At 58.8% G+C, this 56,664-nt stretch carries 55 protein-coding genes and 1 tRNA gene (1 of these 56 running past the window's edge); 41 read left to right on the forward strand and 15 right to left on the reverse strand.

Annotated features, from left to right (window positions below):
• Both QCE88_RS01285 and QCE88_RS01290 read left to right on the forward strand, forming a co-directional pair.
• Positions 1-1,035 carry the 3' portion of an MFS transporter gene (locus tag QCE88_RS01285; protein WP_309898507.1) on the forward strand. Its footprint begins 219 nt before the window's first position, so the window shows 1,035 of its 1,254 coding nt (coding positions 220-1,254); its start codon lies beyond the left edge, outside the window; its stop codon occupies positions 1,033-1,035.
• Between the two features lie 232 nt (positions 1,036-1,267).
• Positions 1,268-1,450 carry a hypothetical protein gene (locus QCE88_RS01290; RefSeq protein ID WP_309898509.1) on the forward strand — a complete coding sequence of 61 codons (183 nt, stop codon included), beginning with the start codon at positions 1,268-1,270 and terminating at the stop codon, positions 1,448-1,450.
• Positions 1,451-1,515: 65 nt separating this feature from the next.
• Here the strand turns inward: QCE88_RS01290 and QCE88_RS01295 are convergent, their stop codons facing one another.
• The gene (locus QCE88_RS01295; RefSeq protein ID WP_309898511.1) at positions 1,516-2,220 is read right to left on the reverse strand and encodes a dienelactone hydrolase family protein; all 705 of its coding nucleotides are present in this window, start codon (positions 2,218-2,220) and stop codon (positions 1,516-1,518) included.
• Positions 2,221-2,763: 543 nt separating this feature from the next.
• Here QCE88_RS01295 and QCE88_RS01300 point away from each other — a divergent pair.
• The gene (locus tag QCE88_RS01300) at positions 2,764-3,909 is read left to right on the forward strand and encodes a branched-chain amino acid ABC transporter substrate-binding protein (RefSeq protein WP_309898513.1); all 1,146 of its coding nucleotides are present in this window, start codon (positions 2,764-2,766) and stop codon (positions 3,907-3,909) included.
• Between the two features lie 57 nt (positions 3,910-3,966).
• On the opposite strand, the gene QCE88_RS01305 is transcribed toward QCE88_RS01300, so the two are convergent.
• Positions 3,967-5,193: an MFS transporter gene (locus QCE88_RS01305; RefSeq protein WP_409018005.1), complete on the reverse strand. Its 1,227-nt coding sequence runs from the start codon at positions 5,191-5,193 to the stop codon at positions 3,967-3,969.
• Positions 5,194-5,344: 151 nt separating this feature from the next.
• Between QCE88_RS01305 and QCE88_RS01310 the strand changes: the two genes are divergently transcribed.
• From QCE88_RS01310 to QCE88_RS01320, 3 genes are all read left to right on the forward strand, one after another.
• The gene (locus QCE88_RS01310; protein ID WP_309898515.1) at positions 5,345-6,010 is read left to right on the forward strand and encodes a DUF2470 domain-containing protein; all 666 of its coding nucleotides are present in this window, start codon (positions 5,345-5,347) and stop codon (positions 6,008-6,010) included.
• 365 nt (positions 6,011-6,375) lie between these two features.
• Positions 6,376-6,678 (forward strand): H-NS histone family protein, encoded by a 303-nt coding sequence (locus tag QCE88_RS01315; RefSeq protein WP_309811155.1) that lies wholly within the window; start codon positions 6,376-6,378, stop codon positions 6,676-6,678.
• Positions 6,679-6,884: 206 nt separating this feature from the next.
• The gene (locus tag QCE88_RS01320; RefSeq protein ID WP_309898517.1) at positions 6,885-8,060 is read left to right on the forward strand and encodes a cation diffusion facilitator family transporter; all 1,176 of its coding nucleotides are present in this window, start codon (positions 6,885-6,887) and stop codon (positions 8,058-8,060) included.
• A 30-nt stretch (positions 8,061-8,090) separates the two neighbouring features.
• Here QCE88_RS01320 and QCE88_RS01325 read toward each other — a convergent pair whose 3' ends face one another.
• From QCE88_RS01325 to QCE88_RS01335, 3 genes are all read right to left on the reverse strand, one after another.
• Positions 8,091-8,549 (reverse strand): Lrp/AsnC family transcriptional regulator, encoded by a 459-nt coding sequence (locus tag QCE88_RS01325; protein WP_309898520.1) that lies wholly within the window; start codon positions 8,547-8,549, stop codon positions 8,091-8,093.
• A 95-nt stretch (positions 8,550-8,644) separates the two neighbouring features.
• Positions 8,645-9,277, reverse strand: coding sequence for an exonuclease (locus QCE88_RS01330; RefSeq protein WP_309898522.1), 633 nt, complete (start codon positions 9,275-9,277; stop codon positions 8,645-8,647).
• Positions 9,274-9,918 carry an MBL fold metallo-hydrolase gene (locus QCE88_RS01335; RefSeq protein WP_309898524.1) on the reverse strand — a complete coding sequence of 215 codons (645 nt, stop codon included), beginning with the start codon at positions 9,916-9,918 and terminating at the stop codon, positions 9,274-9,276. Before QCE88_RS01335 ends, QCE88_RS01330 begins: the two co-directional genes overlap by 4 nt.
• 666 nt (positions 9,919-10,584) lie before the next feature.
• On the opposite strand from QCE88_RS01335, the gene QCE88_RS01340 reads away from it, so the two are divergent.
• On the forward strand, positions 10,585-11,193 hold the full coding sequence (locus tag QCE88_RS01340) for a septal ring lytic transglycosylase RlpA family protein (protein WP_309898525.1): 609 nt from the start codon (positions 10,585-10,587) through the stop codon (positions 11,191-11,193).
• Between the two features lie 72 nt (positions 11,194-11,265).
• Here the strand turns inward: QCE88_RS01340 and rsmI are convergent, their stop codons facing one another.
• Entirely contained in the window at positions 11,266-12,180 is a 915-nt protein-coding gene (rsmI, locus tag QCE88_RS01345; protein WP_309898527.1) for a 16S rRNA (cytidine(1402)-2'-O)-methyltransferase, read from the reverse strand.
• 79 nt (positions 12,181-12,259) lie between these two features.
• On the opposite strand from rsmI, the gene QCE88_RS01350 reads away from it, so the two are divergent.
• The 7 genes from QCE88_RS01350 to QCE88_RS01380 all read left to right on the forward strand — a co-directional run bounded on the left by QCE88_RS01350 (position 12,260) and on the right by QCE88_RS01380 (position 16,947).
• On the forward strand, positions 12,260-12,613 hold the full coding sequence (locus QCE88_RS01350) for a YraN family protein (RefSeq protein ID WP_309898529.1): 354 nt from the start codon (positions 12,260-12,262) through the stop codon (positions 12,611-12,613).
• 121 nt (positions 12,614-12,734) lie between these two features.
• Complete coding sequence (locus QCE88_RS01355) at positions 12,735-13,322, forward strand: phosphoheptose isomerase (protein WP_309898531.1); 588 nt, start codon at positions 12,735-12,737, stop codon at positions 13,320-13,322.
• 23 nt (positions 13,323-13,345) lie between these two features.
• Positions 13,346-14,158, forward strand: coding sequence for a BON domain-containing protein (locus QCE88_RS01360; RefSeq protein ID WP_309898533.1), 813 nt, complete (start codon positions 13,346-13,348; stop codon positions 14,156-14,158).
• A 2-nt stretch (positions 14,159-14,160) separates the two neighbouring features.
• Entirely contained in the window at positions 14,161-14,499 is a 339-nt protein-coding gene (locus QCE88_RS01365; RefSeq protein WP_309898535.1) for a c-type cytochrome, read from the forward strand.
• A 67-nt stretch (positions 14,500-14,566) separates the two neighbouring features.
• Positions 14,567-14,642, forward strand: a tRNA-Ala gene (locus QCE88_RS01370).
• Between the two features lie 471 nt (positions 14,643-15,113).
• Positions 15,114-16,337: a phage integrase central domain-containing protein gene (locus tag QCE88_RS01375; protein WP_309903308.1), complete on the forward strand. Its 1,224-nt coding sequence runs from the start codon at positions 15,114-15,116 to the stop codon at positions 16,335-16,337.
• A 16-nt stretch (positions 16,338-16,353) separates the two neighbouring features.
• Positions 16,354-16,947, forward strand: coding sequence for a hypothetical protein (locus QCE88_RS01380; protein ID WP_309898537.1), 594 nt, complete (start codon positions 16,354-16,356; stop codon positions 16,945-16,947).
• Positions 16,948-17,455: 508 nt separating this feature from the next.
• Here the strand turns inward: QCE88_RS01380 and QCE88_RS01385 are convergent.
• Positions 17,456-17,884, reverse strand: coding sequence for a PRC-barrel domain-containing protein (locus QCE88_RS01385; protein ID WP_309898539.1), 429 nt, complete (start codon positions 17,882-17,884; stop codon positions 17,456-17,458).
• Between the two features lie 404 nt (positions 17,885-18,288).
• On the opposite strand from QCE88_RS01385, the gene QCE88_RS01390 reads away from it, so the two are divergent.
• The 8 genes from QCE88_RS01390 (at position 18,289) to QCE88_RS01430 (ending at position 26,171) form a co-directional block, all read left to right on the forward strand.
• A complete protein-coding gene (locus QCE88_RS01390) occupies positions 18,289-18,492 on the forward strand; it encodes an AlpA family phage regulatory protein (RefSeq protein ID WP_309898541.1) in 204 nt (67 codons plus the stop codon).
• Positions 18,493-19,575: 1,083 nt separating this feature from the next.
• Positions 19,576-19,863 (forward strand): hypothetical protein, encoded by a 288-nt coding sequence (locus QCE88_RS01400; protein ID WP_309898544.1) that lies wholly within the window; start codon positions 19,576-19,578, stop codon positions 19,861-19,863.
• A complete protein-coding gene (locus QCE88_RS01405; RefSeq protein WP_309898545.1) occupies positions 19,856-20,089 on the forward strand; it encodes a hypothetical protein in 234 nt (77 codons plus the stop codon). The genes QCE88_RS01400 and QCE88_RS01405 overlap by 8 nt, the downstream gene beginning before the upstream one ends.
• A 2-nt stretch (positions 20,090-20,091) precedes the next feature.
• The gene (locus QCE88_RS01410) at positions 20,092-20,316 is read left to right on the forward strand and encodes a transcriptional coactivator p15/PC4 family protein (protein WP_309898547.1); all 225 of its coding nucleotides are present in this window, start codon (positions 20,092-20,094) and stop codon (positions 20,314-20,316) included.
• Positions 20,313-20,759 carry a hypothetical protein gene (locus QCE88_RS01415; RefSeq protein WP_309898549.1) on the forward strand — a complete coding sequence of 149 codons (447 nt, stop codon included), beginning with the start codon at positions 20,313-20,315 and terminating at the stop codon, positions 20,757-20,759. Before QCE88_RS01410 ends, QCE88_RS01415 begins: the two co-directional genes overlap by 4 nt.
• Positions 20,756-23,476, forward strand: a complete 2,721-nt coding sequence (locus QCE88_RS01420) for a DUF927 domain-containing protein (protein ID WP_309898551.1) — start codon at positions 20,756-20,758, stop codon at positions 23,474-23,476. The genes QCE88_RS01415 and QCE88_RS01420 overlap by 4 nt, the downstream gene beginning before the upstream one ends.
• A gap of 1,301 nt (positions 23,477-24,777) precedes the next feature.
• A complete protein-coding gene (locus QCE88_RS01425; RefSeq protein ID WP_309898553.1) occupies positions 24,778-24,915 on the forward strand; it encodes a hypothetical protein in 138 nt (45 codons plus the stop codon).
• A 587-nt stretch (positions 24,916-25,502) separates the two neighbouring features.
• Positions 25,503-26,171, forward strand: a complete 669-nt coding sequence (locus QCE88_RS01430) for a LuxR C-terminal-related transcriptional regulator (RefSeq protein ID WP_309898555.1) — start codon at positions 25,503-25,505, stop codon at positions 26,169-26,171.
• Between the two features lie 232 nt (positions 26,172-26,403).
• On the opposite strand, the gene QCE88_RS01435 is transcribed toward QCE88_RS01430, so the two are convergent.
• The gene (locus tag QCE88_RS01435) at positions 26,404-26,583 is read right to left on the reverse strand and encodes a hypothetical protein (RefSeq protein ID WP_309898556.1); all 180 of its coding nucleotides are present in this window, start codon (positions 26,581-26,583) and stop codon (positions 26,404-26,406) included.
• Positions 26,584-27,708: 1,125 nt separating this feature from the next.
• Between QCE88_RS01435 and QCE88_RS01440 the strand changes: the two genes are divergently transcribed.
• From QCE88_RS01440 to QCE88_RS01470, 7 genes are all read left to right on the forward strand, one after another.
• Positions 27,709-29,904 carry a YadA-like family protein gene (locus tag QCE88_RS01440; RefSeq protein ID WP_309898558.1) on the forward strand — a complete coding sequence of 732 codons (2,196 nt, stop codon included), beginning with the start codon at positions 27,709-27,711 and terminating at the stop codon, positions 29,902-29,904.
• 205 nt (positions 29,905-30,109) lie between these two features.
• The gene (locus QCE88_RS01445) at positions 30,110-31,012 is read left to right on the forward strand and encodes a DUF535 family protein (RefSeq protein WP_309903310.1); all 903 of its coding nucleotides are present in this window, start codon (positions 30,110-30,112) and stop codon (positions 31,010-31,012) included.
• A gap of 557 nt (positions 31,013-31,569) precedes the next feature.
• The gene (locus tag QCE88_RS01450; protein WP_309898560.1) at positions 31,570-32,742 is read left to right on the forward strand and encodes an efflux RND transporter periplasmic adaptor subunit; all 1,173 of its coding nucleotides are present in this window, start codon (positions 31,570-31,572) and stop codon (positions 32,740-32,742) included.
• 2 nt (positions 32,743-32,744) lie between these two features.
• Positions 32,745-34,760 (forward strand): MacB family efflux pump subunit, encoded by a 2,016-nt coding sequence (locus QCE88_RS01455; RefSeq protein ID WP_309898562.1) that lies wholly within the window; start codon positions 32,745-32,747, stop codon positions 34,758-34,760.
• Positions 34,753-36,201 carry an efflux transporter outer membrane subunit gene (locus QCE88_RS01460; RefSeq protein ID WP_309898564.1) on the forward strand — a complete coding sequence of 483 codons (1,449 nt, stop codon included), beginning with the start codon at positions 34,753-34,755 and terminating at the stop codon, positions 36,199-36,201. The genes QCE88_RS01455 and QCE88_RS01460 overlap by 8 nt, the downstream gene beginning before the upstream one ends.
• A gap of 376 nt (positions 36,202-36,577) precedes the next feature.
• Positions 36,578-36,916, forward strand: a complete 339-nt coding sequence (locus QCE88_RS01465) for a response regulator (RefSeq protein ID WP_309898566.1) — start codon at positions 36,578-36,580, stop codon at positions 36,914-36,916.
• 560 nt (positions 36,917-37,476) lie between these two features.
• Positions 37,477-37,716, forward strand: a complete 240-nt coding sequence (locus tag QCE88_RS01470) for a hypothetical protein (RefSeq protein WP_309898568.1) — start codon at positions 37,477-37,479, stop codon at positions 37,714-37,716.
• 538 nt (positions 37,717-38,254) lie between these two features.
• Here the strand turns inward: QCE88_RS01470 and QCE88_RS01475 are convergent.
• Positions 38,255-38,500: a hypothetical protein gene (locus QCE88_RS01475; protein ID WP_309898570.1), complete on the reverse strand. Its 246-nt coding sequence runs from the start codon at positions 38,498-38,500 to the stop codon at positions 38,255-38,257.
• A gap of 108 nt (positions 38,501-38,608) precedes the next feature.
• Here QCE88_RS01475 and QCE88_RS01480 point away from each other — a divergent pair, with 108 nt between their 5' ends.
• Complete coding sequence (locus QCE88_RS01480) at positions 38,609-38,830, forward strand: hypothetical protein (RefSeq protein WP_309898571.1); 222 nt, start codon at positions 38,609-38,611, stop codon at positions 38,828-38,830.
• Between the two features lie 216 nt (positions 38,831-39,046).
• Here the strand turns inward: QCE88_RS01480 and QCE88_RS01485 are convergent, their stop codons facing one another.
• The 3 genes from QCE88_RS01485 to QCE88_RS01495 all read right to left on the reverse strand — a co-directional run bounded on the left by QCE88_RS01485 (position 39,047) and on the right by QCE88_RS01495 (position 41,469).
• Complete coding sequence (locus QCE88_RS01485; RefSeq protein WP_309898573.1) at positions 39,047-39,808, reverse strand: YoaK family protein; 762 nt, start codon at positions 39,806-39,808, stop codon at positions 39,047-39,049.
• A 312-nt stretch (positions 39,809-40,120) separates the two neighbouring features.
• Positions 40,121-40,798 carry a haloacid dehalogenase type II gene (locus tag QCE88_RS01490; protein ID WP_309898575.1) on the reverse strand — a complete coding sequence of 226 codons (678 nt, stop codon included), beginning with the start codon at positions 40,796-40,798 and terminating at the stop codon, positions 40,121-40,123.
• Between the two features lie 41 nt (positions 40,799-40,839).
• On the reverse strand, positions 40,840-41,469 hold the full coding sequence (locus QCE88_RS01495) for an ABATE domain-containing protein (protein ID WP_309898577.1): 630 nt from the start codon (positions 41,467-41,469) through the stop codon (positions 40,840-40,842).
• A 143-nt stretch (positions 41,470-41,612) separates the two neighbouring features.
• On the opposite strand from QCE88_RS01495, the gene QCE88_RS01500 reads away from it, so the two are divergent.
• The 3 genes from QCE88_RS01500 to QCE88_RS01510 are packed head-to-tail and all read left to right on the forward strand — an operon-like array spanning position 41,613 to position 44,268.
• Positions 41,613-42,467, forward strand: coding sequence for an alpha/beta hydrolase (locus QCE88_RS01500; protein ID WP_309898579.1), 855 nt, complete (start codon positions 41,613-41,615; stop codon positions 42,465-42,467).
• A 43-nt stretch (positions 42,468-42,510) separates the two neighbouring features.
• Entirely contained in the window at positions 42,511-43,482 is a 972-nt protein-coding gene (locus QCE88_RS01505) for a zinc-binding alcohol dehydrogenase family protein (RefSeq protein ID WP_309898581.1), read from the forward strand.
• A gap of 15 nt (positions 43,483-43,497) precedes the next feature.
• Positions 43,498-44,268: an SDR family oxidoreductase gene (locus tag QCE88_RS01510; RefSeq protein ID WP_309898583.1), complete on the forward strand. Its 771-nt coding sequence runs from the start codon at positions 43,498-43,500 to the stop codon at positions 44,266-44,268.
• Between the two features lie 125 nt (positions 44,269-44,393).
• Here the strand turns inward: QCE88_RS01510 and QCE88_RS01515 are convergent, their stop codons facing one another.
• Positions 44,394-45,353, reverse strand: coding sequence for an AraC family transcriptional regulator (locus tag QCE88_RS01515; protein WP_309898585.1), 960 nt, complete (start codon positions 45,351-45,353; stop codon positions 44,394-44,396).
• A gap of 112 nt (positions 45,354-45,465) precedes the next feature.
• Here QCE88_RS01515 and QCE88_RS01520 point away from each other — a divergent pair, with 112 nt between their 5' ends.
• The 8 genes from QCE88_RS01520 to QCE88_RS01555 all read left to right on the forward strand — a co-directional run bounded on the left by QCE88_RS01520 (position 45,466) and on the right by QCE88_RS01555 (position 53,655).
• Positions 45,466-46,005: a carboxymuconolactone decarboxylase family protein gene (locus tag QCE88_RS01520; RefSeq protein ID WP_309898588.1), complete on the forward strand. Its 540-nt coding sequence runs from the start codon at positions 45,466-45,468 to the stop codon at positions 46,003-46,005.
• 36 nt (positions 46,006-46,041) lie between these two features.
• Positions 46,042-47,442 carry an FAD-dependent oxidoreductase gene (locus QCE88_RS01525; protein WP_309898590.1) on the forward strand — a complete coding sequence of 467 codons (1,401 nt, stop codon included), beginning with the start codon at positions 46,042-46,044 and terminating at the stop codon, positions 47,440-47,442.
• 892 nt (positions 47,443-48,334) lie between these two features.
• Positions 48,335-48,721: a hypothetical protein gene (locus QCE88_RS01530; protein WP_309898592.1), complete on the forward strand. Its 387-nt coding sequence runs from the start codon at positions 48,335-48,337 to the stop codon at positions 48,719-48,721.
• 3 nt (positions 48,722-48,724) lie between these two features.
• On the forward strand, positions 48,725-48,931 hold the full coding sequence (locus tag QCE88_RS01535; RefSeq protein WP_309898594.1) for a hypothetical protein: 207 nt from the start codon (positions 48,725-48,727) through the stop codon (positions 48,929-48,931).
• 573 nt (positions 48,932-49,504) lie between these two features.
• A complete protein-coding gene (locus QCE88_RS01540; protein WP_409018012.1) occupies positions 49,505-50,194 on the forward strand; it encodes a dual OB domain-containing protein in 690 nt (229 codons plus the stop codon).
• Between the two features lie 44 nt (positions 50,195-50,238).
• Positions 50,239-50,679 (forward strand): DUF488 domain-containing protein, encoded by a 441-nt coding sequence (locus tag QCE88_RS01545; RefSeq protein WP_309898597.1) that lies wholly within the window; start codon positions 50,239-50,241, stop codon positions 50,677-50,679.
• 9 nt (positions 50,680-50,688) lie between these two features.
• Positions 50,689-51,339, forward strand: a complete 651-nt coding sequence (locus QCE88_RS01550) for a DUF4326 domain-containing protein (RefSeq protein ID WP_309898599.1) — start codon at positions 50,689-50,691, stop codon at positions 51,337-51,339.
• A gap of 1,413 nt (positions 51,340-52,752) precedes the next feature.
• Positions 52,753-53,655, forward strand: a complete 903-nt coding sequence (locus tag QCE88_RS01555) for a site-specific DNA-methyltransferase (protein WP_309898601.1) — start codon at positions 52,753-52,755, stop codon at positions 53,653-53,655.
• Here QCE88_RS01555 and QCE88_RS01560 read toward each other — a convergent pair.
• Entirely contained in the window at positions 53,652-54,395 is a 744-nt protein-coding gene (locus QCE88_RS01560; protein ID WP_309898603.1) for a hypothetical protein, read from the reverse strand. The two genes, QCE88_RS01555 and QCE88_RS01560, sit on opposite strands and share 4 nt — an antisense overlap.
• 485 nt (positions 54,396-54,880) lie before the next feature.
• Positions 54,881-56,653 (reverse strand): AAA family ATPase, encoded by a 1,773-nt coding sequence (locus QCE88_RS01565; RefSeq protein ID WP_309898605.1) that lies wholly within the window; start codon positions 56,651-56,653, stop codon positions 54,881-54,883.
• Positions 56,654-56,664: the final 11 nt, after the last annotated feature.

The raw sequence follows: 56,664 nt of genomic DNA on the forward strand, positions 1-56,664 counted from the left end.
ACGGCCGCCTTGGCGATTGCGATCTTCATCGCGGGATTCGTCTCCGAAAGCTGGAGCCGCCACCGGCTGATGACGCTCTCGCTCCTGGCGTCGTCGGTGCTGACGGTGCTCGCGGCCGTGCTGCCGGACTGGCACGCGCTGCTCATCGTGCGCGCGCTCGCCGGTTTCGCGCTCGGCGGCGTGCCCGCCGTCGCGATGGCCTATCTCGCCGAGGAAGTGCATCCGAAAGGACTCGGTCTCGCGATGGGACTCTATGTCGGCGGAACGGCCATCGGCGGCATGGCCGGGCGCGTGATCAGCGGCGTGCTGGCGGATCTGTTCGGCTGGCGCGTGGCGATCGGCGGAATCGGGGTGCTCGGACTCCTCGCCATGCTCATCTTTCGCGCGCTGCTGCCGCCGTCGCAACGCTTTCAGCCCCGGCGCGGCGTCGGTTTCACGCAGCATCGACGCTCGCTGGCCGGGCACCTGCGTCATCGCGGCCTGCCGTTCCTGTTCCTGTTGGGCTTCGTCATGATGGGCAGCTTCGTCACGCTCTATAACTACGTCGGCTATCGTCTGCTCGGGGCGCCGTTTCAATTGAACCAGACGCAGATCGGCGCCATCTTCACTGTCTACCTGACGGGCGTCATCGCTTCGCCCAGCTCCGGCAAGATGGCCGATGCCTTCGGGCGCGGCCGCGTGCTGATCGCCAGTCTTCTGCTCATGATGCTGGGCATCGCGCTGACCTTGTCGATGTCGCTGCCGGTGATCATCGCGGGCATCGCCTGCCTGACGTTCGGTTTCTTCGCTGGCCATTCGGTCGCGAGCGGCTGGGTCGGAAGGCTCGCCGCGCAGGCAAAAGGCCAGGCGGCGGCGCTCTATCTGCTCGCGTATTACCTGGGATCGAGCGTAATCGGCGCCTATGGCGGCCACTTCTGGACCGCGTTCGGCTGGCCGGGTGTGGCCGGACTCATTGGCGTGCTGCTGCTGGTCGGGCTGAGCGCTGCCGTGTATCTCGACCGGAGGGAGCGGAGCGGAACCGCGCCGGCGAGATAGAACGCACTTCAGAAAGCCAGTTGAAATACGTAGGAAGTAAGGGTTTTTACGTGGGCGCTTAAAAATGTGGCCTGCAAGCCCTTGTTGCGCAAGGGTTTTACGATCCCTCTCGTTTCCCGCCGAACGAAGAAGGCCCGACGCCCTTCAGGGCGCCGCCTATACTCGAAATGTCGACGCACAGAACTCCATCGCGCGACAACCCAGGCACAAGCTGGACGAAGGGAGACGCACCATGACGTATTTCACGATCGGCGACTTCATCTTGATCATTCCGATGGCGCTCGCCGGCGCCCTGTTTCTTGGGGCCATCCCCTGCGCGACGCATTTCAAGAACAACACCTTGCGCGTGTTCGGCGCACTGCTAGGCGTGCTCGCCGCGTTCCTGCTGGTCGAGGGACTGCCCGCGCTGATCTAGCGCAGGCTTTGCAGTCCGTTCGATAGCTGACCAGCGCGCGCTTGCGTGCGCGCGCTGTCGGGTTCTTACAGGTGTTCGCCGAGGAACGTCAGCGTGCGTCCGTGCGCGAGCGCCGATGCCTTCGCGTTGTACGAAGCGCGATCGCCGCAATTGAAGCCGTGATCGGCTTGCGGATATACATACAGTTCCGAGTCCTTGCGCCCGGCAAACTTCTGCCGCACGGCATCCACGGCGTCGGCCGGGATGTGGGCGTCGAGTTCGCCGTAGTGGAACTGCATCGGCACCTTGACCTGGTCGGCCTGGTCGAGCGCGTTCTGAATGCCGCCGCCGTAGTAGGCCACGCCCACATCCAGCGATCCTTGCGCCGCCGCCAGATAGGCGAGCCGGCCGCCGAAGCAGTAACCAATCGCCGCCACCTTGCCCGTTACTTCCGGCAGTGCGCGCAGGGCCTTGGCTGCGGCGCCCACGTCGGCCACAGCGGCTTCCACCTTGGTCTTCTGCAGCAGTTCCATCGCCTTCTCGCGATCCGCGCCTTCGTAGCCCAGCTCGACGCGCGGTTGCGTGCGCCAGAAGACGTCCGGCGCGAGCGCGACATAGCCATCGGCCGCGTATTGATCCGCGACGCTGCGGATGTGGCCGTTCACGCCGAAGATCTCTTGCAGGATGATGACGGCGGGTCCGCTGCCCGTCTTGGGCAGCGCGAGATAGCCTTGAAAGCTGCCGCCGTCGGCGGGAATGTCGATCCAGCGGGAAGTCACGGGTACGGTCACGTCGAAGCTCCTTGTGTGTGAGAGATGCCGAGGCGGGTGAGTGTGCCAGCTTTCCCTTTCAGCTGCCCTGGTCCGCTTTGTCGCCGCCTGGCACGATGCTTGACCACGCGCAGCATTTTTAGAGCGACGAACCTAATCGCCGACTAAAAGCGCAGGTTAAAAACCAGGCTAATGATCTGACGGCCGGAGATTATCGGCGCCGTGTGATGAAACTTGAATGACGCTCAATAAGCTGTAAGCCGATGTCGCGGAAACCCGCATGGACAGGGCGTCTTCACGCAAACGCAGCACAAACGGACGGCGCTCACAACTGGCCGCTAATTGGTAGTGACACCAGTATCCTAAAAAACTTCCCTAAATTAATTTGACAACCCTACACTTGCGCGCAGTGCGGATGGCGGCCGCCACGAACGGCTCGCCGGAAGGACTTGCCAAGTGCATGACGATGCATCCGGCGTGGTCGTCCACGGGACTGAGCGATCGAGATGAAAGACGGGGCACAGGGCGATTACGTTGTTTTTGGGACCGAAACTGGAGACTTACATGAACACCAAGCTTCACAAACTGTTGCCGATCAGCGCCGCGGCTGTTTTGTTCGCTACGATGGCAACGACCGCAGCAGCCGACCAGGTCGTCAAGATCGGTCACGTCGCTCCGCTGACCGGCGGCATTGCTCACTTGGGCAAGGACAATGAAAACGGCGCGCGGATGGCAGTCGAAGAGATCAACGCAAAGGGTCTCACGATCGGCGGCGAAAAGATCACGCTGCAACTGGACCCGCAAGACGATGCCGCTGACCCGCGTACCGCTACGCAAGTTGCGCAGAAGCTCGTCGATGACAAGGTTGTCGCCGTTGTCGGTCACCTGAACTCCGGCACCTCGATCCCGGCGTCGAAGATCTACAGCGATGCGGGCATCGTGCAGATCTCCCCGTCGGCAACAAACCCGGCCTACACGCAGCAAGGCTTCAAGACGACGTATCGCGTCGTCGCGACCGATGCGCAACAGGGCCCGGCGCTCGCCAACTACGCGGCGAAGAACCTGAAGGTGAAGACGGTTGCCGTCGTCGACGATTCGACCGCTTACGGTCAGGGTCTCGCGAACGAGTTCGAGAAGACCGCCAAGTCGCTCGGCCTGAAGGTGATCTCGCATGACGCGACGAACGACAAGGCTGTCGACTTCCGCGCCATTCTGACGAAGATCAAGGGCGAAAACCCCGACGCCGTGATGTACGGCGGCATGGACGCAACCGGCGGCCCGTTCGCCAAGCAAGCCAAGCAGCTCGGCCTGCGTGCGAAGGTTCTGGCAGGCGACGGCGTCTGCACCGAAAAGCTGGCCGACCTCGCCGGCGACGCGACCGACAACGTCGTGTGCTCGGAAGCCGGCATGGCGCTCGAAAAGATGGAAGGCGGTCAGGCATTCGCGGCCAAGTTCCAGAAGCGTTTCGGCCAGCCGATCCAGATCTACGCACCGTTCACGTATGACGCGGTGTACATCATCGTCGACGCGATGAAGCGTGCGAACTCGACCGATCCGGCGAAGATCCTCGCTGCGATGCCGAACACGGACTACAAGGGCGTGATCGGTCAGACGAGCTTCGATTCGAAGGGCGACCTGAAGCACGGCGTGATCTCGCTGTACGACTACAAGAAGGGCAAGAAGACTCTGCTCGACGTCGTCAAGATGTAAGTCACACGGGACTTCGGTCCTGAAAAACGCGCGGCGCCGCAAGGGCCGCGCGTTTTTTTATATCTTCAGTCGCCTGAGGATTTTCGGTCCGATCAGCGTGATGACCGCGCAACAGGCAGCGACCACGCACAGGCCGATGGGCAGACTCGTGACCTGTGCAACACCGCCAATCAGCACCGGTCCGAGCAATAGTCCGAAATAAGCGAGACCCGCGACCTGCGCGAGTCCTTCGGCGGGCGTCACGCCTTCGACGCGCGCCGCCGCGGCGAACAGCACCGGCATCATGTTCGCGAGACCGAGTCCCATCAGCGTGAAGCCGGTCATCGTGAAGATCGTGTTCGGCAGCACGAGCGCCATCACCATGCCGACGAACGCGAGCCCTGCGCTACCGAAGATCAGCTGCGGCGCGCCGAAGCGCGCGCGCACCGCGTCGCCGCCGAAGCGGCCCGCCGCCATGCCGCCCGAGAAGGCGGCGTAGGCGGCGCTCGATACCGAAGGCGTGGCTTCCACGACGTCGCGCATGTAGACGGTGGCCCAGTCGTACATCGCGCCCTCGGCGATCAATGCGATCAGCGCCAGGCCGCCGAGCGCCCATAGCGCGCCCGAGCGCCAGCGTTTCGACGACGACGCTTTCGCGTGGTCATCGTGATGCGGCACGTGCGGCAGCGTGGCGGGCAGGGAGACGAGCAGCACCAGCAGGCTCACGCCCGATGCCAGCGCGAGATGCACCGCCGGCGCGAGCCCGTGCGCGAGCAGCGCGCCTCCCGCCGCCGCGCCCGCCATCCCGCCGATGCTGAACATGCCGTGCAGCGACGACATGATCGGCCGGTCCAGCGCTTCTTCGACCGCGCTGGCTTCGGCGTTCATCGCGACGTCGAGCGTGGCCATGCCGAAGCCGAACAGGGCGAGCACGAGCAGCAGCAGCCAGAACCACGGCGTCACGAGAATCAGCGCGCCGCAGACCATCATCAGGACGCCGCCCGTCATGCACGCGGTTCGCGTGCCGGCGCGCGCGATCCACGAGCCGGCGGTGAGCATCGCGAAGATCGAGCCGCCCGCCACCGCGAACAGCGCGAGAGACAGCATGCCGGGACTGAGCGAGAACTTGTCCCGCACCGTTGGCACGTGGACGCCCCACGAGGCGTACATCATGCCGGCGATGAAGAAGATGGCCATCGTCGCGTAGCGGGCGCGCACGCGCGTGGCGTAGGGAAGGCGGCGATGCAGCGCGAGCGCCGGACTGGTTTCGCGGACGGCTGAAGAGGCGGTGGTCGAGTCTGACACGGGTGAGCTTCTGGAGTGGGGCGCAACGCAGCGCAACCTGACAGCTTGCCTGCTTGTGCGAAGGTTTTCGATTCTATCGAACGGCCAGGAGACACGCTCGAGGGCGCTGCATTACCATCGCGTGGACATATCGCAGCCGTACGAGGATTCAATGCATATTCCGTCGCAAGCTCCGCTTCACTTGCTGCATCACGTCGCGGAAGGCACGCTCGCCACGCATTCGCGCGAAGCCGAAGGCTTTCCCTATCCGACCGCCTTGCCGTTTGCATTGACCGCGACGCACATGCCGATGCTGCTGATCAGCCGTCTCGCCGAACACACGCGCAACCTGCAGGCCAACGCGCAGGCCGGCTTCCTGGTCACGCACGCGGAACACGGCAACGTGCTGGAAGGTCAGCGTCTGACCATGCTCGGCGCCTTCTTGCCCGCGACGCCGGAAGAGAGCGACGATCTCGCACGCCGCTATCTGCGCTATCACCCGCACGCGGCGCGTTACCTGGAATTGGGCGACTTCTCTTTCTGGGTGATGAAACTGGCGCGCATGCGGTATATCGGCGGCTTTGGCGCGATGGGCTGGCTCGGAGAAGATCAGCTGGATCCGCTCGAGCCGCTTTCATACGATGACGAATCATCGCTGTGTGAATATTTCGATGCTTACCCCGGCCGGCCCGCCGGAATCCGGTTAATGGGGATTGACCGTTACGGATGCGATTTGCAGCATGAAAGTTGTCGCAATCGTTTTACATTCGATAAGCCCATGGAAACAAGAGATGAACTGAAGCTTGCGCTTATCGATTGTTTCGAGCGAAACGTCTGAATTCCCACTGAATGATAAAAAGAGGCTGCGCTTCTCATGTACATTACAAAATCTGGCGAAAGGGCCCGCCAAGCTGTCATTCCATGAAACGTTCGAGGTGAATCAGCTTGATTGTTCTCATGCGGTGCCAGTGCGGCGAGCCTATTTTGATTGAGCCGTATCTTTTTAAGCCTAATGGGCGGTGCTTCGGAGATCGGAATTATCGGCAAATCTTACGAAGAAAGTCGCAAAACTTTATTAAGCGGCAAACCACCCGTGCCGCGATAATCAGAACTGTGTTAATCTGCGTGCCAGTCCGAGGCTATACCGAAAACTGCAAGCGAGCGAGTCGATTCGTAAATCAGCAAACCACTTAGGGAATTGCCATGCCTTCATACAAGGAACTGCTCGCACAGCGCGAGTCTCTCGAACGCCAGATTGAAGAAGCGAAGTCGCGCGAGTACGCCGAAGTACTTAATGAGATCAAGCAGAAAATGGCGGATTACGGCATCACGCTTCAGGAACTCGCAGGCGGCCGGGGCGCAAAGGTATCAAAGGCATCGCGCAGCCGTTCGGGCGTCGCACCGAAATACCGCGACCCGGAAAGCGGCAGCACGTGGTCGGGCCGCGGCAAGCCGCCGAAATGGATTGCCGGACAGGACCGCGACAGCTTCCTGATCAGCAAGTAAATTTTTGCGTCAAGACTGCTGGTAAAGGCCGCGCCCCCAGGGGCGCGGCCTTTCTGTTTTTGTTTAACGGAATGGGTCGCGGCCATCGCGCCGCAGTTTCGTGTCCAAGGTCCTTGCGGCCCGGATTCAAACATCCGATGCAAACCCGGCAGCATTTGCGCGCCGCGCGTTAAAGTGACCGTCTGAGCAAGCCAGGACGCATTGACATGTCAATTTCGAGTTCGAATATTGCTGAAAAGCAGCAAGTTGCGCGCAGGACGACCTGGGCGAGCATCGGGCTGAATAGCGGACTCGTGATTGCGCAACTCGTTGTCGGTTTTCTTGCTCACTCCCAAGCGTTGATAGCGGACGGGATTCACTCGCTGGCCGATATCGTGTCCGATTTCATTGTTCTGATCGCCAATCGCCATGCGGCGGCCGCGCCGGACCTCGATCATAACTATGGGCATAGCCGCTATGAGACCGTCGCGTCATTATTCCTCGGCGGATTGTTGATCGCGGTCGGAGTCGGCATGTTATGGCGGGCAGGAACGCGACTCGTGAACCTTCAGGATATTCCGCCGGTTCATGCCATCGCCTTGGCTGTGGCAATCGTTGTATTGATTTCGAAAGAAGCATTGTTTCGATTCATGCTCCGTGCTGCCGAGCGGGTTCGTTCGGCCATGCTGGTTGCAAATGCATGGCATGCGCGCTCTGATGCGGCTTCTTCGCTGGTGGTGGCGTTGGGTATCGTCGGGAGTCTGGCCGGATTTCGTATTCTCGATCCAATCGCCGCAGCGCTTGTAGGATTTCTGATTGGGAAAATGGGATGGACGTTCGCGTGGGACGCGTTGCAGGATTTATCTGACCGCGCACTCGATCAAACCACCACGAATGATTTGCGCGTGATTTTGCTGAACACGCCCGGCGTACGGGAAGTGCATGAATTGCGCACCCGAAAAATGGGTGATCTCGCCATGGTCGACGCGCATATTCTGGTAGATCCGCTGATATCGGTTTCGGAAGGTCATTTCATTGCGGAATCGGCGCGCGCCCAGGTACGCGCCGACCCGCGCGTGCTCGACGCGCTGATTCACGTCGATCCGGAAAGCGACGAGCTCAATCCGTTGCCGGGCAACTTTCCATTGCGTTCCATAGTCAGCGAAGCCGTGCGCAGTGCGTTTGCTCAGCACGGTTTAGCGGTGCAGTCGCTGGGCTTGCATTATCTGAGCGGCGGTTTCGACGTCGAGATCGTTCTGCCGGCCCCGGCGGCGCAAGACACCGCGGCAAGACTCGGAGCGATTGACTTCGACGCCCTCGGCCGACGGGTCGGCGCGCGAGAACTTCGCGTGACACAGGCGCTTGTCCTGTCCCGCGCGCCGCATCCCGACCGCGCGACCTGAAGGGTCAGGCCGGCGCGTCGGTTCTCGACGTCAAAGCGGCAACTGCGTATCGAATTTGATCTCGCGCAGCACGACGCTCGTGCGAACCTGCGCAACGGCCGGGATCTTGAAGATGCGGTCGTGCAGGAACGCGTCGTATGCCTTGATGTCCGGCGCGACGATCTTGAGGATGTAGTCCGATTCGCCGGTGGTGCTGTAGCACTCGGTCACTTCGGGGCAGGTGGCGATCTCGCGCTCGAATTGCTCGACGCCGCCTTCCGTGTGCCGCATGAGGTGGATATGCGCGAGTGCGCAGACATGCAGGCCGAGCTTCTCGCGATCAAGCAGAGCGGTATAGCGCTGGATCACGCCGGACTGTTCCATGTCCTTGATGCGACGCCAGCACGGCGTGCTCGACAGCCCGACCTGATCCGAGATTTCCTGAACGGAGCGTCGTGCATCCAGTTGCAGAAGACGCAGGATTTTTTGTGAGAATGTATCGAGAGTCAACTGCGCCTCCGTTCGGTCGCGATCTGACTCTCATAGTAGAGGCCTCGGAAAAGAAACGCAATGCAACGAGGCCGCACTGAGGGAGTTTCCCTAACTCACTGGCCTGGCTGCGCGGTTTTACCTTCCGTGTCTTCGGGTTTCTCCGCCGTGGCGTTGGTCGCCTTTTGCGTGGCGCGCAACTCCGCCAGCATGTTGCAGAAGAGCGCGCCTTGCTCGATGGCATCGTCGAGTGCGACGTGCGTATGCGGCAACTCGTCGAACCAGTGCTTGGGCAGACGCGGCTTGATCGCTTTGCGGTACGGCAGGCCGGTCATCGCGAAGGCGAGCGTCTTGATGTCGAGCGCCGACCACGAGAACGGGCAGCGCTCGGCGAAGCGCATCATGTACCAAAACATATAGGTAAAGTCGAAGCCCGCCGGATACGCGACGAACACCGGCTTGCCCGGCAGCGCCTCCACCCATTCGACGTAGGCGCGCAGTGCTGGCTCCGGCTTTTGCAGGTCCTTGCGGCAGGCGGCCCACGCGTCGGGCTGGGTCTTCCACCAGGCGGCCTGCACCGGATGCGGCGCGGCGCCTTCGAGCGTTTCGAGATTCGCGGAGAACGTGGCGATAAGCTGCTTGTCGGCAGTAAAGGCGGCCGACGCGAAGCTCAGCATCGAATGCGGACCGGGAATGGGGCCGTCGGCTTCGACGTCGGTGCTGACGTAGATTTCGGGAATGGCGTTCACGCGGGGACTCCATCGCCGACAAAAGGATTGGTACGGCGTTCTTCGCCGAACGTCGAGGCGGGGCCGTGGCCCGGCACGAATGTGACGTCGTCGCCGAGCGGCCAGAGCTTTTCGCGGATCGAGCGTAGGAGATCCGCGTGATTGCCGCGTGGAAAGTCCGTGCGGCCGATCGACCCGGCAAACAGCACGTCGCCGACGAACGCCAGCTGATGCGCCTCGCTGAAGAAGACCACGTGACCCGGCGTATGGCCCGGACAGAAATAGACCTTCATGGTTTCGTCGCCGAACTGCACGGTGTCGCCGTTGTCGAGCCAGCGCGCGGGCGTGAAGGCTTCGGCATTCGAGAAGCCGAAGCGTTGCGTCTGCTCCGGCAACTGGTCGATCCAGAACGCGTCTTCCCGATGCGGGCCTTCTATCTGTATACCGTAGTGATCTGCGAGCGCCTTGGCGCCGCCGCAGTGATCGAGATGACCGTGCGTCAGCAGGATCTTCTCGACCGTCACGCCTTGCTGCTCGACTTCGGCAATGATGCGTTCGATGTCGCCGCCCGGATCGACGACAGCCGCGCGCCGGGTCGCTTCACAGATGACGATGGAACAGTTCTGCTGGAACGGCGTCACGGGAACGAGAATGACTTTCATATGACTGTCGTGGGTACAAGTGAGGCTGTAAAAAAGTCCATTGTACCGAGCCGCAGTGGGGAGAGATGAGCCGCGTTTTGTGACCAAAAACGAGGTGGGAACCGGCAATTCTTACGGTCATAGTGAAAATCAATGACGGTTTGCACAGTCCGGTGAGTTGAACCCCGGTTTTTTTGTATAATGGCACTACTTGTGCATGGGAGTCACCATGCTGTCATCAGGTGAATGTTCAGACGCTAGCGCGTTTTTACAATTGCCTTCAGTACGCTGTTGGGGGCCAAAAGCCTCGCAATCGCAATTCAAGCACCTTCCGTAGGTGCACACGTCTTGTCCGGCCAGGCGCTGCGCGTCTGTCAGATGGCCTTGCTGCCGTCACGCCGGATGGGGCCTACGCCGCCGTTCCTGCGCTTTTTACTGGTTTGTCCAGCGCACGAACGTGATGCCATGTTCGATGGCGGCATGTGGGGTCTGGTCAGGCTGCCGGGGACAGGTTGCGCCAGACGTGAACAATAACCGGGCTTTGCGGCAAGAGTACGCCGCATCCGTGCAGGGCCAGCCGTTCGCTTGACCGAGCGGCTTTGTGCTTTGTCGCGGCCATGCCTCGTGCAGCCTTTGCGCGCGCCGACCAGCGCAGCGCGGCTGCGCTTTTATCATTGGTACACGTCTATGAATGCTCGATTTATTCGACATGTCGGGAGCCTGCTAGCCGTTGGTGTGCTGGCCGGTTGCGCCGCACCGGGTTCGGGCGATGTCGCATCCAATCCTCAGACTACAAAGTCCTTCAGCACGAGCAGTGCCCGCCCCGTCGCGCCGCTCGCCTTCGATTCGCACCTGTCCGCGCTGCCGGCGGACAAGCCGGCGCAGCCGTCGCAGTCGCTCTCCGACGCCGAGCCGATCACCACCGGTCCGGACGTCGGCAACTTCGAACAGAAGGGCAAGGCGTCGTGGTACGGCCGCATGTTCCATGGCCGCAAGACCGCGAGCGGCGAGAAGTTCAACATGAACGCCCTGACTGCAGCACACCGTACGTTGCCGCTGGCGTCGTGGGTGCGGGTGACGAACGAGGCGAATCACAAGACGGTCGTCGTCAAGATCAACGACCGTGGCCCGTATGTGCGCGGACGCGTGATCGACCTGTCGTATGCGGCGGCGGCTGTGCTCGGCATGCGCGGCACCGGTACGCAGAAAGTGAAGATCGAAGGTCTCACGCAGCAGGAAGCGCGTGACGCGCGCGAAGAACAGGCGCAGTCGCTTGCCGACGACAGCGTGAACTGATCGTGCTGATCGTCTGAACGGGTTTTCCTCGTTCCAGAACCATGACGGGCCGTCTTGCGACGGCCCGTTTTTTTATTCCTCTTCGTCCTGGCTTTCGTGCCCGGCGCGTTTTGCGAGCATGAGCGCGCGCTCGTACAGCACGTTGCGTGATCCGCCGGTCAAGGTCGCGGCGATGCGCGCCGCGCTCTTGACCGATAGCTCCTCCAGCAACGTTCCGAGCAGGCCATCGTGGGCGTCATCCGCGTCCTCGATATCGGGCGCACCTTCCACCACGAGCACGAATTCGCCGCGTTGACGGTTTGCATCCGCTTCGAGCCATGCTGGCCCTTCGGCCAGGGTGCAGCGATGCAGGCTCTCATGTAACTTCGTCAATTCACGGGCAATCAACAACTGCCGCTCGCCGCCGAATGCATCGGCGAGTGCGCGCACCGTCTCGACAATGCGATGCGGCGCTTCGTAAAAGATCAGCGCCATTGGGTGCTGGTTGAGCGTTCGCAAATAGGTGGCGCGCTGCTTTGCCTTGGTCGGCAGGAAGCCGATGAACGTGAAGCTCTTTACCCACGCGCCGGCTGCGCTCAAGGCTGTCGTGAGCGCGCTGGCGCCGGGCAGCGGGATCACGGGAAGGCCGGCCTCACGCACGGCATCGACGAGACGCGCGCCCGGATCGGAGATGCCCGGCGTGCCGGCGTCCGAGACACAGGCAATGCGCTCGCCGTTGCGCAGATGCGCGATCACGCGTTCGGCGGCGCTTTTCTCGTTGTGCTCATGGACGGCGATCGACGGTTTCGAGATGCCGTATCGCGCGAGCAGTTGGGACGTGTTGCGCGTGTCTTCAGCGGCGATGCGATCCGCCAGTCCAAGCACATGCAGCGCGCGCAGGGTGATGTCCGCGACATTGCCGATCGGGGTGGCGACCACGTAGAGCGCGCCCGTCGGATAGCTCTGTCCATCGGCGAGGCCGGAGAGTGACGCGGAAAGTGAGGACATGTGACGGGCATCGGGAGAAAGGACGTCATTTTGCCACGCGCGATGTGGCGGTCCCGTCGACAACTTTCAGGGAGAAGCCATGTCCAAGACGCTCGGCGATGCGTTCGAGGCTCACGCGCTCGACTATCTGCAACGGCGGCGTATGCGCCTGGTTGCGCGCAACGTCACGTGTCGCGGCGGCGAGCTGGACCTCGTGATGCTCGATGCGCATGGCGCGCTGGTGTTTGTCGAAGTGCGGGCGAGGCGGAGCAGACGGTTTGCGCAGGCGGCCGCGAGTATCGATGCAAGGAAACGAGCGCGGCTTGTGCGTGCCGCGGAGCATTTCCTGGCGACATGGCGCGGCGCGTTGCCGGCCTGCCGTTTCGATGTCGTCACGTTTGATGCCGGCCGTATCCACTGGATGCCCGACGCCTTTCGCGCGGATGAAGCCTGAAGCAGCGACGTGCTGCGTGATGCATGCGGTAAACTGCGCAACAACCTTCGCCCGGGCAGCGCTCGGGCGGCACCCTCACATGCAGCACGGCGCCGCAGGTTGCGGCCGATGATCGAGAGCGATGTCAGTCGAACGTATCCAGCAGCATTTTCGCGACAGCGCGTCGCTCACACTCGAAGCACTCGATGCGCTGGCGGTCCCGATCGCGGCCGCCGTCGACACGCTGTTCGGCGCACTTGCCAATGGCAACAAGATTCTCGTGTGCGGCAACGGCGGCTCGGCGGCCGACGCGCAGCGTTTCGCGGCCCATCTGATTGGCCGCTTCGAGCGGGAGCGTCCGGGCTTGCCGGCGATTGCGCTGACCACGGATACATCGATCCTGACGGCCATCGGCAATGACTTTGCGTTCGAGCAGATCTTCTCGAACCAGGTGCGTGCGCTGGGGCAGGCGGAAGACGTGTTGCTGGCGATCAGTACGTCGGGGAACGCGGTGAACGTGCTGGCGGCCATTCAGGAGGCGCACGAGCGCGAGATGCTCGTGATCGCGCTGTCCGGCGATGGCGGCGGCGCGATGAACGACGTACTGGCCGAAACCGATATTCATATCTGCGTGCCGTCGGAGCGGACGGCGCGGATTCAGGAAGTCCAGTTGCTGACCATTCACTGTCTGTGCGACGGCATCGATGCGATGCTGCTCGGCGACGATTGAAACTGAAAGGGGGAACGGAGTTGATGAACAAGACACGCGTCAAGGCGACTTTGGCCAATGCCACGCTGGTGCTGAGCATGTTGTCGGGGGTTGCGTTGACGTTGCAGGGCTGTGCGCTTGCGGTGGTCGGCGCGGCGGCCGGTGGGACCTTGATCGCTACCGACCGGCGCACGCTGGGCGCCCAGACGGAGGATCGCGAGATTCAGGTGAAGGCGCTCTCGCGTATCAACGAGAATCTGCCGGATACCGCGCACGTGAACGTGACGGTGTTCAATCGGCGTGTGCTGCTGACCGGTGAAGTGCCCGATGATGCGGCGAAGCAGAAGGCCGAGGCGGTGGTGCGCGACATCAACAACGTGGGCAGCATTGTGAATGAGCTGTCGGTGCAAGGGGCGAGTTCGCTTTCGTCGCGGGCCAATGACTCGTATCTCGAGACGCGTGTGAAGACCGCGATGGTCGGCGAGAAGGATCTGCGCGCGAATTACTACAAGGTGGTGTGCGAGAGAAGCATCGTTTATCTGATGGGGCTTGTGACGCAGGATGAAGGTGCGCATGGCGCGGATGTCGCGGCGCGCGTGCCGGGGGTGGAGCAGGTCGTGAAGGTGTATCAGTACATCAAGCCGGAAGAGGCGCGGGCGCTGGAGGCGGCGGCGGCATCGGATGCGAGCGCGGTGTCGGCGGCCAGTGCGCCAGCTCCGGCTGAGGCTACGGTGGGGACGGTGCCTGACTCGGGGGTGACGTCGCGTCCGCTCGATCAGCAAGCGCCCGCGCCGGTGAAGAACTCGGATGTGCATCCGGGGGCTGCTTCTTCAGGCTCTGCTCCGGCGGTGAAATGAGGATGCGGGGTTTGGTGGTTGCTGTTGCGATGGTTGTGGTGGCTATCGATGCCAAGGCGGCGGAGCAGGCTGTTTCCGCCGCTGACGCGATGGCCATCGCTCGCAGCAATGCGTGCATGGGATGTCATGCGGTTGATCGCAAGCTCGTCGGGCCCTCGTTTCAGCAAGTAGCGGAGAAGTACAAAGGGCAACCGCAGGCTAGCGTGCAGCTTGAGAAGAAGGTGAAAAACGGTGGGGCGGGCGTCTGGGGATCGATTCCGATGCCTTCCCACCCGCGAATGAACGACGCGGATATCAAGACGGTTGTGGCGTGGGTACTGGCGGGGGCGCCTGCTAAATAAGCGGGAGCCGCTATCGTCCGATGGCTCGCACCTCGGCCAATCCACTGTGATATTATTTTGCTTCGTTGGGGGGGTAGCTCAGCTGGGAGAGCGTCGCGTTCGCAATGCGAAGGTCGGGAGTTCGATCCTCCTCCTCTCCACCAACCGACATGCTTAGCAAGTCCGATGAAGTCCCGAAACCCCGCAGCCAGTAAGGCTTGCGGGGTTTTTTGTTTCCAGTGTCATCCGATCACATCCTATGTCATCTGGCAGCATTTTGGGGCTCTTGCGGGGGCATCACTTGAGCGGCCAAGGTCGATGCCCCCAAGCGATTCTTAGGGAGCTGTGAACGTCCCCCGAGTGCCTCGGTCGCCACGTCTCTTCATTCCCACCAACTGCTGATCCTCGGCTCCGGAGCGTCCGCTACAGGGCCGACAACCCGGAGTTCGTCCAAGAGTTCAGAGCCACCATCGACAGGAGGGATGGTCGCAACGACGTTAGCTCGCTGCGGTCGTTCATGGCTACTGCCCGTGCCATAGGACGCATCTCGTTACAGTTTGCAAGGCGCAAAGCCTTGACACGGAAAGGGTTATTTGGCGACATTTCAGTTTTCCCTTTTTTGTGTGAAGAATCCAATGGCTCTGACGGATTTGGAGATTCGCTCCGCACGACCGCGGGAGAAGGCTTATCGAATGACGGACGGCGCTGGCATGTATCTCGAGGTCAGCCCATCAGGCGGGAAGCACTGGCGCCTGAAATACCGTTTTGCTGGCAAAGAAAAACGTCTCGCACTCGGCGCTTACCCGCTTATAACGATCAAGGACGCGCGTAAACGTCGCGACGATGCACGGCGCCTGTTGGCGAATGGAGTCGATCCAGGGCTCGAGCGTCGCATCCAGAAAGCAGCAGCTGTCGAGCGCGCCGAGAACAGCTTCGAATGTGTCGCACGCGAGTGGTTCGCGCGACAAGCGCCGACTTGGGCAAAGTCGCATGCCGATAAGGTCATTGCGAGACTGGAGAACGACGTGCTGCCATGGCTCGGTGGCAGACCGATTTCGGAAATCACACCCCCAGAGATTCTCGCCGTGCTTCGTCGCGTAGAGAAACGCGGTGCTGTAGATACCGCACACCGCGTGCAGCAGAATATTGGGCAGGTATTGCGCTACGGCGTGGCAACCGGCCGAGTCCAACGGGACGCAAGTGCTGACTTACGGGGCGCCTTGACGCCGGTACAACATACTCACTTTGCGTCGATCACCGACCCTGAACAAGTGGCAGGGCTGCTTCGTGCGCTCGACGGCTTCCAAGGCACGTTCGTCGTTCAATGTGCCCTTCGACTGGCGCCTCTAGTCTTTGTTCGCCCCGGAGAGTTGCGCAACGCGGAATGGACAGACTTTGACCTCGATCGAGCAACGTGGCGATACCAGGTGTCGAAGACTAGGACGGATCACTTGGTACCGCTCTCGGTTCAGGCCGTCAGGATCTTACGTGATCTCAATGCGCTCACGGGGCATCGAAGATACGTCTTCGTTGGACGGGATGTCAAAAAGCCGATGAGTGGGGCCGCGATCAACGCCGCACTTCGGCGCATGGGCTTTGACACCAAAACGGAGATTACAGGGCACGGCTTTCGCGCCATGGCTAGAACAATTCTCCACGAGCAATTGCGCTTTCCTGCGGAAGTTATTGAGCATCAGCTCGCGCATCGGGTGGCCGATAGTCTGGGAACGGCCTACAACCGCACCCGATTCATCGACGAGCGAGTTCGCATGATGCAGGCTTGGGCGGATTATCTCGATGATCTGAAGGCTGGTGAAAGGGCCCTTCCCGAGGCGGCAGTCCTACAGGCGCTGAGCTAAGTCTCTTCGAGACCTGATGGAATGCATCGACTTCCGCTATTGGGTAGCGCTCGACAAGTGGACGGCGAAAGAGGCGGCACTTCTGCTCGATGCGAAAGATCCTCGTCGTCATCCAACGTTTTCAATCCGATCGAAGACCACTCAGCCAGAGTACGAGACTGCGAGGCAAATCGCAGCGGTCATCAGGCGCACTAACTGGGGTCGGCGGTATGGCATCTGCAAATGGGAAGTAAAGGAGGATCCGCTTTACATATGCGATGCGGTCCGACGTGCCGGCTTCAGCTTGCCCGTTCAGCTGGTGCATGAGCTTGCGAAGCGCCAGACGCGTGGAGAGTCGAGAGCGACACCGAGGTTTGACGACGCCAAGATGAACAAGAGCGCGGTAACGAAAGAGCGCCAAGCTATGCTGAAGCTAATCATCGGGCTTGCAATGGGCGGATACAGGCTCGATCCAGACGCGCCTCGTAACTCGCACGCAAAAGAGATGCGGATTGATCTTGAGCGCGCAGGAGTGCCCTTGGATGACGCGACCATTAAAAAGTATCTCGACGAGGCTCGTCGATTTCGAACGTCGCTAATCGGTAGGAGGCAATCAGACGAACCGTCTTAGTCATATTAGCCACAGTCTAAGACGTCAACAGTAGAGCGGACTGCTGCCCTTGAGGCGGATATCTAAATTCCTGCTTATAACGACAATCAACGCTTCATCGCGGTCCTGACGGTGAAGCATCAACACGTCACCGCGCGTGACAACTTCTTCACTGCGCGTTAGGGGCGGACAAGTTGCTGGCGGCCGTTGCGTCAAGAACCACCGGGCACTGAACCAGTCGGTCCACACCCGGCGATATCGCTCATTTATTTTGATCCGGCTCCGGCTCCGGTTCTCCGACGTCAGGAACATCGGTAGGAGCAGGGCCAGGAGCTGGTGCATCAGGGGGCGTTGACGGTATAGCAGTCGGATCGATCGGGTCAGAAGACATGGTAGTTCTCCAGAAGGGGCGCGCAGGAGGCGCGCGTTCTTTATCGAGCAATGACTATTCCCAATATGACGGGACGCGATCGCTCGTTGCCTAGCTTGACTCACTGCCCTCTAATGCACCAATGCCGCAGACGTTTCCTCAATCCGCCTTCAGCTTATGTGGCTTCGGGGGACTTTGCACCTTGTTGTATTCGAACTCAGGTGTGTCCTTAAGCGCTTGTTTGGTCGCACCTGGAAGATAGAAATTGCCGTTGCGAATCTCTAGGGACGTGATAGGAACGGCGACGTCATGGGTTGCCACACCCAAAAAGCCACCAGCAGAAATGACGGCCGCAGAAACTGTGGCGTCAGTCGTGACCACGAGATCCTTGATCGAGCCGATTTTTTCGTTCTTGTCGTTGTACACCGCTTTTCCAAGAATGCTTTTCTTCGCGCTCCAACCTTGAAGCAGCGCTTGAGATTGTTGCACTGTGACGCTGAGCGGTTGCGTGCCAGCGACCTGCGCGTGAGCGCCGATTCCTACCACGGTGAGAGACACCGCGAGCGCAATTTTGTGGAGCTTTTTCATTGGCAAATTTCTTAGAGTTGAAAGCCGCTGGCATTGCAAGAAACGGACCTGTCACCCCCATCGTAAAGCGGAAGTCTTCTTGCCAACGGATAGCGGACCGCGAAGTGACGAGGTGCTCCTCCGGTGCCGACCCCAGAAGCTCTAAACGGATGCGGCTCTGACGCAGCAATTCGTTCTGTTGGCCCTCCGCCGTTCCTTCCTTTGCACGCATTTTTGAGCGTGCAACTGAATCAATAGGTCGATGTGGCGTGCAGTTCGTGGCTGGCAGCCTTACGGCGTAAAGCGAAGCATCCGAATTCGGCTGCGCATCGCTTTCAAATGGGACAAGTCTGAATTTGGTAGCGCGAAGCTTCGGCTTGCGTGTCCGGATAGGCCGGGACCGCGCTTTATCTAAAGGTACCGCTATGAAATTTAAGACTTCTCAAGCAATCCTGCGTCGAAAGCATGTAGAAGAGTTGACAGGGCTTTCCCGCTCAACGATCTACGCCCGCATCAATCAGAAGACGTTCCCTGCGCCTATTGAACTCGGGCCGCGGTCTGTCGGATGGCGAATAGGCGACATCGAGGCTTTCCTCATTGCGCCCGCAAACTACCGGGCGGAGGACTGAACGTGCGCGAAAAGTTAAGTTCGATCAATCCATTGTTTCGATCGTGCCTGCAGCCGACCGCTGGAAGGCGCAGCTTGGAAGTGCACGAGGCAGCCGCCACGGATTTCTTGATGCGCAACAGCGCTTCAATCCTTATGCTCGGTGACAGTGATGTGAGCTCGTGGCTTATCGAGCAAGATCGGGCAACACGAAAAAAGACCGGCGCAATGGCCGGCCAAACTCACAACCCCAATGGCGATGCTAGTCGGGCAAACGCGCACGCGCTATTGGTCAAGTACGAAAATGCGTTGGGCTTTACACAGGGGGAGTGCAGCGCTCGTGCTCGAAGCGCAATTCTTGAAACATCGCAAACCATTCTTCAGCTAATCCGACGATCAGGAGCGGCTGTTACGGCAATTGATTCTTGCCCGATCGGCGAGAGTAAGGCAGATCATCGTTCTTCGCTGCCCATGGAGAGCAAATATCGCGGGTCGCCTGGCGTTGGGATTGGCAATCGCGCCGTTGTTCGGAGTTACAAAACAAAAAAAATGGCTGGCCGTAAGGCCAGCCGAAGGTCTTTCGGAGAGACGAGTTTGCATGTTACGTGCACCGCGCGATGCACACTATCAGTCGCGTACGAAATTGCATTTGGCTTGACGGACGCAGAAACGATCGTCTATCCTCGGAAGCGTGGGAGGAGACACCTCCCATTCGGGATTGGCGTCTCGACTAGCAAAAGGCGGACAACCGCCGACCGGCGGTATTTTTTCGTCCGCAGCCATGCGTTCGCCTTCTATGGCCGGGCCTTGGCGGGGGAGCGCTCGCGCTCGCCGGTTTCCTTTTGCGCCGGTACGCCAACCTCGTCATGTGCCTGGCCACCCCAATTGGCGTTGGGGGCCAGGTTCGTTGAACCTGCAAAAGGAGGCCACGCCATGTGCCCCGCTATCTCCGCTCGTCCTGAGCAAACACAATCCCCGCTTCAAATCCAAATCATCAACCGCGCTCTGCGCGACGCGGCGCTTGCGCCCAGCGCGAATGATGCGCTCGACTGCTGCGCCGAAGCACTTCTCCACCTTGCTGAAATCGCCCGTGCGGAGGTGACGCATGGCTAAGGACATCGACTTCAAAGAGCTTGCCTCGCTCGTTGCATCGGCGTCGATCGAATTCGCCTGCGCGTCTCAGTCGTTCAACGACATCTCGGCTGTATTCAACGCTCTGGCCGCGCTCGCTGAGAATCCCACGCTCGTGCAACAGCTCGCCGGTCTCGGTGCCCGCATGAGTGAGTCGAATGCAGCCGCCTACGAGGAGGAAGGCGCAACCTATCGAGAGCACAGCGTCGGACTCGCTGAATCGATCCGCCCGGTTGATGCTCAGGAGGTGAAGCATGCATGACATTTACGAATTCTCCGCCAGAGCCTGGCAGATTCACGATGTGCTTCAGACGCTCTTCTCGGCACTTCCTGAAGACCAGGAGGACAGTGCGGTGCCGGTTTTCGGTGTCGTGGGCCTGTTGACGAGTCTCTCGCGCGAACTCGCAAACGAGCTCTCCGAGATCAAGGTCGAAAAACCGATTTCGCACGAAAATCGAACTCAGTACTCCTCATTTGGAGGCGTCTGATCATGAACAGTCAAGAACAAGTTGTGATCGACATCCAGAAGAGCCCGACGCAGCGGATTCGCGTCTCTCATCGCTCATACAAAGGTCGCCGGTACGTCGATGTCCGGCTTCTGGTGGTGAACGCCGCAGGTGACTTCGTGCCGACGCAAAAAGGACTGATGGTGCGCCCTGAGCTACTGCCGCAGGTCATTCAGGGGCTGACGCTGGCCGCACAGGAGGTCGTATGAGTAGCAAGAAGAAGACTACAAAACCCCACGTCATCTTGCGCCGCGCCGCAGATATTTGGGAGGAGCGCCTTCGGAAGCAATCTACCGTCGGCGGCGCGGGCAATCGCGTGAACCAGAACTACGAGCTGGGCATTCCGATCGCCGAAGGCGAATACGCGAGCCCTACCGAATGCTTGCTGATGTGCGGCTTCCTCGTGTTCCATGCAAAGAAGGCCGATAACGATGTGCGCCAGTTCGCGCGCCGCGTGCTCGACGTGGTGTTTGCTGCGGCGGCCGAGAAGGGATTCCGCCGTGCCGATCTGCTTGAGACCATGATGTCCAAGCGTGAACCTTCGCCGCGCATGCGCGTTCTCGCGGGACAAGCGACGGCGGCGATCGGAGACAATCTGGCCTTCGCTCGCGTAATTGCACAGGCCGGTGTGATTGCGGGAGGTAAGCAATGAGCACCGTCTTCGACAATCACCAGCGGATCCTCGAAGCGCTTTCGTTCATCCCGCCGGACGTGGAGCGCGATGTGTGGTTTCGCATCGCTGCCTCTTTGAAGCATGAGCAAGGCGACGCGGGCTTTGAGACGTTCGACAATTGGAGTCAGGGCAGCCCGAACTACGTCGCAGCAGACGTCCGCGACACGTGGCGTTCGATCCGTCCTGATGGCGGCATCACGATCGCCACCTTGTTTGCGATCGCAAAGAGGTACGGCTACAACCCGCGCGCGAAGGCGGCAATCGTCGTTGATCCGGCGGAGGTTGAACGCCGCCGGACTGAGCGCGATGCCCGTGTAAAAAAGGAGGAACAAAAACGAGCGAAGGACCGCAAACACGCGGCGACGCTCGCGCTCGCGATTATCCAGAAGTCGAAACGGGCGGCAGATGACCATCCCTACCTGTTACGCAAGGGTGTTGCGGCGGTAGACGCCCTTCGTGAGCTTGATGTCGAAAAGCTCCAGATGCTGATTGGCTATCGTCCACAGTCCGGCGGCGCGCAGCTCGAAGGCCGGATCCTGATCGCGCCGGTGATGATCAACGGCGCCGTCACCACTGTCGAGATGATCGACGAGTCAGGCCGCAAGGCCGCCTTGGCGCGCGGCGAGAAGGCCGGCAGCTGTTGGTTCGTCTGCGCGGTGCCGCAAGACTGCACGCGCATCCTGATCGCCGAAGGTGTTGCCACCGCGCTGTCAGCTCATTCTTGCACCGGCCACGCCACGGTGGCCGCGCTCTCGGCAGGCAACCTCACGAAGGTTGCCCTGGCGATGCGGGCTGCCTGTCCTGACGCCGAAATCACTGTACTCGCCGACCTCGGGAACGGGCATCAGAAGGCGGTCGAGGCGGCGCGGTCCGTCTTGGGCAACGTCGTCACGCCTGAGTTCGGAGACAAGCGCGGTGATGATGCAACGGATTTCAACGACATGCACACACGCTTTGGCGCAGGCGCAGTTGCGGCACAGATTGAAAAGGCCAAGACGCCTGCCAGTGCGGATCAACCTGATAAGGGGTTCGTGCCGCGGGGCTTCTCCATAAGCAAGGACGGCGTGTTCTATACCGACGACGACGGAATGCCGCATTGGATCTGCTCGCCGCTACACGTCCGTGCGCTCGTGCGTGATCGTGCCTCCGAGAACTGGGGCCGCCTGCTGGAGTGGAAGGACGCCGACGATCACCCTCACGTCTGGGCAATGCCCATGGAGATGTTGCGCTCGGACGGTGCCGACATGCGCGGCGAGCTCGCGCGGTTGGGGCTGGACATCTCGCCGAGTTTCCGCGCACGCAACAAGCTGACCGAATACGTAACGACGGCCAAGCCGAAAGCACGCGGGCGGTGCGTTACGCGTACCGGCTGGCACAACGGCGCGTTTGCTTTTCCGGACCGGACAATCGGCGAGTCGGCCGAGCGCGTGATATTTCAATCGGAGGTTGTGATGCGCACCTATTCCCAGGCCGGTACGCTGGAAGAATGGAAGCGAGACGTTGCCGCTTATTGCTCAAGCAACTCTCGAATGCTTGTTGCGGTGTCGACGGCGTTCGCAGGGATGATGCTGGCGTATTCGGGGCAGGAGTCCGGCGGCCTGAACCTCGTTGGTGACTCGTCGACGGGCAAGACGACGGCGCTCCGTGCTGCCTGCAGCGTGTACGGAGGCCCGGACTACATGCAGCGATGGCGCGCGACGTCGAACGGCCTCGAAGGTCTCGCCGCACTTCATAATGATACGCTCCTGGTGCTCGACGAGCTGGCGCAGGTGGACCCGCGCGAAGCGGGCGAGATCGCTTACATGCTTGCAAACGGCACCGGCAAGGCACGCGCGGGGCGAACCGGCTCAGCGCGGGCGAGGCAGTCATGGCGGCTGCTGTTCCTTTCAGCTGGTGAGATCGGTCTCGCGCAACACATGCAGGCTGGAGGGAAGAAGGCCAAAGCGGGTCAGGAAGTGCGGCTGGTCGAGATTCCGGCCGATGCAGGTCAGGGCTTCGGGCTCTTCGAAACGCTGCACGGGCAAGCGGGCGGCGCGCAGCTCTCCGCGCGGATCACCGAGGGCTGCGCGCGCAGCTATGGTGTTGCGGCAATCGAGATGCTGGATGCAATAGCAAAGGAGCCGGATGTGATCGAACAGTATCTGCGTCAGGAGACGTCGAAATTCCTGGCCGCGCACCTTCCGGCTGACGCCAATGGCCAAGCGCACCGTGTCTGTCAACGGCTCGCGCTGATCGGATTAGCCGGCGAATATGCGACCGATCGCCAAATTACCGGATGGCACGCTGGTGAATCACTCGCAGCCGCAGCCAAGTGTTTTCGAGCATGGTTAGAAAATCGGGGCGGCGCCGGTAGTCACGAGCACGCAGCAATCCTGTCGAACGTTAAGGCATTTTTCGAGGCTCATGAAGAATCACGATTCACCGACTTGAATGACGTTGCTGAGAGACCAACCATTAATAGAGCCGGTTTTAGACGCGCAGTTGATGGTGTGGTCGAATATCTCGTCTTTCCTGAAGTGTTTAAACGGGAGATTTGCAATGAGCAGGATCCGAAATCCGCTGCGAAGGTATTAATCGAGCACGGCTGGATTAAACCGGCAACGAATGGATGGGCTCAACGCGCGGAACGCCTCCCGAACAAAGGGCCAACGCGAGTGTACGTCTTCACCTCGTCGCTTTGGAGAGGATCAGCCTAGCCATCTATCAGAAATCGCTGTTACAGCGGTTACGCTGTTACAGAATCGTGGAAAGCCTTACCAGTAAAGCCTCCCCACGTAACAGTCGAAGCGTAACAGCGACAGCGTGTAACAGCGCGTCTTGAGCGAAGTGCGATAGAAGACCCGCGAGCTTAGCCAATGCGCTGTTACAACGCTCCGCTGTTACGCCAACGCTGTTACGCGCTCAGCGCCGCCCAGTAAGGGCTCATGGAGTTCTGTAACAGCGTAACCGCTGTAACAGCGAGAATAAAGGTATTCCTTAGGGGATGTGAAGAGAGAAGGGAACGTGCTGACTAAAACGTGCGTCCCACCGGCTGAATCGCGCCACGCAGCGCGTGTTTAAGCACGTCAGCAGCGCGCTACGTCGACACATAGAATTTAGATTGCTCAAATCTGAGTTCAATAAAGTCAAGACTCGCTTCCGGATTGATGTCATATAGCTACGAAGGCAGTTTCTCAAGCGGATTAAGTTGACCCGTCCTGCAGATCACCGCTCCGTCCCGGTCGAGCGAATTACCACGATGACCTAACGATGGTCGATAGCGTCATCGCCGAAGTTTGGAAATAGCCTATCAATATTGAAAGGTACTGGTTAAGTGGGTTACACGGGGTACGCAGTTATGGAGCCTTCTACATTGAGGTTCGGCGTAACCCGGTCTGAGAAAAGCGTAGCCCATCGAAAATCAAACGGGTTACAGCTGAAGCAGTCGGAACCCATGATCGGGTTACAGGCTTTGTTCGTTTGTGAGCTTAAGCTTTGGCGACTAAGGACTACTTCCGCTGAACGGGTGTAACGTTCTACTTGTGTGTGTCGATCATTTGTCTATACGCATATTTGCGCCGGTCGCACGGCGTTTTGGAAACCTCGGAATTTCCGCCCGCCGTTGCGCGGGCTTTTTTCGCTTAAGCGATTCCTAAGTTGCCGTGTGCAAGCTGCCCAGTCGCGTCACACGCATGTCTGAACAACATACTTCAGTTATCATTTCGTCAAACATGGGACAGATCCGATACTGCTCGATATGCTGCAACTCCTTCTATTCTGATGGGGACGACGGGCCAGGCGGTGTCCGGCAAGCTAACAGCGTTCGTGCTTGCGATCAACTTTTGGAGCGGCTGAAAATGTTGGATGAGCTGTAAGCGCAGGACCTATCGAAATTGAATCTACTTGCTGGTGCGCAAGCTTTTTATTATTGGGGTGTTCTACCGACATGGTATGGCGAACCAGTTACCGCCTTATAACCACTCTAAAGAGAGGCTCGCTTAATTTCGATCGGTTGTCCATGGACCTGCCGCCGTCAATCCATGAGATGCGCAAGACGCAAACAGGCGTTTATGACGTGTTAATCGTGCTTGGCTTTGCAATGGTCGTCTTAGGAATGCCGGCGATCCTGCTGATCTTTTGGATGGTAGGGGTGTGACGGGATAGCATGCGAATCTGGCACCGTACCGGTGCGGAACAAGTCGTCGACGCTGAGCTACCAGCAAACTCACCGTCGTGCTCCGGCCAATATCCACTGCTTCCCTTTAGAATTTTCGATCTCGGCGTCCACATGACGGCGTGTCACTATTGGACAACGAGGTTTTGTAATCGGCGGATTGGCTGACCGCAAGATGCCCTCATACTAAACGGCTGATTGCCCGGATTTATGCCTCGAATCGTTCAGACTTCCCTCTTGATTTGCAAGTTGGGAATTGATGAACGGAATGGGCTCTAAAGCCTCGAGGAGTTCGAAGACTTCCGGACGAGAGAAACGTGACGCCGTTAAGTTCATTAATCGCCAAGCTTTCGACGTTGCCGAAACCTCGGCTAAATTTCCGCACAGGCAGGCACTCGGCGCAAGAGGTTGACAGCAGAGGCGCCGTTACTGCTACATGTAAAGAGTCCCTGTCCCGCTCATCATCACTAGGGCCCAACGCGGCCCGTCGGCAAACTTACCAATACGTATACGATTGTCTGACCGAACCTCCTTCGCTAATCTCGAAATTTCTGCATCGGGAGGGGTCTATGCCCATCAAGGTTCTATGTGCTGGCGGCTATCTCATTAGCGCACTCGGCACGGAGGCAGCAGTTCGGCAGTGCGCTGAGTTCGATATCGTCGCCACAACGCATTGTCCAGACGCGTTGGCGAAGCTCGCGTTTGACTGCGACGTCATCGTTGCGGACCTTCAAAGCGTCTCTTCCCGGCAGAACTCTCTCGGCGAGCCATTACTGACGCGTATGCGGGCGGGCCACATTGAAGTTGGCCTGGTTCTGCACTCTGGAATCAAGAACCCCGCTTATCTCGCTACGCTCTCAGCCATGAAGGCTGTTCACGCGGTGCTCGACGAGGAGGATGTCGGCAAGCATTTGGAGGCTGCGATCAATGCGGCGTTTCTCCGCCAGAAGTTCGTCTCGCCGACGCTCGCAGGGTATGCGGCGAAGCTGGCTCGACGTGGCCAGAGTTATCAGCCCCTTACCGCCTGTGAGATCGACGTCCTGAGAGCCACCTTGGCTGGCCAATCGCTCAAGGATATTGCGTTGGCACGCTACCGCTCGAAGCAGACTATCTGTACTCACAAGACGAACGCCATGCTTAAGCTGGGCGTGGGAACAACGGCGGAGCTGTTCCGACTGTTCTCTGAGGAGGACGTCTGCATTCTCCATGACAGAACCCTACAAGCCACGGTTGCTTGAACACACAAAAACTCGAAACCTGAAAGACGGAATCTGCAGCGCAGGAACTTTCCGCGTAGAGAGTTGTTTGCCGAGTTATGGCGCCGCTCTTACCCCCGCCGCGCTCCGGTTGTGTTCGCTTCCTGGACGCGCCGACGCCCGCCCCCTCCATTTTTGTCCGGGCGGCGACCGGGAAACAAATGCTTGTCCGATCCACATCGCGTCCGTATTGACCTGCAATGCTTCCATCTAGTCACGGGGTCCTTCCTGGCGCCTCGTCGAAGCAGCCCTGTGCCTGGACATTGCGTTTGTACGACGCGAGCGCCGCAGCCAGCAGGGAGTCGGGCCACTGGCCCACGCGTACAACGAGGATTTCGCGGTGCCGGACCTCGGCCCAGTGCTGATAGCGCCCGGCGAGTATGCGGCGAGCCATGGCACCCTCCTGGCGCTTTTTTCCTTGCAGGCGCAAAGAATTGGGCGACGAGTCAACCAGGAGGCCGCGAAAACAATTCTTCGCCACTCGTCAGCAACTGAAGACGTTTGGATCAAGTGATCAGGGCCTCAACATGCTGCTCTAGATCGGAGACATTTAACTCGTCCCAAATGGGACATACATCACTTCCGAAATCTGGCTGCTACCTCTGGCGCCGCTCGAGAACAGGCGTGTGAATTCGCTGCCATCCAGCGGACGAAGTCGACAAATAGCATAGTTCTCACCATCTAGCATTTCGTTATCGCCGAATCGCCGAATCGCCGACGCGCCGGCTTTGCAGCGAGCGCCAGTCTCTTTGGCCGCCGGAAAAGCGAACCGAGATGCGATCCAATGAGAGGCGTGATGGGATGAACCCCGTCGCCTCACTTAAGGCGTTGAGTTACGACGTCAATGCGCTTCATCTGATGGCGTAATGCATGAGCGACGGGCATGGACCTCGACTCACGTAAGACGCCTACTCACCTGACAACGCCGTCTGCGTCGGCCGCGAAAATACCTCGTCATAGCTCAACAAGTCAGTCCGGGTCGGCCATGCACCTAGTGACGCATATTCGTACACGTCCAATACCACATCGAAAATGAATTTTCTAGAATCGAACTTCGACGTTTAGGGATCGAATGGATGGCGAAGCTAACCCTCACCAGATTACTTGTTGCTTCGAGCTTCGGACTTTCGTGCACAGTGAGTGCAACCCCGTCTTACACGAAGGTGCGCGCGAGCTATCTCATGCTTTTGCACGAAATGCTCTTTGCATGCCGTACCAGTGAGGTCAGATGGATTGATGGCGCCCGTCTCTTCGTAGACCGGAAGAGCTGGGTATTGGAGCCGGGCAAGCCTGCAGCTCGGCTGGGCCGCTCATTGGAAGAAAGTCGGAAGTTGGGAAAAAGGAGGTCACCTGACACTGCCTCCCGTCGAGCAAGCGCTCAGTTTTTCAAGCGAGGTAAGACTCGGTAAGGCTGATATTTGTGTTCACAGAAGCGTCGTGCCGATGATAAAGACTGCAAATCAGTCAAAGCGCATTAGCCTCAATTTACCAATTGATTCAATACAAAAAAAGGCGATTGATGATCAGAAAAATTAATAACCTGGTAGTGTCTGCGATCGTTGGGGTGTCGAGTTCGACAAGTGCAGCAACTATACAACACGGGGCGCCGTCTTCAAGAGAAGTTGTGGTGCAGGATGATGGGTTGATCACTACAGCGTCTGCAGCCGCTGCAAACTCGGAAGGAAGGTCGTCCTTCCATGGCGGTTCTGGACTGATGCGCGGGCTCCAAAGAAGGATATTGTCTTCGGATGAGGTGGAGGCGATTGGCAAAGCACACTCGATCCACGATGTCAAAGTGAACAGTCCTGATAGGACGCAATACGGTATCGTGGTGGACCACGACGCTGAGACAATCGCTATCGGAGGACATGCTCAAGCGGGGTTCTACGGCGTTGCCATTGGCAATGGTGCGCAATCCCTAGGGTATGCCTCTTTGGCGATCTCTGACGGATCTCGAGCGCTGGGGCTTGGCTCGATAGCTATCGGCGTTGCCGCGCAGACAAAAGCTGGTGCGAGTGGATCGGTGGCCATCGGACAAGGGTCCTTTACAGGAGAGGCGGAGGATGTAGCGATAGGGTCGCGTGCGTCGGCGACAGGGCACGCCAGACCTTCAGAGCCCACGACCCCAACTAAAAAAGTCAGCGCAGCCCTTGCGTTTGGAGCACATGCAATTGCTCAAGGAGACGGCGCCATAGCTTTTGGAGCAAACTCCAAGGCAAGCCTAAGTAATGCAACAGCTCTCGGCGCTGGAGCAGACGCGATAGACAATGGTACCGCTCTCGGCGCTGGATCAGACGCGATAGCCAATGGTACCGCTCTCGGCGCTGGAGCATACGCAGGAGCTAAAAGCTCTAGTGCTGTTGGAAAATCAGCAAAAGCGATCGAATATCGGGCGGTTGCTTTGGGCGCAGATTCATTTGCTGACCGACCCAATACTGTTTCTGTTGGCAGAGTCGGCTCCGAGCGTCAAGTTGTCAACGTGGCGGCAGGCTCGAGAGCAACCGATGCTGTAAACGTTCGGCAGCTAGAGGATCTAGGAGCGAGTTTCAACAAGTCCGGGGGCGCTACAAACGCTTTCGTTGCATACAATGACAATCAAAATAATTTGATCAAGTTGCGAGGCGCCGCAGGATCACGATTGACGAATTTGTCAGCAGGTGCCGTCGAAGCCAACAGCTCTGACGCGGTCAACGGTGCCCAACTTTTTCAGACGAACAAGAACGTGCTCGACGTTAAGACAACAGTCGATACTCTTGCGAAAGGCGGAGCTGGGAAGTTTTTCAGTGCGAATTCAGCACGCTCACCAGCGCAAGCAATGGGCTTAGATGCACTGGCGATGGGAGCCGAGGCCAGCGCGGCGGGAACAAGCGCAATCGCTGTAGGTATTCACGCGCGCGCAGTGTCCGATAACTCAGTTGCACTGGGAAGCAATTCCGTGGCGGACCGACGCAATACGGTTTCGGTTGGCAGTCGAAGCGTGAGGCGGCAGATCACTAATGTGGCGGACGGGACCGAGGATACCGATGCGGTAAATGTGTCGCAACTTCGAGAAGCGGGGCTTATCGATAAGAAAGGACGCACTCTAGACGCTATCGTCTACGATCCCGGAACGAACCGATCCTCCGTCACACTTGGAGGGGTTGGTGCCGCTTCTGCTGTCGCTTTGACAAATGTTGCAGCCGGTCGAATCGGTGCCGACAGTACCGAAGCGGTGAATGGTAGCCAGCTCTTCGCCTTGTCGTCGCGGGTGGAAAAACTCGAGACGCCAGCACCTCACCCGGCGCCTGTGCCTGATGACCGTCATCCGGTACCGATTGTCGCTCTGGACGGAGGCAATAAGGTCGTGGCTCATGTCGCGGCTGGAGTCGCCGATAGCGATGCAGTCAACCTAGGGCAGCTCAATGCTGCGATGAAGGCGGGTCTCGAAAACGCTAACGCACATACCGACACGGCAGTTGCCCGTGTTCGCCTGGATATGGAGCACGACCGGAAAGATGCTTCGGCTGGCTCGGCTTCCGCAATTGCGATCGCAAACTTACCGCAGGCATATCCAGGCGAGAGCATGCTTTCAGTGGCGGGTGGGACGTTCGATGGTCAATCCTCGGTCGCTCTGGGCGTATCGACTGCCACAAGGAAATGGAGTGTGAAGGTCTCCCTCACTGCGAATACACGTGGTACCTACGGCGGCGGTGCGGGCGCGGGTTACCGCTTCTAAGGGATGTAAGGGCGATTTGCGTTCGCAGGATAATCGGGCGTCCGATCGGCTTCAACCGGAAAGCCGAATCAGGTACGTCCGCCTGGAAAACCGTGTAGCGCAACTGCGGCGATGGATTGAGTATCGCAATCGAAGTTGGCGCAAAACCAATATAAATCGGAACACCATGAAGAAAACAAGGGTGGCTTCCCTTGGGGCGTTGCTTATGGATAGCGCTCGGTGTGCCTATCCGGGAAATACGTGTTTCGAGCGTCGCCGAAGAATCCGGTTTTTCATACGGTCGACGCTAACCCTTGGAACAACGACTCGATGGTTGGATGCGTGCTCGGGGTCGAAATATCCCGCGCTCGCAGCACAAGCCCCGCTACTTCTTGAACGCGTTCATCGCCCGTTTCTACATAAAGCACTTCTCCCTGGTGACATCCTGCGTGTGAGCTTAGAACATCAGGAGTTCGTGCATGACCTTTTACCCGCTATCGCCAAGAAGTTAGAGCGGGGTGAAAGCGCCATGGTCGCGTCATTCTCCGCTGGAGCCGAACAGTGGAAGGTGGTGCTTGAAGTGTTGAGTCAGTTTCGCAAGGAAGGCGACTGGACGCTCTGTATCAGGGACGCGAACGGCCTTCGCCTTGTTTCCTGTTCCTTTTCGATAGCGTCTTTGCGAGGAAAAATTCCACGACCGAGAGTGTTAATCGGCTGTGTTCAGGGGCCTGACAGAAACACGAAAGGCCGAGAACTATTTCGATCGCTGACGCGGAAATGGCACGGCTTACGGCCTAAGCACCTAGTGGTCTATCTCATGCAGATGATCGCTCGTGAGATCGCTGCTCACAACGTACTGATCGTATCGAACGCAGCGCATATTTATTCGAGTTGGCGTTATTCGACCTCGAGAACTCGCGTAGCAGCGGACTATGAGACGTTGGCAGTAGAGTGCGGTGCCTCCAAGAGTTGGCGGGGTTGGCTGCTGCTAGGAGCGGCGAAAGAATCGAATGTTGATCCATGCAATCAGGAGCCAATGACGCGCAGCAGCAGACGGAAAATACTCATCGAGCAACTCAGCATGCAGGTTTGTCGATTCGTCTATTCTGGACGTGGCAACTTTGAGTGATTCGACATCCGTCGCGACTCGGGAAGAACGGCAATCGACGTAGCGATTGGTCGTCAGCTGCCTCGTAGCTTTTCGTACTCATCCAATTCCACACGGAGATTGAGAAGGTTAGAGTATTTATTGGCCTCGGTTGAAGAAAGGATCCAGCTTTTGAAGCACTTGAGAAGCACTTGAGAAGCACGGGGGTAGGGGCGGCCGTTTGTGCAATGGAGCGGTCTTCTTCAGTCTGCTGTCGTTTCTCTCGGATGATCATCAAGTACCGCGACGCACGGACTTCCTGCCAAGCTCAGCGGCAGTCGCAGCTAGTTCGCCGCAATTTTGCCCTTGGGAGGGTTCGCATTGATGGGTAATCCTCCCGGGGCAGCATCCGATCGATTCGGTCGCTCCTCCGCCACTTGCCGCAGGTTTGCGCTCCTGTCGCCGGGAACAGTTAATCTTGAACTTAGTTGAAGGGTTGTACAGGCAACGCCTCTCTGTGAGATGGCGCACGATTGCGAATTTTAACTTATGCGCTTAGCACACTTTGAGGAGGGTTGTCGCGTTTGCTTAGGAGCACCGTGCTAACAAAACGTCCGATACTGGTCGTCTATGCTGTGGTAATAACAGCAATTATTGTCGCGGCGCTGTTGCACCGCGCCGATGAAAAACTAAATCGTCGCACTGCCCGCGTTGAAAAACAGGATGTCGAAGACGTCGTCTTAGCAGAAGGAACACTGGAAGGTAGAACGCAGGTCGACGTCGGATCGCAGGCCTCCGGCCAAGTCAAATCGTTGAAGGTCCGCGTCGGGGACAAGGTAACAAAAGGGCAGTTGCTCGCAGAGATCGACTCTACTGTTGCTGAAAACGAACTGAAGGAAGATCAAGCGCAGGAAGACCTGCTCGTTGCTGACAGGGCGGCCGCGAGTGCGAGACTATTCGAAGCGGAGACGGCGCTGCGACGCAATCGCATAATGCTCGCTGAGGACGCGACCTCACGCCAGGAACTCGTTAGAGCCGAGACGGAATATCGGAGCCGAAGGGCGCAGCTTAAAAGCGTAGAAGCGAACATTCGTAGTGCCCACATGAAAGTAGAGACCGCGAAGGCACATCTCGATTTTACGAAAATTGTTGCTCCAAACGACGGAGAGGTAGTGGCGATCGTTTCACGAGAGGGGCAGACGGTAAATGCGCAGCAAGAGACGCCAGTCATATTGAAGCTAGCAGATCTCGACACAATGACGGTGAGCGCGGAGGTGTCAGAAGCAGACGTGCACCGGGTACATCTTGGACAGACTGCCTGTTTCACAACCCTAGGTGAGCCGGAACAGCGTTACTGCGGAAAGCTGCGCTCGATAGAGCCGGCGCCGCGTGGGTATCTTGAATCCAATCGACAACGTGGCACGGGCGGTGGAGATTCGAGGCATCACGCCATATTCTATAACGCACTCTTTGACGTTCCTAATCCGAAGCATAAGCTTCGCATCGCAATGACCGCCGAGGTTAGCATCGCGATCAGTGGCGCCAAAGAGGCTTTAACGATTCCGTCGGAAGCGGTCAGAGTCAAAGCCCCTGACGGCAGCTACGAAGTGCATATCGTCGATGATCGCGGCAAGACCGTGCGTCGCAGCGTGAGAATCGGAATCAATAACGGCGTCAAGGCGCAAGTGCTGGGCGGGCTGAAAGATGGGGAGACGATTGTCTTGGATGGCGGATCTGCATCCGATGGGCTCGCAAAATCGGAAGCGTCGTAATCATGTCAGAGCCTCTTATTGAGCTTATCAACATCACCCGCAGCTACTCAGCCGGTGATGAGCGCGTCGTCATCCTAGACGGCATAAATCTATCGATCCATCCGGGGGAGTTTGTCGCAATTGTAGGGACGTCTGGATCGGGAAAGACATCGCTGTTGAATATCATCGGATGCCTCTCGCGTCCAAGTGCCGGCACTTACAGGCTGGACGGTCAAAGTGTCCTTGATACAGATAGTGAAAGGTTAGCACTGCTCCGGCGAGAATATTTCGGCTTTATCTTTCAGCGATACAACCTTCTTCCCCAATTGAATGCGTTGGAGAACGTCGAAGTGCCAGCCGTCTACGCGGGAACTCCTTCCGTCGTTAGACGGTCGCGGGCCGGAGACCTTTTGATTCGCCTCGGCTTAGGTCATCGGACCGCGCATCGTCCGAATCAGCTTTCGGGTGGTCAGCAGCAGCGAGTGAGTATCGCGCGAGCTCTAATGAACGGCGGAGCCGTACTCTTGGCTGATGAACCCACGGGTGCGTTGGACGCAAAGAGCGCGCACGAGGTGATGGACATATTCAACGCACTCAATCGTCAGGGTCACACCGTGATCATGGTCACTCATGACGAACAAGTCGCCGAGCACGCGCATCGAATCGTAAAGATTGAAGAAGGCGCCATTGTTGATGACAAGGTGACGCGCAAGGCAACGGCGATCTGCGCCGGCAGATCATCGTCTGAAAATTCGGATTGTACGATTTCGGCGATCACGGCGGAAAGAGCTGAGCCGACTGCTGATGCTCCCTCTTGCCACGTTGGGTCTCGAAGAATTTCTGCTGCTTGTCTGCAGGCTAGCATCGGGATTGCTTTAAAAAGTTTAGCGAAGAATCGGCTGCGTAGTGCCCTCACCATGCTCGGAATCGTGATAGGCGTGGCGGCGGTAGTGTCGATTGTTGCGCTAAGCATGGGTGCACAGAAACGCACACTGGACATGATCCGGTCGTTGGGGACAAACACGATCACGTTTTGGCCAGGCGTGGACTCAAACAACACAGACGCATCCTCGAAAAAATCTTTGACGCTTGCAGATGTAGATCTCTTATCGATGCAAAACGACGTCGATAGCGTTTCTCCCGAGATTGAGCAGTCGGTCCTGCTACAGCATGACGGCGCTCACGCCCGCGGAGAACTCCGAGGTGTCAATAAGGATTATTTTCGAGTTCGGGGCTTGAGCTTTCTGAAAGGCACTGGGTTCAGTGAGAGCGCGGCCGAAAAAAATTCTCAGATGGCAGTCATCAGTGATCGAGCGCAAAAAAAGTTGTTCGGTCGGTACGGAGAAGCCATTGGCAGTGTGATCTTAATCAACAATGTACCAGCTCGAGTAATTGGAATCGTTGAGGAGAAGGGCGGCGTGTTCTCTGACCCGAACGAATTAAACGTCTGGATACCAATTCTTGCCGCCAACACTCGAATAATTGGGCGTCAACTTCCTGATCGAATAGTGGTCCGTGTGCGGAACGGCCAACATACTGACGATGCGGAAGCACGTCTTAGCGATGTTCTTGTGCAGCGTCATGGTCGTAAAGACTTCTCTACGTTCAACGCTAACAGTTTCGCAAAGGTTTTTAATAAGACGGAGCACATCATGAGCATTTTGATGATTTTTGTCGCGATCACAACGCTTGCTGTAGGAGGAATTGGCGTTATGAACATGATGCTAGTCTCAATCAAAGAGCGCACCCGGGAAATCGGGATCCGCATAGCGGTAGGAGCTCGCCGAAACGATATATTGCAGCAGTTCCTCGCTGAGGCTGTATTTCTGTGTGTTTCGGGCGGATTGATAGGTCTGGTTCTGTCTCTCGGATTGAGTGAATGTGTCTCCTACCTTGCCAATGACTGGAAGATGTTGCAATCCCCGATCACCGCCGCGACAGCATTCGCGTCCTCGACGCTTGTTGGCGTTGTTTTCGGTTTGATGCCGGCTCGTCGTGCTGCTCGGCTCGACCCTATCGATGCACTTGCACATGATTGATGGCCAGCTGATGAGACTTTGCGAATGGTCTAGGAGGGCTTCTTTTTTGAGTATTGCCATTCTTGTGGGTGGATGTGCCGTGAACCAAACGCCATGGGTCCCGCCCGCAGAGCTCCCAGCAAAATGGAATGCTCCAACTGCGGTCGATGGAGCGTTTGTCGCGGCTGATTGGTGGCAGGAGTTCGGCGATGACGGCCTCGATCGGCTAGTTCGCCGTGTCCTAGCATCTAACACTGATCTGCTGATAGCGGCTAACCGCCTGCGTGAAGCGCGATTGATGGCGGCATCCACGTCGACTAATTTGACACCGGACGTCAGATTAGGCGGCAGCGTTCGTTGGGGCACGGAGTCTTTCACGATGGGCCGTATGCGTTCGCGCGGAGGAGACGTGACCGCGACGCTGGGTTACGACTTAGACATTGGCGGGAGGCTAGCAGCGGAGCGTGACTCAGCAAACTTGAATGTGAAGGCTGTGGAAAGTGACAAGGAATGGGTCCGACTTAAGATAATTAGCGAAACTTTGGAGAAGTACTGGAAGCTGGGTTTGCTCAACGAGTGCATGACTCTTGCGAAAGATCGGTTAGCTTACGCCAAGCGGACTTTAGCGATGGTGCAGGCACGATACGAGGCTGGAAGCGTTTCCAAGATCGACGTTGTCCAAGCTCAGCAGAACGCGATTGCCGTCAACACGACCATTGAGCGACTTGATAAGGAGCTGGTGGAGAATCGGAACGCGCTTGCGATCTTGTTGGGCGGTCCGCCCGAAGCGGCGGTTGACATCCCGGGTCGACTAGTCCGCCAGTCCCTCTGGCCGGTAGCTGCAGGCATGCCAGCAGACGTTATCCACCGTCGCGCTGACGTGCGTGAAGCGGAATGGCGACTGCGGAAGACGCTAGCGGATGTCGATGTTGCCCGTGCCAGCTTGTATCCGTCTCTCACGCTCACGGGTTCGATGGGTGAATCAAGCGCAAGCCTCGCGCGCTTCTTGGCCAACCCCGTGGCCAACGCAGGGGTAGCGATTGCGTTGCCCTTTGTCGAATGGAACCGAACGCAACTGAGAATCAGAGTTTCGCAATCGGAATTTCAAGAAGCCGCGCTCGTATTTCGCAAGACAATCTATGTTGCTCTCGCGCAGGTCGAAGACAGGTTGACGGCTACTGCTCAGCTTGAACGTGAGCAGGCTCAGCTGCAGGAGCAGTTTGAAAAGTCTCGCCAAGCGGTGCGCCTCGCCGAGGTGCGATTCGATGCCGGTGAAACGGACGCACAGCCGTGGTTGCGAAGCCAGCAGTCCTTGCGAGAGGCGCACGAGGCCCTTACTCAAAATCGCTTCAGTCGGCTGATCAACCGAGCCGCACTGCTTGTCGCACTCGGGGGTGGCACTGAGAACGCCCTATCGAAGGCACCTGACTCATCACGAGCGACATACTCGCAGGCGTCGTGAATCCACGTTGCGCCTGCGGCGTTGGGAAGAGCGAATCGCGAGTCCACCGCGAGAGTCTCAAGGTGCCCCATGGACGCTTCGCGTCCACGGTATTCGCAGCGTCCGCTTCGAAGATGAACGCTGCCATTTGCCTCGCTTCAGTAAGGCAGCGCCCCTGATTACCGCGGCTTAAAAGGCTGGCGATTTACGACCGTAGATGTTTGTTTCAGAAAATGAACGCGCCTACTCATCTCACGAAATCACCATCGATTAAATGGAGGAACTCTTGACAGGCTTTCGGCATGAACATTGCGCGGTTCAGAAACCAACGCTTCAGTACGAGGTTTCTGTGTTTCCAAGTCCGACAGCTGACGGCCGATCTATCAGAATACTGCTCGTGGACGATGAGCCAGACGTCCTGACTGCGTGGTCGATGATGCTCGACATGGAGGCTATGGCAGTAACCACTGCGCCGAGTGGGCGGGATGGACTAGCTAAGGCACGGTCGCATTTACCGGACATTATCGTTTGCGACTATATGATGCCTGGAATGAACGGGATTGAATTCTGCCGCGCCATCCGCGCAGATGTTGTATTCGATGGGGTGACAATCCTTCTCTGGTCGGCTGCGCGTAATATTGATACCAAGGGCCTTGTCGATTTCGTCGTTGAAAAGCCAGTCCGTGTTGAGGAATTCCTACGCTTCATTCGCCTTGCGCTCAGAATAGAGGGCTGACGCTGTGCAGTCGACGGCACACATCAGGACTCCTCCTGCGCATCAAGTATCTCGTTCATTGCGGTTCTGAAACATCACCGCGATGCCGGAAATTTGATGGAGCTTCGTGGCATTTCGGGCTGCTCCGCGTGCCAACGCGGAACAACGTATGGATGTAACCGTAGCTGCCGCATTTCCTTCGCCGCGGATCGCTTCCTACAGCAACCGCCGCGCGGTGCGGCGGTTGCACTCCGGCCGTTGACTGTCAACGCGGAGCCAACCAATCAGCAGCGCCCCCGGTCATCAATAACGCTCGGACTGACGCAGCTTTGGACACTTCGGCTTGACGGCACTCGTCGGACGCAGGCCGCTGTACAGTGTTTCGGAACGGGCCCGTGCGCCTCGCGATCTCGCGCCGCGAGATCTTCTCGCGGAACTAGATCCGCTTGATCTCGGCCAATATGCCCACTGTAATCACCTCTGTATCGCTTGGTTAGGGATGAGCAGGCAATACGGACCGAACGAGCAATCGTTGAGTCCGCGCTCCTAAAGGCCGAGCGCGATCTGCCGATATGCGGGACATGAAATATTTCCATGGACCCCTCGAAGCCCGACAATTTTACGAATCCGTAAAGGGCGCGGCGGAAATCACGGTCGCAGCATCCTTCGGTGCTCCGTTCGACGGTGGCAACGTGGCGCATTGCGCCGCTTTTATAAGGAGTCTGGATGCCTTGCTCGCCGACGACGAGCGCATGCAGTTCCACGGCTGGACGGCCTCAGAGTTGATTTGGTTCGCGTGTGGTGGACCGCGACGGGTTTGACGGGCCCTCAAACGCAGCATTTCAGCTTCCTGATGAGGGTGCGGCGCGCCGCAAAAATTTGCCGGAAACCTTCCCGCGCCATTCGAACGGCACTTTGCAGCGGTTGAAATTTTGCCTGTCCTTGCGGCGAAGCGTTTTATGGTCTTAGTGCCCCGGACTTTAAAGCGCGCGTCACCCACGAACTCGCCTTCTCTGTCGGTCGTCCAACTGTGGCATGGTGCTAGCTATGCTTGAGCAACCGCATCGGACTAAACAGCGTGAGCCAGCAAATGAACTCCGAACTAATAGATGCGCAGATCGCTGAGTGTCATCGCCAGATTGAGGCGCAAACCGAGCGGCTGCCAGGTCAGGCCCGTGAGGCACAATCGCCGGAGCACTCGCGACTGGTTCTGCTGTGTTTGAAACGCTCGCTCATGCCCCTGACACGGGCTCGCGCCACTCTAGGAACCGACGAGCGACGGTAGACTAAAGCAGGGGCAGTCTCGCAGGGGCAGTCTCGTCCTGGCGGCCACGCGTGGGCCGTATAGAACATTGGTCGTCATCGTGACGGACCCTTTTCTTCGCGCTCAAGTCGCTCGATATGCTCAATGATGAGCCGTCGATGTTCAATCATTGCGTTTAGAGTTTCCTGAAGCGTTGCCAGTAGCGTGATGGCGCTTTTCGTGTCGTGACCGTCCTGTTGGAGCTCGTTGACGATCTCGCTTTGTCGGAAGATTCGCCTGTGGGCTTGTTCGATGTCAATATCAGCCTTGACCAGGAATGCTTTTTCATCGCTGAGGTCCATGACACGTCTCCCTTGCGGAATCTAGAGCTGCAAGTATGAGACGTCCGGCCAAGAAGTGGCACAACGCGGCGCCGTTGCTACAATCTGGGCTCACATCCGGAGGCTGCTATGACAAGCGATCCGATCAGAGTGGGTGACCTCGAATTTCATATTGCCGTCCAACCCTTGCGCGGCGGTGGTTACACCTACGCGGTGGTCGAGGTCCACCACAACGGGCGGGAGATCATCGAAAAGCAGCACAATAGCGCGCTTCGTTTCGAGACGGAAAACGACGCTCACGACGGCGGAATGATGGATGCCAGGCGGCGTGCAGCAAAGGTGGGCGGCTAAAGCGGAGCAACCAGTCTCTTCGCGCAGGAGTATCACGAGCTGGCGCGCGACGTTTTCACAGCTCAAATCTACTGGGCAGAAGACGCGTAGACCCGAATGTTTCAGGTCTTTTGGACGTGTGAGGGGCCGTAGCGCTGGACTGCAGGTTGTCCAATGAGGCGGTCGCGGGGCGTGTAGCTCTTCGCAGACGCCGGTCTCTTGCATTTTGCTTGGGGATCAAGGACGGCCGCGCCGCCGGATTGCGCCAATATCGTCGATGACCGGCACCAGTGTGAGCATTATCAGTAGGCTCGCTAGAGGAAGCGCTGCGAGAAAGCCGAAATGCGAGAAACCGATCGCTCCCGCAAAGCCGCCCAGCACAAACATGGCTAGCAAAGAGCTCAGCAAGTAAAGTCGCGGGCGGTTGGCACGAACATAGTGTGATCGATCCGAGGTACGGCCCCGATTCCAGTACAACCCTTTACCAATTTCAATGCCGATATCGGTAATGAGTCCGGTCACGTGCGTGGTGCGGATTTCAGCTTTCGAGATCTTCGTAATCATGGCGTTCTGCAGTCCCATGACGTAACAGAGGAGGGCCACGGTGAGGGAAGTGTCCAGCATCCTGTGTGTCAAAAGATGTGATCCGACTAGCGCAAAGGCGACAAGAAGCGCGGCCTCGAGCAGCAGCGGCGTCGCATAAATGCTACTGACGAGGCGCAGGCGTCCCCAGTTGATAAGGATCGCCGCCGTCGCCGAGCCCGAAACGAAGGACGTCAGAGCGCATGCAGCTGATAGGACGAGTGTAGTTTGACCGAGTACGGCATTATCGCCGATCGAGGACACCAAACCGGACATGTGAGACGTGTACTGTCCAACGGCTAGAAATCCCCCCGCATTCGTCGCCCCGGCCACAAAGCTCAGGGTACAGCCAAGCCGCCGATTCCCTTGATCGGTTCGGTCCGGTGAAGTCAGACCACGAAGAAAAGCGATTGGCATAGGGCCTTTTGTTCTCTTAGCACGAAGGGTGAAAATAGCATGTGCGACAAGAAACGTGCGTGGGGAGGCGCTCCGCACACGGCATACTTGGACGATGCGCGACCGCCACGTGCTCGCTTCATCGCGGGGCGTCGCCGAGTGAGCATAATGAGGAACCGGAAGCGGTCAAAGACGCTCGGAGTGACGGGTAACGTAGCGACTCCTGTGTTTGGTGCTTGTGCCACGGTTCACCGACCAAAAGGACTTATGAGCGAATCTGAGACAGCGAACTTCGCCGCGGTGATGACGCAAGCAACGCGCGACCGAGCCTGATTACGCCTTGTCAAAGAGATAGAGCAACGCATCGAGGCCGGACAGTTCCCAGTCCGGCCGTTGCCCCATTTCCTCGAACGTATTGTCGCTGCGATTGACCCACGCAGTCGGGAAGCCGAAATGCCGCGCGCCGGTCGCGTCCCAAGCATTCGACGAGACGAAGAGAATCGACGCGCGCGAAAGACCGAATGCCGATTCAGCAAGTTCGTAGGCGCGATCGTGCGGTTTGTAGATGCGCACTGGATCGACGCTCAGCAGATGATCAAATCGATCGCGCAATCCCGCATGGCCGACCACGGAGCCGATGGAATGCGGCGAGCCGTTCGAGAGAATCGCGAGCCCGAGGCCGCGCTCCCTGAGCCGCAAGAGCGCCTCCGGGACTTCGGGAAAGGGCCGCAGCTTCAGATACGCGTCGCAAAGTGCCGCCTGCGTGTCGTCGTCCAGGTCGAGTTTCAGATGCTGCGCCGTATAGCGCAAAGCATCTTCCGTCGCATGCTCGAAGGTAACGTAGCGATTCATGAGGCTGCGCAACCACGTATATTCCAGCTGCTTCTGCCGCCAGATCCTGCTAATCTCGCGCCCGCGTCCCGGATACCGCTGCTCGCACTGATCGATGACCGAATGCACGTCGAACAGCGTGCCGTAGAGATCTAACGCAATCGCCTTGATGTGATTCATGCTCTTTCCCTCCATTGAACATCCGGATCGAACGCTAAGGCTCAACCGCCCTTTCCTATCCTGAGCCGCGCGCGGTGCGCAGCCACCTTCGCGCGATTCCCGCAGATGGCCATGCTGCACCAGCGGCGCGCATGCCCACGCGTGTGATCGGCAAACAGCAACGTGCACTTCGGGCCCTCGCACGCCTTGACGTACGTGAAGTCCTGTTCGCACACGAGCTTCGCCAGCGTCTCGACGATCGGCATCAGCAGCGACTCGGGCGTCGTGTAGCGGCGTTGCATCTTGAATGCAAGGCCGCTCGGCGTGCTCCCCTCGTCGACGATCGCGCCGTGCTGTTCGTCGCGCTGTAGCACGCCATTCAACGCTTCGAGTTCGCTCAGGTCCTTCGTCGCGAGCGGCCGCCCCTTTCTCTCCTGCACGAACGATCTGAACCATTCGCGCAGGCCGCGCGCCTTGGCCGCGATCTCGTCCAGCTCGGCGGGCGCGGTTTGCGAACGCATGTGCGCAAGCACCTCGGCGGGCACCAGTTGCGCCTGTTCGAGCCATGACAGAAGGCCTTCGCCGTCCGCGATCCAGTCGACGGGTTCGTCGACCGGCGTCGCGATCGAGTTGAGGAAATCGAGGCCGGGCGCATCGGCCACGAAGATCGCGGGAAGTGAGCGGTATTCCATTTTTTTAGCCAGGCGTGTTTCTACGATGACTTAATCGTAACCGCTAAAAAACGTCTTGACAAGTTACGTCGACACTTTGTAACCTCCCTAAAACGATTTTAGCAGTTACTCAACGAAACCACCTCACCCCGGGAGAAACGACCATGTCCGCTATTGCTCATCGCCATATCGACGTCGACGGCTTCAATGTGTTCTATCGCGAAGCCGGTGCTGCAGACGCGCCGAAGCTACTTTTGCTGCACGGCTTTCCGAGTTCGAGCCACATGTTTCGCGACCTGATTCCGCTGCTGGCCGACCGCTTTCATATCGTCGCGCCGGACCTTCCGGGCTTTGGTCTCTCCGACATGCCGAGCCGCGACAGCTTTGCGTACACCTTCGCGAACATCGCCGGCGTCATCGACCGCTTTACAGAAGTGATCGGCTTCGACCGTTACGCCGTCTATGTCTTCGATTACGGCGCGCCGACGGGCTTCCGCCTCGCGCTGAAGCATCCGGAGCGCATCACGGCCATCGTTTCGCAGAACGGCAACGCGTATGAGGAAGGACTGAGCGACGGCTGGAATCCGATCCGCGCCTACTGGCAGGAGCAGACGCAGGCCAATCGCGATGCACTGCGCCCGTTCCTCACGAAGGAAACGACGAAGTGGCAATACACGTACGGCGTGCCTGACGAGTCTGCTGTTTCGCCCGACGGCTACTCGCTCGACGACTACTACATGAACCGTCCCGGCGCGCACGAAGTGCAGCTCGATCTGTTCGGCGATTACGGCAGCAATGTCGCGCTCTATCCTGCGTTCCAGGCGTACTTCCGCGAGCATCAACCGAAATTCCTCGGCGTGTGGGGCAAGAACGATCCGTTTTTCCTGCCGCCGGGCGCGGAAGCATTTAAGCGCGACATTCCGCATGCGGATGTGCGCTTCTTCGACACGGGCCACTTCGCGCTCGAAACGCACGCGGCGCAGATCGCGGCAGCCATCAACGAATTCCTCGCTGACTAAAGCGCGGTCACATTACCGCGTTCATCTACCAAAGGAGAACATCATGCGTGCAATCGTCCTCGAAAAGTTCGGCGGTCTCGACAGCCTCGTCTATGCAGAGATTCCGGAGCCAGAACCGCTGGAAGGGCATGTCGTCATCGAGATCAAGGCATTCGGCATTAATCACGCCGAGATGCACATGCGGCGCGGCGAATGGGCCGAAGCGGCGAAGGTGAGCGGCATCGAATGCGTGGGCATCGTGAAGTCGTGTCCGGGCGGCGAGTTTCCCGTCGGCGCGAAAGTGGCCGCGCTGATGGGCGGGCTCGGGCGCACCATCAACGGCAGCTATGCGCAGTTCACGCGCGCGCCGGCGTCGAATGTCGCGCTGATCGAATCCGATCTGCCATGGGCCGAACTCGCGGCGATTCCCGAAAGCTATGCGACGGCGTGGACGACCCTGTTCCGCAACCTTGAAATCAGGGAAGGACAAACCGTGGTGATTCGCGGTGCAACGTCGTCTTTGGGGCAAGCGGCGGTGAATCTCGCCGTCAACGCAGGTGCGAAAGTAATCGCCACGACGCGCAGCCGCGAGCGCTTCGCGAAGCTCGGAGCAATGGGCGTGTCGCGCGTCGAACTCGAAGGACCGGACCTCAGCAAGCGGATCGCGGAAGCGAACCATATCGATGCCGTGCTCGACCTCGTCGGCAACAGTACGATTCTTGATTCGCTCGCGATGCTCCGGCGCGGCGGGCGCGCGTGCCTTGCGGGCTGGCTCGGCGGACTGGTGCCGATCCCGGATTTCAACCCGCTCCTGCAGATGTCGAGCGGCGTGTATCTGACCTTCTTCGGCAGCTTCGTGTTCGGCACGCCGGGCTTTCCGCTTTCGGATGTGCCGCTGCAGTCCATTGCAGCGGATATCGCGGCGGGCCGTTTCAATGCGAAGCCCTCGCGCGTGTTCTCGTTCAACGAAATTCACGAAGCCCATCGGGTGATGGAAGCCAACGAAGCGAACGGCAAGATGGTCGTCGTTCATTGAGCCGGGAGAAACCACATGGCCACTAAAGCCGCCATTGTCACGGGCGCGAGTCAGGGGATCGGGCGCTCGACGGCGATCCGCCTCGCACGCGATTTCGATTCGATCGTGCTCGTCGCACGTAATCGCGCCAATCTCGAAGAGACCGCCGACGCGGTTCAGAAGGCCGGCGCAAAGACGATCGAGATCGACATCGACCTCGCACGGCCCGAAGCCGCGCAACACGTCGTCGACGAAGCGCTCGCCGCGTTCGGCCGCATCGACGCGCTGCTCAATATCGCGGGCGCGGTGCCGCAGATCGACCTGTTCGACATGACCGACGAACAATGGGACGCCGGCCTCGGCCTGAAGCTTCATGGCGCGCGCAGGCTGACGGTCGCTGCATGGCCGTCGCTCAAGCAGTCGTCCGGATCGGTCGTGCTGATGTCGGGGAATTCCGCGCTGTTTCCGAAGGCGCCGTATGCGGCCGTCGGTACGATCAACGCGGCAATCGTCGCGCTGGCGAAAGCGTTTTCCGATCGCGGCATCGCGGATGGCGTGCAGGTCAATAGCGTCCTTCCCGGCCCAGTGATGACCGGCCGTCGGCGCTCATATCTCGAGCACTGGGCGCCCCTGCACGACATGACCGTGGAAGAAGCGACGGCGCGTTTCCCCGAAGAAGCCGGCATCGCGCGTTACGGCACGCCGGAAGAAATCGCGGAGTTGATGGCGTTCCTCGTCTCGCCCGCGGCCAATTGGATGACCGGCAGCGCGCTGCGCATGGACGGCGGCGAGGTCAAATCGGTCTGAAGAAAAGAAGCCAAAGGCTGGACGGATGCTTGACCTTTGGCGCCTACCGCGACATCGCGCCAGAAGCCGGATTGAAACTCGCGATGTAGCGAGCGAAGTTACCGATGTATCGCGCGGCAGCCCGTCTAGTCCTGCCGCGTCTGCGCATGCGTGCGCCGCCAGAGCGCAGGCGTCACGCCGAACTGCTGACTGAACGCGCGCCTGAACGCGGCCACCGACTGATACCCGACCGTCTCGGCCACGGCTTCGGTCGACACGCCAGGCTTTTTCAGCTCGTTCGCCGCCAGCGCCATGCGTACATGGATCAGCAGATCGCTAGGCGAACGTCCGACCTTCGTCTGAAACTGACGGATCAACGTGGCTCGCGACATATTGCATAAGGCCGCCAGATCGAGCAGCGTCCAGTCATGCGCTGGTTCGGTGAAGATCGCCTCCAGCGCCGGGGACAGTCGCGAATCCCCTGCGAGCGCCAGTAGCCCGGGGGGGGCTTCGTCGGACTCCGTGCTGGCGCGTAAGGTCAGTGCAAACAGCGCCGCTGACAGCGCGTTCATCATCGCGTGGCCACCGAGATTGTCCGCGATCGATTCCGCCCGCATCAGCGCGACGAGACCATTCAACTGATTCGATGCGCCGCCCGGTCCCGCGCCTCTCGACGTCGCCGTGCGCACGACGAGCCGTCCGGGCAGATACGCCCGCACGAAGCGGTCATGCGGCGGCGCGAGCACGATGCGTCCGCACAGCATGTCCAGATGCTCCCCCGTGCCCTTGTTTTCGCTGACGGTCAGGTTCATGACCGCGCGTTGGCGGGCTGGCTTCGGCCGCGCGCCGCTGCCGTCGCGAAGCGTGTGCGCCGATCCGTGCGCGAGCAGCACGATATCCCCGGTGCCGAGCGGCTGCGGCTTGCCCGCGCCGGGCGTCTCCAGAATGGCCGATCCGCCCAGCACGATGTGATAGGGCATTTCGCCTTCGTCCGAATCGGCGTAAATGACTTCCCACGGCGCGCCATACGAGCACCGCAGTTCCAGTTGACCGCGCACGGTCATCATGCCGAGCAGACGGCTAAGCCAGTCGATCGAAAGCGCCATGCTCATCTCCGTATGATACTTTCGAGCATGATATTGAATGTTTTGCGACTCAACAATCTCATCCAGCGAACCTAAAGTGGTGGCTCCTGACCACCACCCAACGAGGTTCACCATGAGTCGTATCGCTATTCCCGCACTCTCCGATGCAACCGGCAACACCGCCGATGCTTACGCGCGGATTCGCAAGATCGCAGGCGGCGGCGTGCCGAATCTGTTCGCGGCGCTCGGTCATCTCGCGCCCGTGACCTTGAATGCCGCGCTGGACGCCGAAGGCGCGCTAGCGTCGAGCAGTCTGAGCAAGCAGGATCTGGAGACCATCAAGCTGCTCATCAGCGAACTGACCGGCTGTGACTACTGCGTGGCCGCGCACGTGATGCTTGGCAAGATGGCCGGTCTGACGCCACCGGCGCTCAAGCAGATTCGCACCGGCCAGCCGACGGGCGATATCAAGCGCGATGCGCTGATCCGCTTCGTGCGGACGCTGCAAACGACGCGCGGTAAGGTCGACGAAGACGAGCTCGCCGCCATTCGCGCGGCGGGCTACAGCGACACGCAACTGGCGGACATCTCGCTCGCGATTGCGATGACGATCTTCACCAACACGTTTAATCGAATCAACGATACCGACGTCGATTTTCCGGCCGTCGAGTGATCGATCATTTCATCCGTCAGCACATTGGAGAAAGTCATGTCTCAGATTGAACAGTTCGATACGCTGATTCTCGGCAGCGGCCAGGGCGGCAAACTTCTGGCGTGGCATCTGGCGCGCGCCGGACAGCGTGTCGCCGTGGTCGAGCGGCAATGGGTCGGAGGCTCCTGTCCCGCCGTCGCCTGTCTCCCCAGCAAAAACGAAATCTGGAGCGCGCGTGTCACGCATCTGGCGCGGCATGCCGCTGATTTCGGCGCGATGACGGGACCGGTCAGCGTCGACATGGCAAAGGTTCGCGATCGCAAGCGCGGCATGGTGGAGCGGGAGGCGGCGTTTCACGTGCAGGCGTATGCGTCGAGCGGTGCGGAACTCATCATGGGCGTCGGTCGGTTCGTCGGGCCTAAGACCATCGAAGTGCGGCTCAACGATGGTGGCACCCGTACGCTCAGCGGTAATCAGGTCGTGGTGAACGTCGGCACGCACGCCGCGATTCCGGTCGTGCCCGGCCTGCAGGCGGCCGACCCACTGACGCACATCGGCGCGCTGGAGCTCGATCGCGTGCCGCCGCATCTGATAGTGTTGGGCGGCGGTTACATCGGCGTGGAGATGGCGCAGGCGTATCGGCGGTTCGGGAGCCGCGTGACGGTCGTCGAGCGCGGCGCGCGCCTGATGGCCCGAGAGGACGCGGACGTTGGCGAAGAGATGCTGCGCATCCTCCGGGCGGAAGACATCGACGTGATACTCGACGCGCAGACAATCCGCGTCGAAGGTCATTCCGGAACGCATGTACGTGTGGTCGTGCGGACGCCTTCGGGTGAACATACCGTGGAGGGCAGCGACATTCTCGTCGCGGCGGGACGCGTGCCGAACACGGTTGATATCGGCCTCGACCTGGCGGGCGTGCAGATCGACGAGCGCGGCTATATTCGCGTGAACGATCGCCTTCAGACATCGGCCGACGACGTCTGGGCGATTGGCGAAGCGGCGGGAAGCCCGCAGTTCACGCATGTCTCCGTCGACGATTTCCGGATCGTGCGCGACAACATGGCAGGCGGACATCGCAGCACGGGTGACCGGCTGATTCCGTACACGCTTTTCACTGATCCGCCTCTGGCGCGAGTTGGTCTCAACGAAACCGATGCGCAACGGGCGGGGATCGCTGTGCGCCATGCGACGTTACCGATGAGCAACGTGCTGCGCACCGAAGCGACGGACGAAACGCAGGGCTTCATGAAAGTGCTCGTTGGCGCGGAATACGACCGCATCCTCGGCTTTACGATGATCGGCTCGGAAGCAGGCGAAGTGCTCGCGGCGATTCAGACTGCGATGATCGCCGGGCTTCCGTACCAGAAGCTACGTGACGCCGTGATATCTCATTTGACCGTGGCGGAGGGGCTGGGGCCATTGTTGGCGAGGGTGCCCGAACGCGCGGCTACGTGAGACTTGTAGTCGGACGGTTGGGCTTGTTCATCGAGCGATGTCTGGCTAACTTTACTATGCCGTGTATCGCTGCGCGCCTGCTAAGGCGCGCGGGCGCTTTCTGCGGCGGACTGTGGCCGGGGTCCTCGATGGAAGGGTATTCGTATGCCTGGTAGATGCGATGCGTGATGCGCGGTTCCGTTGAGTGCGAAGGCCCGTATCGGGCGATCTGAGCTGATATCTGCGACTGGCCGTTCTCTTGAAGAGGCGACGTCCGACCTATCGCCCTGCGAGGGGCCGGTGAGGGTCGACTACGGAAGTCGACGCGGGGAGTCAGTCGTCGGCTTAAGCATCGGCAACAAACTCCCCGATTGCGCCATAAAACGTTTTTCGCTCGCATGGGCAATCGGTTGTTGAAACGGTCGGTTGCCTTCGGACAACGAGCACTTTGACGTACAAGGTCCGACGTAGCAGCGAATGTAGCATCGCACCCCGATGAATATCGCAAACTGCATTCGATTCGTCGCGACTGTCACAGGGCGGAAACTTCCGCGCGACAACCCGCTGACGTCCTCGACGTTGCCGTGTCAGCCTGCCTTTGGGTGCGCGGGAGTCGTGTAGCGCCTGCTCAGAGTCTCCATAGTGCGTTGACAGAGGGTAGGGGGCTTCGAATTTCTAGGCCGAATCCGACCGGGACCGACCATTCCGCCGGATTTTTAAATCCACAAAATTCAAGTTTGAGTTGCTACACGTAAGTGATTGATTAAAATAAGAAGTGATTTTTGATTGCGACGAATTTGCTCAAAATTTAGGCAGAAAAAATTGAAAAAACTTGCTTGCCCTGCCCGTGCGAGCAACTGGTCAACGGGCTCATACAGCGCGACATCGCTCGCATCTGCAGGGAGAGGTAGTTATGGCGCGTCCACGCACGCCAGCCAAAGTCTTGGAAATACGCGGCGCGTACAAACGGAATCCGAACCGGCGGCGTGAAGAGCCCGACGCTTCTGGTCCGCTCGGCGATCCTCCCGCATATTTTTCTGATGCCGAGCTTGCTGCATGGAACGACATCGCGAGCGGCGCGCCACGGGATGTACTCACAGCCTCTGATCGCATTACGGTCGAGCTCGCCGCGCGGCTGCTAGCCGATTCGCGCGTCAATTGGGCGGACTTCACGGCCGCTAAGCTGGCTCGCTTGGAGGCCCTGCTCGGAAAGTTCGGCATGTCGCCCGCTGACAGATCGAAGGTGGCGGGGGGCGGGAAAAAGAATGGTGACAACCCCTTCGCTCAATTGCTTGGATAGACCATGGATCAAGAACAAGAGATTGCACGGCTGCGCGCACTCGTCAATTTTGCAATCGTCTCGATGGAGGGCGCGAGCGTGATGCTCACGGCCGCCGAGGCCATTAGACAGGCTCCTCTCCGCGAGATGTCTGATGCTGTAGTCGAGGTTTTGGAGACAAGTGGGAAGAGGCTCCATGAAGCCCTCGGCGATGCGCCGACGGTGAACTGATGGCGTCGACACGCTCTAAGCGTGTCGCCCTTAGCTGCGCTGCGCCCACCACTGGCCGCGATGAGCGGGCTTACTCCCAAAGATGGGAAGCGATCCAACTATCTTGAGGATCCGACTGGGGACCGACCGACCCATCGAATTCTCATATCCGCGGAAAAAGCAAATAAAGGTTGGCACGGTTTTCCAACGGCAACCTGATGGTCTTAAGCCATGGATCGGTCGCCATCCAGTTTCGATAGCCAAGGTCCTGCAAGCGTTCGCTCAATGGCCGCTTGCCGGCTAGAAACTACCAGGGTACTGCCTTAACCCGGCCACTTGGAGACCTTCGCAACTGCGCATCTAACGCCCGCTTCCCAGCAAGTTTGACGGTTCGCAGACCCTGCACCGGTCTGACATACCTATCACCGTAAGGCCTACGTGCTGCCTCTAACGAGCAAATTTCTGAACACGAAAGTGTATTCTTTACCGAGCAAGCGGCACGAACTCGCCGAAGCGGAAAATGCTACACTTACAAAAAATTATACGTTCACCCGCGACGATTTTCCGCACAATAAAAAATGAAATGGGGCTGAGGTGGTAACTAAACGAATCATTTGCTTCGCAAATTCAACCAAGCGTGGTGCTCACTGCGTGGCAGGCCGAGAGATACTTCCGGGCAATGTCCTCGGAGGATGGGTCAGGCCGATCGGTACGGGTGATGAAGATGCACTTCTATTCAGCGAGCAAGCCTACGGCGATTGGACTTCCCCCCATATTCTCGACATCCTCGACGTGCATTTAGTGGAACATCGACCAGCCGGTTGCCAGACCGAAAACTGGCTCGTCGACTCGACGCAACGCTGGGTTAAAGTTGGTCAATACCAGCCGGCCGATATGGTTGGCCTGGTGGAAAATCCCGAGACATTGTTCGAAAATGCCGGCGATACGTACGCCGGACTAAACGACGAAATTCCGAACGTGACCGCCGACGCCCGGCCGGGTTCACTCCTGCTTGTTCGGGTGCCGGAACTGGAAATCGATGTGATCGCGGGCTTTCACGTCGGCACTACTAAGGTACAGGCAAGATTTGAGTATCGCGGCATTCGTTATTGGCTGACTGTGACTGATCCTGTCGTCAAGGCAGAGTTCCAGCCACGTGGAATCGGTGCGTACAACCTCGGCGTATGCTTAGTCTGCATCAGCCTGGCGATGCCGTTTAACCCGAACGGCGGCCAAGTCTATTACCGTTACAAACTGGTGGCCGGGGTCATCAGGCTAGCCTGAGCCCGCACATCACAGCTCGCCGAGCGGAAGGAAGAAAGGAGCATATGGACGTAGCAACGATTGGATTCACCAACAAGTCCGCGGAAAAGTTTTTCGGCCTGCTGCGTAAGGCCGAAGTGCGAACGGTGCTGGACGTGCGCCTCAACAACATTTCGCAGCTCGCCGGTTTTGCTAAGAGGGCCGACCTGAAATTCTTCCTGTCGGAACTGATGGGAACCGAGTACGTCGAACTTCGAGAACTTGCCCCGGAAAAGGACATGTTGAAGCGCTACCAAGCCAGAGAACTGGATTGGGATCGCTACGCCGACGCATATGTTGAACTGCTTGCAAAACGTCGCGTGGAAAGCAACCTCGACATCGACCTGTTCGATCGCGGTTGTATGCTGTGCAGCGAAGACAAGCCACATCATTGCCATCGTCGACTTGCGGCTGAATACCTCAACACTCGATGGGACAATAGGTTGAGAATAGCGCATCTTTGCTAACTGCATTTCATGACTACATCAAGCAAAACCACCCTGCTCGTGGCCCTCTCCGAGGGCTTCGTCTTCCCTCGAATTTTTGCGGAGAAGATGGAGCGAATTATCGGTGGCCTATCTGACGCAGCGGTAGTGGTCGTGCAAGATAACCTGTCCATCGCACAGAATTACTTTGAAGAGCGCGGTCTACCGACCCGTATAGAACGTGCTGGGACACGGATGGCCGCAAAGAGTCTCGTTGCCGCCTGCACGCATGTCGTCGTGTTTTGGGGCGGCAGCGACCTTGCCGACATCATCTATTTTTCCCGCCTCCTTCAAAAACATTTGCGTATCGTCCCACTGCGGATCACTACGGTCAGAAATAAGAAGAACGATGAAGAATTCGATGTCTATATCGGTCGTGGAACCAGGTGGGGGAATCCGTATGAAATCGGGCGCGGTCCAGAAGGGCCCAGTCGTGACGAGGTGATTCGAAAGTACAAGGAGCATTTCGAAGCAGATATCTTGTCTGACCCAGAGCGGCGTTTAGCCCTGCTTTCACTTCGCGGATACCGATTGGGTTGTTTCTGCGCCCCTCTCCCTTGTCATGGCGACGTAATCGCGGCGTACCTCAATGCCTATGTCGATCAGGAGGAAGACTCGGCTAGCGACAGCGGGCAAGAATAATTCTGCCTAGGTGTAGTGATGAGCGGCTGCTTTGCGTGACCTGAGCGGACGCTAAAAGAAAATGCTTGTTCGACCGCTTGGCGTCGAGATCGGCCATCCGCTCGAACCTTCTTTTGAAAAGGCGCTGACGTTGTTGCCAATGCGCGCGCAACTTTTCATTGCGCGACGCGCGGGTGGATGGCGCACTGATAGTTGGAGGGCCGGGCAAAGGGTCAGAGTGATTCAGCCTGATACTGACTGTTCCGTCAAATTTCAGTATCCGCGAAATTGAAAATTAAACCTTAGGCCAATGGAGGCGCCGCGAGGGTGCCTGGAAGGGCAGAAAACCGATGCCGCCTCCACGTCAACTCGCCGCCGGCGACCCCGACGATTAAGCGCTGAACAACGGTTGGGCCGATTCCGCGTTTCGGGACGCGTCGCGGCCACAGGGACAGGGAAAGTCTACGTAATGTGGACCTAAGACCTAAGCAATCCACCCGCGTTGTCACCCACTGGCTGCGTGTCCACGTCGATTCGAGTCAGGCTACTGCGCAGTATCGTACATCCAAGCGGCGAAAGCATTTCCTCCGCTATCGGCGGACGCTCGACCTCTGCCACCTGGCGGCGCATGGTAGAAGCCGATGACAAAAGACCTTCGAACTCCCTTGTCCAAGGGGCAGACAGGACGAAGCCTTCGCTCCTATCTGCCGAGAATTCGGGCAGCAACACTCGGACGCTTGACAGTCCGCTGGCGCCCCGCAACGCGTTTAAGTGCTGGTCCGTAGAGCAACGCGGGGACTTTCCATTCGTCCGCACGAGGACTCAGGACGCGCAACCTACCTCTACGCAGAGGCTGAGGCTGCCGCCGGTCACCCAGCCTCTTCGCGTTGCTGGCCGTCTCAGTGTCGGCGGCGTGGCAATCGCGTGAGACTCGCGTTGAGGAGGCCAGGCTGCGATAGCAGCGGTACGTTGGCGCTCGCTGAAGGCGGCGTCCATTTCGGGCAACTTCGGCGCTCTTCCGGGATCTGCACATCATCTCGCAGATTTTTTACTCGAACACTTGCAGGAGACACGACCAGCGCGCGACAATACAGCGTGTAATACGAAAACCAATCAGGTTTTCGCGTGACAACCAATAAGAACCAGAGGAATAACATGGCCCGACCGAACGTAGCGGAACCGAAGGAGACGACGGCCTCAGTCCGCTTGAGCTCCGCCGAAAAAACATCGCTGGAACAACGCGCAAAGTCGCTCGGACACCGTACGTTAAGCGATTATCTTCGGGCTCTCGCTCACACCGATATGGACAGAGCAACTCCGAAAATGAGACCGCCGCGCATCGCGCGTCCCGTCACCGAATTTCACAGCACGAACTTCGGAACGATGTGGAACGGTGATTCACTCGACTGGATGGACGCACGAGAGGCGTCAAGCGTGAACCTGATCATGACTTCGCCGCCTTTCGGCCTCGTCCGTAAGAAGATCTATGGCAATGAAGATGCCCATGCATATTGCGATTGGTTCCGACCGTTCGCGGAGGGATTCAAGAAGGTTTTGCGCGATGACGGCAGCCTCGTCATTGACATTGGCGGCGCGTGGAAGTCTGGCACACCTACTCGGTCTCTGTACCACTTCGAGCTGTTGATCATGCTATGCGAGGAGTACGGCTTCCATCTTGCACTCGAACATTACTGGTGGAATCCGGCGAAGCTGCCTACACCAGCCGAATGGGTCAACGTGCGCAGGGTGCGCCCAAAGGACGCGGTGAATTGCATATGGTGGCTCTCCAAGACTCCGTTTCCGAAAGCGAGTAATCGACGCGTCCTCACGCCGTACAGCTCGTCGATGAAGCATTTGCTCAAGAACGGCTATCAGGCCAAGACTCGCCCATCGGGCCACGTTATATCGGAGAAGTTTGGCCGCGACAATGGCGGCTCCGTGCCACCAAACCTGCTGGCAATCGCCAACACTGAATCGAACGGAACATACCAAGCTTATTGTCGTGATCGTGGCCTCGACATTCACCCGGCGCGCTTTCCGGCTGCCTTGCCGGAATATTTTATCCGCATGACTACGGACCCCGGCGACTTCGTGTTCGACCCGTTTGGCGGATCATGCGTCACTGGCGCTGTGGCGGAAGCTTTGGGCCGCCACTGGGCAAGCGTTGAAATGAACGCCACTTATCTTGAAGGGGCGATGGCTCGATTCGCAGGGCCGAAGATGCCAACCGCGGCGGAAAAACCATCCTCTTACACCATAAACACGCCTTGCGCGACGCCAGTTGATGAGGCAGAGGTTGCGCTGATCGCAGACGGAGGCGCCGCTCGCGCCGCCTAGGCACCGGCAAGAACGGACATCGCCCACGAACCAAGGGCAGTGCTCCCGAGATCGGACAAGCCAACGCAACCAACCGGGCCGGTCCCGACCGTCAACGGCACATTGTCGCGGTCTGCAAGGGCGATGAGACTTCTGGACAGAATAGCGGCCGAGTTGTCGCCTTGCCTGAAGGCTGCGTCGCGAGCGTAGCCGGTCAACTGGTTGCATGCTTCGAGAATCGCCCCCGGCACGGACGACGACGAACCAAACCACTTGCACTCCACGATGGCGAGGATTCGACCCCGCCGCTCGATGGTCAGATCGGCGCGAGCCGTTCCGACCGCTACACCTAACGATTCTGCCAAGTCTGCGGCCATCCTCTCGCCCTCGTCCAGTTCCTCCTCGGGACGTGAACGGATTGCCCGCTGCCACCACACGTCGACGTCCCCTATGCACGCCGCCGGCCTTCCGGCCACGAACGATGCATCTAATGCGCACGGCACGCCAGCCGCAGCAGATAACGCCTCAGCGATCTCAAGCAGACACGCCATCTCGAAGCGACGCCATGTCTCTAGACGGGGCAGAACATCGGATGCAAGCAGTTCCGCCAAGCTTTCTCGCTCAAGCGCTTCGACGCGAAGGAGCGCCGAAGCACAGTCCCACGCAAGACGGTAAAGCGGCGCGCGCGCCTTCGCCGCCTGCCTTCGTTCGTGGGCAACTATCCGCGCTTTGCCCGCCGGGGACGACAGAATATCGCGCAACGGTGCCGTCCTCAGTGCGGCGTCGATTACCGATAGTCTTTCTCTGGCCGGCCCGTCGAACAAGCCTCGGCGCGCATGGAGCGCTGCGGCGCGCAGGGCACCCCGAGCAGAGTCAAGGGTTTTGGCGAGTACGCGATTTGGACCAGAAATCCACGTACCGGCCGCCTCGGTAACGACAAATGCCGCAGGGTCACACGAGATTGCTTGGATCAGCGCCGACGCTGCCGCGTCGGGAGTCCCCGGGAGTTCACCGGTTACTTCGCGGCGCATATCTCTAAGTGCGCCCGCTATCTCTCTCGGCCTTGTGGCACACCGCAGCGCGAGCGCGCCGACTGGACCGGACAGCGCCCACCACATTCGCAAAGCATTCAAATCCTCTTCCCGAAGCGTGTCCGTTGCGCCGCCATAGGCCGAGCGCTCTCCTCCTCTCAAATGACGAATGAGACCACGCAGGCACAGGGATTCGAGCCTCATCTCCGCGGGCGTCAAGCCGAAAACTCCCGACAGTCAGCTTTGAGGCGGCCCGCCCTCTCAGCGTCGAGCGCCCATGCGGCTGCAACGCCGTCGGCAAGGTCAGTCGCTTCGCGCGGCGAAAGGCCGTCCATAAGCGGCAACACACACATTCGAAACGCAGACAGAAAGGCTTCCGCCGCCGCTCCAACCGGAAGTGCAAACGGGTCGATGCCAAGATTCAACGCGTCGAGTGTCTTGAGAAAATCGACGATCGGCGCGCCACCAATTTCGCGAGCGATATTGACGACACGCCACATGGAGCCAACCGGATTTGCGGGGGTTGGAACGGGAACTGTCATGCCGAGTCTGCCAGCCATCTCGCTTATGAATGCTTCTGGATCGGATGGAGCGCCCACCTTGATCCAGGCGAACCGCCGGCTCAGAGCATAGGAGAGTTGGCCCAATTGGGTCTTGTCATATGTGTTCAGCGTGCATATTAACCGCCAAGCTGGTTGCGGTGCGTGCTCATGGGCTGCCATATCCCGACGTGGCTCGGGGAGCACCACGTGGAACGGGCTCTGTGGATCGGCGACATCAGCACGGCAAGGCAGAACGGATGACTGTCCAGATAAAATTGAAAACAGAGGGCCAAGGACCTTGTCAATTGGACATCGGTTAAGTTCATCGATGATTGAAGGTTTGTCGAAGTTCCGAAGCAGCGCGCCGGGAATGAACCCGATGGCCCCTGCGCCGAGCGGCTGATAGCCGCCAACAAGGTCCTGCGTGCTCCACGCGGATGACGCTGTCAGCATCAAATACGAACCGTCCCCATCGTCGCGCTCGGAAAGCTCTCGGGCGAGATACTCGGCCAAAGTCGTTTTGCCCGTCCCGGGCGGTCCGTACAAAATGACGTGTCGCTTGCCGGAGTTAATCGCTGCCTCAATCTGGCGATATACCGAGGGATCGATACCAACCAAAGCGGTATCCTCAGCCAGCGCAAAAGGCTCTGCGGCTGGTGAGGGAGCGAACACAGCAGACAAATCAGCCACAAGTTGATCGCGGCTCAGAGCATCCGCTCCATCATAGAGTTGCGCTCCGGTCAAGGTCGCGACCGCCTCCGCAACCTCCGCGTAAGTGGTCCCGCTAGCCATTGGTGCGGCAGCCGGTACTTTGACGATCGCGCGAAACGAAATCGCATTTGTACTCCGGGTGTCGCGAACACCGAAATCCACGGTTCCAGCGGCCGGGTCAAAGTTGCTGAGTGGTACGCTGGAGTTGCCGCCTGGAAGTCGTGTAGCAAAAGCCAAAACCAGCAGATATTCCCAACCTTGTGGGAATTCCCACTGAGCTGCCGGACCAGGCGGTTTGATTGCTGGCAAGACGCGTGAGACGAATACTACGCAATTTCCGGCATGGTTATTAGCGTATCCCACGGATCGCCCCAAAGCTATTGAATTGCCAGCAGCATCGCGCGCTAATCTGGCAATCGGAGGTCCCCCGCTAATCGGCACTTCGACCTGTACGATCCAGCGAGGCGGCTTGCTCGATATCGATTGCGGATTACGCCAGAAGCCGGAGGTCGAGTCGGTGGGTTCAGACAGTTCGAGGTCTCTCGTTCCCGAACTTTTCATTGCGAGTCCCCTTGGCGTGAGGAGACTCGTCTGAAGATCGTCCTTGAGCGCTTTGAAAACGCCCAAAACATCATTTGAAGGCAGCGGCGCGGCCACTTCATACTCCTTATTCTTCTTCGATAACTGCGCATCTTCCGGATTCGCGCACGACCGGTCAATCTTTTCTGATTGCAAGGCGACGATCT

It is taken from the genome of Caballeronia sp. LZ035 (assembly GCF_031451175.1).
In the GTDB taxonomy this organism is placed as follows: domain Bacteria; phylum Pseudomonadota; class Gammaproteobacteria; order Burkholderiales; family Burkholderiaceae; genus Caballeronia.

Bases quoted from the DNA above. Each gene is read 5' to 3' on its own strand.
- QCE88_RS01290 (WP_309898509.1), top strand. From the start codon at position 1,268: ATGACGTATTTCACGATCGGCGACTTCATCTTGATCATTCCGATGGCG.
- QCE88_RS01300 (WP_309898513.1), top strand. From the start codon at position 2,764: ATGAACACCAAGCTTCACAAACTGTTGCCGATCAGCGCCGCGGCTGTT.
- QCE88_RS01310 (WP_309898515.1), top strand. From the start codon at position 5,345: ATGCATATTCCGTCGCAAGCTCCGCTTCACTTGCTGCATCACGTCGCG.
- QCE88_RS01315 (WP_309811155.1), top strand. From the start codon at position 6,376: ATGCCTTCATACAAGGAACTGCTCGCACAGCGCGAGTCTCTCGAACGC.
- QCE88_RS01320 (WP_309898517.1), top strand. From the start codon at position 6,885: ATGTCAATTTCGAGTTCGAATATTGCTGAAAAGCAGCAAGTTGCGCGC.
- QCE88_RS01335 (WP_309898524.1), bottom strand. From the start codon at position 9,918: ATGAAAGTCATTCTCGTTCCCGTGACGCCGTTCCAGCAGAACTGTTCC.
- QCE88_RS01340 (WP_309898525.1), top strand. From the start codon at position 10,585: ATGAATGCTCGATTTATTCGACATGTCGGGAGCCTGCTAGCCGTTGGT.
- rsmI (WP_309898527.1), bottom strand. From the start codon at position 12,180: ATGTCCTCACTTTCCGCGTCACTCTCCGGCCTCGCCGATGGACAGAGC.
- QCE88_RS01350 (WP_309898529.1), top strand. From the start codon at position 12,260: ATGTCCAAGACGCTCGGCGATGCGTTCGAGGCTCACGCGCTCGACTAT.
- QCE88_RS01355 (WP_309898531.1), top strand. From the start codon at position 12,735: ATGTCAGTCGAACGTATCCAGCAGCATTTTCGCGACAGCGCGTCGCTC.
- QCE88_RS01360 (WP_309898533.1), top strand. From the start codon at position 13,346: ATGAACAAGACACGCGTCAAGGCGACTTTGGCCAATGCCACGCTGGTG.
- QCE88_RS01365 (WP_309898535.1), top strand. From the start codon at position 14,161: ATGCGGGGTTTGGTGGTTGCTGTTGCGATGGTTGTGGTGGCTATCGAT.
- QCE88_RS01375 (WP_309903308.1), top strand. From the start codon at position 15,114: ATGGCTCTGACGGATTTGGAGATTCGCTCCGCACGACCGCGGGAGAAG.
- QCE88_RS01380 (WP_309898537.1), top strand. From the start codon at position 16,354: ATGGAATGCATCGACTTCCGCTATTGGGTAGCGCTCGACAAGTGGACG.
- QCE88_RS01385 (WP_309898539.1), bottom strand. From the start codon at position 17,884: ATGAAAAAGCTCCACAAAATTGCGCTCGCGGTGTCTCTCACCGTGGTA.
- QCE88_RS01390 (WP_309898541.1), top strand. From the start codon at position 18,289: ATGAAATTTAAGACTTCTCAAGCAATCCTGCGTCGAAAGCATGTAGAA.
- QCE88_RS01400 (WP_309898544.1), top strand. From the start codon at position 19,576: ATGGCTAAGGACATCGACTTCAAAGAGCTTGCCTCGCTCGTTGCATCG.
- QCE88_RS01405 (WP_309898545.1), top strand. From the start codon at position 19,856: ATGCATGACATTTACGAATTCTCCGCCAGAGCCTGGCAGATTCACGAT.
- QCE88_RS01410 (WP_309898547.1), top strand. From the start codon at position 20,092: ATGAACAGTCAAGAACAAGTTGTGATCGACATCCAGAAGAGCCCGACG.
- QCE88_RS01415 (WP_309898549.1), top strand. From the start codon at position 20,313: ATGAGTAGCAAGAAGAAGACTACAAAACCCCACGTCATCTTGCGCCGC.
- QCE88_RS01420 (WP_309898551.1), top strand. From the start codon at position 20,756: ATGAGCACCGTCTTCGACAATCACCAGCGGATCCTCGAAGCGCTTTCG.
- QCE88_RS01425 (WP_309898553.1), top strand. From the start codon at position 24,778: ATGGACCTGCCGCCGTCAATCCATGAGATGCGCAAGACGCAAACAGGC.
- QCE88_RS01430 (WP_309898555.1), top strand. From the start codon at position 25,503: ATGCCCATCAAGGTTCTATGTGCTGGCGGCTATCTCATTAGCGCACTC.
- QCE88_RS01435 (WP_309898556.1), bottom strand. From the start codon at position 26,583: ATGGCTCGCCGCATACTCGCCGGGCGCTATCAGCACTGGGCCGAGGTC.
- QCE88_RS01440 (WP_309898558.1), top strand. From the start codon at position 27,709: ATGATCAGAAAAATTAATAACCTGGTAGTGTCTGCGATCGTTGGGGTG.
- QCE88_RS01445 (WP_309903310.1), top strand. From the start codon at position 30,110: ATGGATAGCGCTCGGTGTGCCTATCCGGGAAATACGTGTTTCGAGCGT.
- QCE88_RS01455 (WP_309898562.1), top strand. From the start codon at position 32,745: ATGTCAGAGCCTCTTATTGAGCTTATCAACATCACCCGCAGCTACTCA.
- QCE88_RS01460 (WP_309898564.1), top strand. From the start codon at position 34,753: ATGATTGATGGCCAGCTGATGAGACTTTGCGAATGGTCTAGGAGGGCT.
- QCE88_RS01470 (WP_309898568.1), top strand. From the start codon at position 37,477: ATGAAATATTTCCATGGACCCCTCGAAGCCCGACAATTTTACGAATCC.
- QCE88_RS01475 (WP_309898570.1), bottom strand. From the start codon at position 38,500: ATGGACCTCAGCGATGAAAAAGCATTCCTGGTCAAGGCTGATATTGAC.
- QCE88_RS01480 (WP_309898571.1), top strand. From the start codon at position 38,609: ATGACAAGCGATCCGATCAGAGTGGGTGACCTCGAATTTCATATTGCC.
- QCE88_RS01485 (WP_309898573.1), bottom strand. From the start codon at position 39,808: ATGCCAATCGCTTTTCTTCGTGGTCTGACTTCACCGGACCGAACCGAT.
- QCE88_RS01490 (WP_309898575.1), bottom strand. From the start codon at position 40,798: ATGAATCACATCAAGGCGATTGCGTTAGATCTCTACGGCACGCTGTTC.
- QCE88_RS01495 (WP_309898577.1), bottom strand. From the start codon at position 41,469: ATGGAATACCGCTCACTTCCCGCGATCTTCGTGGCCGATGCGCCCGGC.
- QCE88_RS01500 (WP_309898579.1), top strand. From the start codon at position 41,613: ATGTCCGCTATTGCTCATCGCCATATCGACGTCGACGGCTTCAATGTG.
- QCE88_RS01505 (WP_309898581.1), top strand. From the start codon at position 42,511: ATGCGTGCAATCGTCCTCGAAAAGTTCGGCGGTCTCGACAGCCTCGTC.
- QCE88_RS01510 (WP_309898583.1), top strand. From the start codon at position 43,498: ATGGCCACTAAAGCCGCCATTGTCACGGGCGCGAGTCAGGGGATCGGG.
- QCE88_RS01515 (WP_309898585.1), bottom strand. From the start codon at position 45,353: ATGGCGCTTTCGATCGACTGGCTTAGCCGTCTGCTCGGCATGATGACC.
- QCE88_RS01520 (WP_309898588.1), top strand. From the start codon at position 45,466: ATGAGTCGTATCGCTATTCCCGCACTCTCCGATGCAACCGGCAACACC.
- QCE88_RS01525 (WP_309898590.1), top strand. From the start codon at position 46,042: ATGTCTCAGATTGAACAGTTCGATACGCTGATTCTCGGCAGCGGCCAG.
- QCE88_RS01530 (WP_309898592.1), top strand. From the start codon at position 48,335: ATGGCGCGTCCACGCACGCCAGCCAAAGTCTTGGAAATACGCGGCGCG.
- QCE88_RS01535 (WP_309898594.1), top strand. From the start codon at position 48,725: ATGGATCAAGAACAAGAGATTGCACGGCTGCGCGCACTCGTCAATTTT.
- QCE88_RS01545 (WP_309898597.1), top strand. From the start codon at position 50,239: ATGGACGTAGCAACGATTGGATTCACCAACAAGTCCGCGGAAAAGTTT.
- QCE88_RS01550 (WP_309898599.1), top strand. From the start codon at position 50,689: ATGACTACATCAAGCAAAACCACCCTGCTCGTGGCCCTCTCCGAGGGC.